The 56,825-nt window shown below is 72.2% G+C and carries 48 protein-coding genes and 2 pseudogenes (1 of these 50 running past the window's edge); 19 read left to right on the top strand and 31 right to left on the bottom strand.

Going from position 1 to position 56,825, the window contains the following annotated elements; genetic code table 11:
* Together ABGB18_RS13935 and ABGB18_RS13930 are read left to right on the top strand one after the other, a co-directional pair.
* A protein-coding gene (locus ABGB18_RS13935) for a glutamate--cysteine ligase (RefSeq protein WP_347695890.1) crosses the window boundary here: on the top strand, nt 1-1,294 show its 3' portion. Its footprint begins 104 nt before the window's first position; the window shows 1,294 of its 1,398 coding nt (coding positions 105-1,398); its start codon lies beyond the left edge, outside the window; its stop codon occupies nt 1,292-1,294.
* Nucleotides 1,295-1,385: 91 nt separating this feature from the next.
* Nucleotides 1,386-2,402 carry a hypothetical protein gene (locus ABGB18_RS13930; protein WP_347695889.1) on the top strand — a complete coding sequence of 339 codons (1,017 nt, stop codon included), beginning with the start codon at nt 1,386-1,388 and terminating at the stop codon, nt 2,400-2,402.
* A 73-nt stretch (nt 2,403-2,475) separates the two neighbouring features.
* Here ABGB18_RS13930 and ABGB18_RS13925 read toward each other — a convergent pair whose 3' ends face one another.
* The 6 genes from ABGB18_RS13925 to ABGB18_RS13900 all read right to left on the bottom strand — a co-directional run bounded on the left by ABGB18_RS13925 (nt 2,476) and on the right by ABGB18_RS13900 (nt 11,817).
* Nucleotides 2,476-4,464 carry a prolyl oligopeptidase family serine peptidase gene (locus tag ABGB18_RS13925; RefSeq protein ID WP_347695888.1) on the bottom strand — a complete coding sequence of 663 codons (1,989 nt, stop codon included), beginning with the start codon at nt 4,462-4,464 and terminating at the stop codon, nt 2,476-2,478.
* The gene (locus ABGB18_RS13920) at nt 4,461-6,197 is read right to left on the bottom strand and encodes an ABC transporter ATP-binding protein (protein WP_347695887.1); all 1,737 of its coding nucleotides are present in this window, start codon (nt 6,195-6,197) and stop codon (nt 4,461-4,463) included. Before ABGB18_RS13920 ends, ABGB18_RS13925 begins: the two co-directional genes overlap by 4 nt.
* Nucleotides 6,194-7,924 carry an ABC transporter ATP-binding protein gene (locus ABGB18_RS13915; RefSeq protein ID WP_347695886.1) on the bottom strand — a complete coding sequence of 577 codons (1,731 nt, stop codon included), beginning with the start codon at nt 7,922-7,924 and terminating at the stop codon, nt 6,194-6,196. The genes ABGB18_RS13920 and ABGB18_RS13915 overlap by 4 nt, the downstream gene beginning before the upstream one ends.
* Before the next feature lie 94 nt (nt 7,925-8,018).
* On the bottom strand, nt 8,019-8,150 hold the full coding sequence (locus tag ABGB18_RS13910) for a SapB/AmfS family lanthipeptide (RefSeq protein WP_103955008.1): 132 nt from the start codon (nt 8,148-8,150) through the stop codon (nt 8,019-8,021).
* A complete protein-coding gene (lanKC, locus tag ABGB18_RS13905; protein ID WP_347695885.1) occupies nt 8,122-10,683 on the bottom strand; it encodes a class III lanthionine synthetase LanKC in 2,562 nt (853 codons plus the stop codon). The genes ABGB18_RS13910 and lanKC overlap by 29 nt, the downstream gene beginning before the upstream one ends.
* A gap of 135 nt (nt 10,684-10,818) precedes the next feature.
* Nucleotides 10,819-11,817 (bottom strand): histidine kinase, encoded by a 999-nt coding sequence (locus tag ABGB18_RS13900; protein ID WP_347695884.1) that lies wholly within the window; start codon nt 11,815-11,817, stop codon nt 10,819-10,821.
* A gap of 294 nt (nt 11,818-12,111) precedes the next feature.
* Between ABGB18_RS13900 and ABGB18_RS13895 the strand changes: the two genes are divergently transcribed.
* The 4 genes from ABGB18_RS13895 to ABGB18_RS13880 all read left to right on the top strand — a co-directional run bounded on the left by ABGB18_RS13895 (nt 12,112) and on the right by ABGB18_RS13880 (nt 18,107).
* Nucleotides 12,112-13,080: an aldo/keto reductase gene (locus tag ABGB18_RS13895; RefSeq protein ID WP_347695883.1), complete on the top strand. Its 969-nt coding sequence runs from the start codon at nt 12,112-12,114 to the stop codon at nt 13,078-13,080.
* A gap of 151 nt (nt 13,081-13,231) precedes the next feature.
* Nucleotides 13,232-14,911 (top strand): DNA polymerase/3'-5' exonuclease PolX, encoded by a 1,680-nt coding sequence (gene polX, locus ABGB18_RS13890; protein WP_347695882.1) that lies wholly within the window; start codon nt 13,232-13,234, stop codon nt 14,909-14,911.
* A 441-nt stretch (nt 14,912-15,352) separates the two neighbouring features.
* Nucleotides 15,353-16,399, top strand: coding sequence for a sulfite oxidase (locus ABGB18_RS13885; RefSeq protein WP_347695881.1), 1,047 nt, complete (start codon nt 15,353-15,355; stop codon nt 16,397-16,399).
* Between the two features lie 142 nt (nt 16,400-16,541).
* The gene (locus ABGB18_RS13880; protein WP_347695880.1) at nt 16,542-18,107 is read left to right on the top strand and encodes a wax ester/triacylglycerol synthase family O-acyltransferase; all 1,566 of its coding nucleotides are present in this window, start codon (nt 16,542-16,544) and stop codon (nt 18,105-18,107) included.
* Here the strand turns inward: ABGB18_RS13880 and ABGB18_RS13875 are convergent.
* Complete coding sequence (locus ABGB18_RS13875; RefSeq protein WP_347695879.1) at nt 18,045-18,353, bottom strand: hypothetical protein; 309 nt, start codon at nt 18,351-18,353, stop codon at nt 18,045-18,047. The two genes, ABGB18_RS13880 and ABGB18_RS13875, sit on opposite strands and share 63 nt — an antisense overlap.
* 154 nt (nt 18,354-18,507) lie before the next feature.
* Between ABGB18_RS13875 and ABGB18_RS13870 the strand changes: the two genes are divergently transcribed.
* On the top strand, nt 18,508-19,083 hold the full coding sequence (locus tag ABGB18_RS13870; protein WP_347695878.1) for a TetR/AcrR family transcriptional regulator: 576 nt from the start codon (nt 18,508-18,510) through the stop codon (nt 19,081-19,083).
* Nucleotides 19,080-20,600: an MFS transporter gene (locus ABGB18_RS13865; protein ID WP_347695877.1), complete on the top strand. Its 1,521-nt coding sequence runs from the start codon at nt 19,080-19,082 to the stop codon at nt 20,598-20,600. The genes ABGB18_RS13870 and ABGB18_RS13865 overlap by 4 nt, the downstream gene beginning before the upstream one ends.
* 53 nt (nt 20,601-20,653) lie before the next feature.
* On the opposite strand, the gene ABGB18_RS13860 is transcribed toward ABGB18_RS13865, so the two are convergent.
* The gene (locus ABGB18_RS13860; RefSeq protein WP_347695876.1) at nt 20,654-21,079 is read right to left on the bottom strand and encodes a helix-turn-helix domain-containing protein; all 426 of its coding nucleotides are present in this window, start codon (nt 21,077-21,079) and stop codon (nt 20,654-20,656) included.
* Nucleotides 21,080-21,211: 132 nt separating this feature from the next.
* Between ABGB18_RS13860 and ABGB18_RS13855 the strand changes: the two are divergent.
* A pseudogene (locus tag ABGB18_RS13855) lies at nt 21,212-21,544 on the top strand (STAS domain-containing protein); the annotation flags it as partial.
* 200 nt (nt 21,545-21,744) lie between these two features.
* Here ABGB18_RS13855 and ABGB18_RS13850 read toward each other — a convergent pair.
* Nucleotides 21,745-22,674, bottom strand: coding sequence for an aldo/keto reductase (locus ABGB18_RS13850; protein WP_347695875.1), 930 nt, complete (start codon nt 22,672-22,674; stop codon nt 21,745-21,747).
* Between the two features lie 49 nt (nt 22,675-22,723).
* Nucleotides 22,724-23,734 (bottom strand): polyprenyl synthetase family protein, encoded by a 1,011-nt coding sequence (locus ABGB18_RS13845; protein WP_347695874.1) that lies wholly within the window; start codon nt 23,732-23,734, stop codon nt 22,724-22,726.
* A 599-nt stretch (nt 23,735-24,333) separates the two neighbouring features.
* On the opposite strand from ABGB18_RS13845, the gene ABGB18_RS13840 reads away from it, so the two are divergent.
* Nucleotides 24,334-25,710: a cytochrome P450 gene (locus tag ABGB18_RS13840; RefSeq protein ID WP_347695873.1), complete on the top strand. Its 1,377-nt coding sequence runs from the start codon at nt 24,334-24,336 to the stop codon at nt 25,708-25,710.
* Nucleotides 25,707-27,287: a prenyltransferase/squalene oxidase repeat-containing protein gene (locus tag ABGB18_RS13835; protein WP_347695872.1), complete on the top strand. Its 1,581-nt coding sequence runs from the start codon at nt 25,707-25,709 to the stop codon at nt 27,285-27,287. Before ABGB18_RS13840 ends, ABGB18_RS13835 begins: the two co-directional genes overlap by 4 nt.
* Here ABGB18_RS13835 and ABGB18_RS13830 read toward each other — a convergent pair.
* Nucleotides 27,284-28,318 carry a terpene synthase family protein gene (locus ABGB18_RS13830; RefSeq protein WP_347695871.1) on the bottom strand — a complete coding sequence of 345 codons (1,035 nt, stop codon included), beginning with the start codon at nt 28,316-28,318 and terminating at the stop codon, nt 27,284-27,286. The genes ABGB18_RS13835 and ABGB18_RS13830 overlap by 4 nt on opposite strands.
* Before the next feature lie 188 nt (nt 28,319-28,506).
* Here ABGB18_RS13830 and ABGB18_RS13825 point away from each other — a divergent pair, with 188 nt between their 5' ends.
* From ABGB18_RS13825 to ABGB18_RS13800, 6 genes are all read left to right on the top strand, one after another.
* Nucleotides 28,507-30,843: a nitrate- and nitrite sensing domain-containing protein gene (locus ABGB18_RS13825; protein WP_347695870.1), complete on the top strand. Its 2,337-nt coding sequence runs from the start codon at nt 28,507-28,509 to the stop codon at nt 30,841-30,843.
* Nucleotides 30,840-31,253, top strand: a complete 414-nt coding sequence (locus ABGB18_RS13820; RefSeq protein WP_347695869.1) for a roadblock/LC7 domain-containing protein — start codon at nt 30,840-30,842, stop codon at nt 31,251-31,253. Before ABGB18_RS13825 ends, ABGB18_RS13820 begins: the two co-directional genes overlap by 4 nt.
* Nucleotides 31,254-31,285: 32 nt before the next feature.
* Nucleotides 31,286-31,627 (top strand): DUF742 domain-containing protein, encoded by a 342-nt coding sequence (locus ABGB18_RS13815; protein ID WP_347695868.1) that lies wholly within the window; start codon nt 31,286-31,288, stop codon nt 31,625-31,627.
* Nucleotides 31,608-32,195, top strand: coding sequence for an ATP/GTP-binding protein (locus ABGB18_RS13810; RefSeq protein WP_347695867.1), 588 nt, complete (start codon nt 31,608-31,610; stop codon nt 32,193-32,195). The genes ABGB18_RS13815 and ABGB18_RS13810 overlap by 20 nt, the downstream gene beginning before the upstream one ends.
* 118 nt (nt 32,196-32,313) lie before the next feature.
* Nucleotides 32,314-32,610, top strand: coding sequence for a hypothetical protein (locus tag ABGB18_RS13805; protein WP_347695866.1), 297 nt, complete (start codon nt 32,314-32,316; stop codon nt 32,608-32,610).
* A complete protein-coding gene (locus ABGB18_RS13800) occupies nt 32,607-33,401 on the top strand; it encodes a response regulator (protein ID WP_347695865.1) in 795 nt (264 codons plus the stop codon). The genes ABGB18_RS13805 and ABGB18_RS13800 overlap by 4 nt, the downstream gene beginning before the upstream one ends.
* Nucleotides 33,402-33,600: 199 nt before the next feature.
* On the opposite strand, the gene ABGB18_RS13795 is transcribed toward ABGB18_RS13800, so the two are convergent.
* From ABGB18_RS13795 to ABGB18_RS13760, 8 genes are all read right to left on the bottom strand, one after another.
* The gene (locus tag ABGB18_RS13795) at nt 33,601-36,156 is read right to left on the bottom strand and encodes a glycoside hydrolase family 38 C-terminal domain-containing protein (protein WP_347695864.1); all 2,556 of its coding nucleotides are present in this window, start codon (nt 36,154-36,156) and stop codon (nt 33,601-33,603) included.
* A gap of 144 nt (nt 36,157-36,300) precedes the next feature.
* Nucleotides 36,301-37,359 carry a LacI family DNA-binding transcriptional regulator gene (locus tag ABGB18_RS13790; RefSeq protein WP_347695863.1) on the bottom strand — a complete coding sequence of 353 codons (1,059 nt, stop codon included), beginning with the start codon at nt 37,357-37,359 and terminating at the stop codon, nt 36,301-36,303.
* Complete coding sequence (locus ABGB18_RS13785; protein ID WP_347695862.1) at nt 37,356-39,215, bottom strand: MBL fold metallo-hydrolase; 1,860 nt, start codon at nt 39,213-39,215, stop codon at nt 37,356-37,358. The genes ABGB18_RS13790 and ABGB18_RS13785 overlap by 4 nt, the downstream gene beginning before the upstream one ends.
* Nucleotides 39,216-39,273: 58 nt before the next feature.
* Nucleotides 39,274-41,004 carry a hypothetical protein gene (locus ABGB18_RS13780; RefSeq protein ID WP_347695861.1) on the bottom strand — a complete coding sequence of 577 codons (1,731 nt, stop codon included), beginning with the start codon at nt 41,002-41,004 and terminating at the stop codon, nt 39,274-39,276.
* Between the two features lie 110 nt (nt 41,005-41,114).
* Entirely contained in the window at nt 41,115-42,755 is a 1,641-nt protein-coding gene (locus ABGB18_RS13775) for a cation acetate symporter (RefSeq protein WP_347695860.1), read from the bottom strand.
* Nucleotides 42,752-43,081: a DUF485 domain-containing protein gene (locus tag ABGB18_RS13770; protein ID WP_347695859.1), complete on the bottom strand. Its 330-nt coding sequence runs from the start codon at nt 43,079-43,081 to the stop codon at nt 42,752-42,754. Before ABGB18_RS13770 ends, ABGB18_RS13775 begins: the two co-directional genes overlap by 4 nt.
* Before the next feature lie 173 nt (nt 43,082-43,254).
* Complete coding sequence (locus tag ABGB18_RS13765) at nt 43,255-43,494, bottom strand: hypothetical protein (RefSeq protein WP_347695858.1); 240 nt, start codon at nt 43,492-43,494, stop codon at nt 43,255-43,257.
* 56 nt (nt 43,495-43,550) lie between these two features.
* Entirely contained in the window at nt 43,551-44,708 is a 1,158-nt protein-coding gene (locus ABGB18_RS13760) for an aminotransferase class I/II-fold pyridoxal phosphate-dependent enzyme (protein WP_347695857.1), read from the bottom strand.
* An 11-nt stretch (nt 44,709-44,719) separates the two neighbouring features.
* Between ABGB18_RS13760 and ABGB18_RS13755 the strand changes: the two are divergent.
* Nucleotides 44,720-44,899 (top strand): annotated as a pseudogene (locus ABGB18_RS13755) (LacI family DNA-binding transcriptional regulator); the annotation flags it as partial.
* Between the two features lie 81 nt (nt 44,900-44,980).
* Here ABGB18_RS13755 and ABGB18_RS13750 read toward each other — a convergent pair.
* From ABGB18_RS13750 to ABGB18_RS13695, 12 genes are all read right to left on the bottom strand, one after another.
* Nucleotides 44,981-45,817, bottom strand: a complete 837-nt coding sequence (locus ABGB18_RS13750; RefSeq protein ID WP_347695856.1) for an inositol monophosphatase family protein — start codon at nt 45,815-45,817, stop codon at nt 44,981-44,983.
* A 29-nt stretch (nt 45,818-45,846) separates the two neighbouring features.
* On the bottom strand, nt 45,847-47,034 hold the full coding sequence (locus tag ABGB18_RS13745) for an alpha-D-ribose 1-methylphosphonate 5-triphosphate diphosphatase (RefSeq protein ID WP_347695855.1): 1,188 nt from the start codon (nt 47,032-47,034) through the stop codon (nt 45,847-45,849).
* The gene (locus ABGB18_RS13740) at nt 47,031-47,786 is read right to left on the bottom strand and encodes an ATP-binding cassette domain-containing protein (RefSeq protein ID WP_347695854.1); all 756 of its coding nucleotides are present in this window, start codon (nt 47,784-47,786) and stop codon (nt 47,031-47,033) included. Before ABGB18_RS13740 ends, ABGB18_RS13745 begins: the two co-directional genes overlap by 4 nt.
* Nucleotides 47,783-48,619: an ATP-binding cassette domain-containing protein gene (locus ABGB18_RS13735; protein WP_347695853.1), complete on the bottom strand. Its 837-nt coding sequence runs from the start codon at nt 48,617-48,619 to the stop codon at nt 47,783-47,785. Before ABGB18_RS13735 ends, ABGB18_RS13740 begins: the two co-directional genes overlap by 4 nt.
* Nucleotides 48,616-49,482 (bottom strand): alpha-D-ribose 1-methylphosphonate 5-phosphate C-P-lyase PhnJ, encoded by an 867-nt coding sequence (locus tag ABGB18_RS13730; RefSeq protein ID WP_347695852.1) that lies wholly within the window; start codon nt 49,480-49,482, stop codon nt 48,616-48,618. Before ABGB18_RS13730 ends, ABGB18_RS13735 begins: the two co-directional genes overlap by 4 nt.
* Nucleotides 49,479-50,642 (bottom strand): carbon-phosphorus lyase complex subunit PhnI, encoded by a 1,164-nt coding sequence (locus tag ABGB18_RS13725; protein ID WP_347695851.1) that lies wholly within the window; start codon nt 50,640-50,642, stop codon nt 49,479-49,481. The genes ABGB18_RS13730 and ABGB18_RS13725 overlap by 4 nt, the downstream gene beginning before the upstream one ends.
* 2 nt (nt 50,643-50,644) lie before the next feature.
* On the bottom strand, nt 50,645-51,316 hold the full coding sequence (gene phnH, locus ABGB18_RS13720; protein WP_347695850.1) for a phosphonate C-P lyase system protein PhnH: 672 nt from the start codon (nt 51,314-51,316) through the stop codon (nt 50,645-50,647).
* Complete coding sequence (gene phnG / locus ABGB18_RS13715; RefSeq protein ID WP_347696234.1) at nt 51,313-51,744, bottom strand: phosphonate C-P lyase system protein PhnG; 432 nt, start codon at nt 51,742-51,744, stop codon at nt 51,313-51,315. The genes phnH and phnG overlap by 4 nt, the downstream gene beginning before the upstream one ends.
* Before the next feature lie 5 nt (nt 51,745-51,749).
* Nucleotides 51,750-52,469 carry a GntR family transcriptional regulator gene (locus tag ABGB18_RS13710; RefSeq protein WP_347695849.1) on the bottom strand — a complete coding sequence of 240 codons (720 nt, stop codon included), beginning with the start codon at nt 52,467-52,469 and terminating at the stop codon, nt 51,750-51,752.
* Nucleotides 52,470-52,573: 104 nt separating this feature from the next.
* On the bottom strand, nt 52,574-54,220 hold the full coding sequence (phnE, locus tag ABGB18_RS13705) for a phosphonate ABC transporter, permease protein PhnE (protein WP_347695848.1): 1,647 nt from the start codon (nt 54,218-54,220) through the stop codon (nt 52,574-52,576).
* Nucleotides 54,217-54,981, bottom strand: a complete 765-nt coding sequence (phnC, locus tag ABGB18_RS13700; protein WP_347695847.1) for a phosphonate ABC transporter ATP-binding protein — start codon at nt 54,979-54,981, stop codon at nt 54,217-54,219. Before phnC ends, phnE begins: the two co-directional genes overlap by 4 nt.
* Nucleotides 54,981-55,937, bottom strand: coding sequence for a phosphate/phosphite/phosphonate ABC transporter substrate-binding protein (locus tag ABGB18_RS13695; RefSeq protein ID WP_347695846.1), 957 nt, complete (start codon nt 55,935-55,937; stop codon nt 54,981-54,983). The genes phnC and ABGB18_RS13695 overlap by 1 nt, the downstream gene beginning before the upstream one ends.
* Before the next feature lie 234 nt (nt 55,938-56,171).
* Between ABGB18_RS13695 and ABGB18_RS13690 the strand changes: the two genes are divergently transcribed.
* Nucleotides 56,172-56,702 (top strand): HD domain-containing protein, encoded by a 531-nt coding sequence (locus ABGB18_RS13690; RefSeq protein WP_347695845.1) that lies wholly within the window; start codon nt 56,172-56,174, stop codon nt 56,700-56,702.
* The last annotated feature ends 123 nt before the right edge of the window (nt 56,703-56,825 follow it).

Genomic DNA, 56,825 nt, shown 5'->3' with positions numbered 1-56,825 from the left:
CCCCGGCTTCGGCCAGGGCGCCACGACGGTCGGAGCGGAGCTGGAGCTGTTCCTGATCGACGGGCGGGGCCGGCCGCTGCCGCGCAACAGCCAGGTGCGCGACACCCTGGACGACCCGCGGGTCGTGCTGGAGCTGGGGCGCTTCAACATCGAGGTGAACCTCACCCCGGTCCCGCTGGCGGGCCGGCCCTTCGAGGTGCTGAGCGGCGAGGTCCAGGAGGCGATCACCATGGTGGACGCGGCGGTCGAGGACGGGGGCGCGCTGCCCATCGGCATCCTGCCGACGCTCGACGCCGAGGACTTCACGGTGGGCGCGATGAGCGACCAGAACCGTTACCGGGCCATGAGCAGGGGCATCCGGCGGCTGCGGCTGGAACCGTTCCTGGTCAAGATCGAGGACCTGGAGCTGGCCGTGGAGGACGTGATCCTGGAGAGCGCCAACACCTCCTGGCAGGTGCACATCCGCACGCCGCCCGAGCGTTTCGCCCGGCTGTTCAACGCCGCCCAGATCGCCATCGGGCCGGTGCTGGCGGCGTGCGGCAACTCCCCGTTCTTCCTGGGCCGGCGGTTGTGGGAGGAGACGCGCATCGCGCTGATGGAGGAGGCCGTCGACGATCGGGACGTCGAGCGGCGCTACCGCAGGGAAGGGCGGGTCGCGTTCGGCTCGGACTGGGTGCGGGAGGGGGCTTATGAGCTGTTCGAGCGGTACGTCCGGGACTACGACCCCGTGGTGCCCAACCTGACGGACGACGCGGAGCCGCACGAGGTGCCCGAGCTACGCCTGCACCAGGGCACGATCTGGCAGTGGAACCGGCCCGTCTACGACCCGGCCGACGGCGGGCACCTGCGGGTCGAGATGCGGGCGCTGCCCGCCGGGCCCTCGTGCGCGGACATGGCGGCTAACACGGCCTTCCTGCTCGGGCTGGCGATGTCGCAGGCCGAGCGGGATCTGACCGGTTACCGGTTCGCCCAGGCGTACCAGAACTTCTACCGCGCGGCCAGGGACGGGCTGGACGCCAAGCTGTCGTGGCCGGGGCGGGACGGCGAGTTCATGGCCGCGGAGCTGGTGCTGAGCCTGCTGCCCGAGGCGAGGGACGGGCTGCTGGCCGCCGGCGTGGCGCCCGGCGACGCCGACCGCGCGCTGGAGGTGGTCGCGCAGCGGACCCGGACGCGGCGGACCGGGTCGGCGTGGCAGCGCGAGGCACTGGCGCGCTTCGACGGGGACCGGGAGCGGCTGGTGCGGCGCTACCGCGAACTGGCGTTGTCGGGCACGCCCGTGCATTTGTGGCCGTGATCGGCAGAACCTTTCGCCAACCTCAGCCGTCACCGATCCGTCAAACTAGGTAAAGAGACGGAAAAGCGAGGAGAAAGTGGCGGCATCGGGGATGGTACCTACAGATAAAGCCCGTTTCGCGCTCCGGCGGGAGACGGGTGATCTGCCCGAAGGCGCGGCCAAGCTGGCCGAGGAGATCGGCGGCACGGCCGTGGAGGCGGTGCTGGCGCAGGCCAACAGGACCGCCGTACGCAGGGGGGCCACGGCCGCGATCGGCTCCATGCGGCCGCGCCCCGCCGAGTGGTACGCGTTCGACGACGGCGACCAGGACACCGCCGACTGGTATCCGCAGGGGCTGACCGGCGGCTCGGACTCCGGCTCCATCGGGGTGCCGGTGTTCATGGTGAGCTGGTACTTCAAGCCGGAGGCCGGTGAGCGGGGGATCAGGCTTTCCTTGCTCAGCCCGCAGACGCTGAAATATCGCCATGCGCTGCTGGTCGCGGCCGGCCCGGACGGCGGCTACGGGCCGATCGACATCCACGCCGGCGGCATCGCCTGCTTCGGCGACCTGCTCTACGTCGCCGACACCGTCCGCGGCCTGCGCGTCTTCGACCTCGGCAACCTGCTCGACCTGCGCACCGCGCAGAACGACCTGGGCGACCCCGAGCGGGTCGGCCGGCACGGCGGCAAGTTCCACGCCTTCGGCTACCGCTACATCATCCCGCAGACCGACCACTGGCAGGTGGTGGCGGCGGGGCCGCGCTTCTCGTTCGTGGGGCTCGACCGCAGCGGCGACACGCCCCTGCTGATCACCGGCGAGTACCGGGCCGGCGATTCCGACGGGTGGGTCGGCCGGTGGGGCCTGGACCTGGCCGGGGGCGAGCCCCAGGACGCCTTCGTGATGGGGCACCCCAAGATCCAGGGGGCGCTCTCGCACGCGGGCACCTGGTACCTCAGCCAGGCGGGCGAGTCCAACACCACCAACGGCAAGCTGATCGTGCACGCCGGTGAGGAGTCACGGACCAGGCCGTTCCCGATCGGGCCCGAGGACCTGACCGTGCAGGACGGGAAGCTGTGGAGCGTCAGCGAGTTCCGGAACAAGCGCACGGTCTTCGGAGTCGCCCTCTGACGCTCACGGGTCAGGTCCGCGGGGCCGATCGGGAACGGCCTGGCCCTCGGGGTCTCCGGCTGAGGCCCGCCGGTCAGGTCTGCGGGCTTAGGCCGGTGTGGGCGGCCAGGAAGGCCAGTATGTCGGCCGCCAGGCCGACCGACCGGCTGACCGAGCGCGCGCCGTGCCCCACGTCCGGCTCGTTCCTGAGCAACACCGGCCGGTCTCCCCCGGCCGCCCACTGCAGCGCGGCGCACATCTTGCGCGCGTGCATGGGGTTCACCCGGGTGTCCGCCGCCGAGACCGTGAACAGCGTCGCCGGGTAGTCCGCGCCCCTCCTGACGTGGTGGTACGGCGAGTAGCCGAGCAGCCAGCCGAGTTGCTCGGGGTCGTCGGGGTCACCGTACTCGCCGGTCCAGGTGGCGCCGAGGCCGCTGCGGTGGTAGCGGGCCATGTCGAGCAGGCCCGCCGAGCACACCGCCGCCGCGAACAGGTCCGGCCGCTGGGTGACGGCCGCGCCGACGAGCAGCCCGCCGTTCGACTCGCCCCAGACGCCGAGTTGCCGGGGGGTCGTCCACCCGTCGGCGACCAGCCGCTCGGCCGCCGCCACGAAGTCGTCGAACACGTTCTGCTTGCGGTCCAGCATGCCGTCCCGGTGCCAGGACTCGCCCTCCTCGCCGCCGCCCCTGAGGTTGGCGATGGCCAGCACGCCGCCCGCCTCCACCCAGGCCAGCGAGTCGGCGGCGTAGCCGGGCATGAGGGGGATGCCGAAACCGCCGTACCCGCTGAGGATGGCCGGGCGGGGACGGCCCCGCGACGGGCGCGCGACCACGACCATGCGGACGAGGGTGCCGTCGGCGGAGGCGTACTCGATGTGGTGGCTGCGCACCTCGGGCAGCCAGGCCCGGCCGGGCGGGGCCGACCAGCGGCTGGTGGAGCGGGTGTGGGCGTCGTAGCGCCAGATCTCGGCGGGGGTGACGGCGTCGGTGTAGGCGAACCACGCCTCGCCGCCGCCCTCCGGTCGCGAGGTGAGCGAGGCGACCGAGCCGCTGCCGGGCAGCGGCACGTCGGCCAGCCACTCCCCCGTACGGGCGTGGTGCACGGCGATCTCGCCGACCGCGTGCCGGGTCCTGGAGACGAGCAGCAGGTCGCCGTCGAGCAGCGTGAACGTGCCCAGCACCGCCTGCGGATCCTGCGGAATCAGCTCCCGCCAGGCGGTGGGCTCGGCGGGGTCGGCGACGCAGAGCCGGCGCCGCGGGGCGTCGCGGTCCGTGAGCAGGTAGAGGCGGCCGTCGCCGGCCACCGCGCCCGCCGTGCGGGCGTGCGACCCCTCCTGCACGGGCCGGAGCTCCGGCCGGGCCGGGTCGCGGCCGGACAGGTCGGCCAGCCAGAGCGAGTTGCCCGACGCCGTGCCCGCGGAGATCGTCAGCCAGCGGCCGCCGGCGCTGATCTGCACCCCGTACGAGACCGCGCCCCGGGTGAACACGGGGACGTCCGGGCCGCCGATCCGGTGCAGGTACACGCCGTCGTGGAAGCGCACGTAGTAGAACGCCTCGCCACCCGGCAGCCAGGCGACCGCCGAGTACCGGCAGCCCTCGATGGGGCCGTCGATGACGACGCCGCTGTCGAGGTCGCGCACGTGGAGGGAGGCCTTCTCGTCCCCGCTGCGGGAGATCTGGTACGCCAGGCGGCGGCCCTCCTGGTCGGGCTGCCAGTCGTCCAGCGTGGTGAGCCCGGTGGGGTCGAGGGCCATCGGGTCCAGCACGGGGCGGTCGTCGCAGTAGAGGACGGGGTGTTCCTGGGAGGCGTGCTGGCGCAGGTGGAACCGCCGCTCGCCGCGCCACACGGGCGGGGTGACCAGGCCGGTGTCGCCGAGCTCCGCGAGCCTGGCCAGGAACCGCGTGCGCAGCGGCAGCCGGGCGGCGCTGTCGTGCCACAACCGGTCCTGCGCGGCCAGCCAGTCACCGGTGCGGGGGTCGGCGGGGTCCTCCAGCCAGCGGTACGGGTCGGGGATCTCGTGCCCGTGGACGCGGTCGGTGAGGGGGAGGCGTTCGGCGGGCGGGTAGCTGTGGGGAAATTTCATGACACGGGCTCCGGGTGCCAGTGGCCGGCCAGGTCCGCGTACAGGGGCGAGGTCCTGACAAGCTCGTCATGGGTTCCGACGGTGACCCGGGCGCCGTCCATGAGCAGGATGCGGCGGGCGCGCAGGGCGGAGGTGAGGCGGTGAGCCACCACGATGAGCGTGCCGCCGCGCCGCGCGAAGGCGTCCTCGGCCCGTGCCTCGGCGGCCGGGTCCAGGTGGCAGGTGGCCTCGTCCAGGATGATCAGCGGGGCGGGGGCGAGGTGGGCGCGGACGAGCGCGATGAGCTGCCGCTGCCCGGCCGACAGGGCCGCCGGGTCGAGCGGGGCCTCGTACCCGCCGAGTTCGGCCACCAGCCCGGTGGCGCCGACGGCCGCGACGGCGGCGGCCAGCTCCGCGGGCGTCGCTGCGGGCCGGAGGTAGGCGAGGTTCTCCAGGAGGGTGCCGCGGAAGACGTAGGCCTCCTGCGGGATCAGCACCCGGGCGGCGGGGTCGACCTGGTCGGCGGGGATGCCGCCGACCAGGGCCCGACCCCCCTCGGGGCGGAGCGTGCCGCTGATGAGAGCGGCCAGCGTGGACTTGCCCGCGCCGCTCGGGCCCACGATCGCCAGGTGGTCGCCCTCGGGGATGGTGAGGTCGAGGCGGTCGAGGACGGGGGCGGAGTGCGGTCCGTACGCGAAGGTGACGACGTCGAGCCGCACGTCGGAGGTGGCCGGCCGGATCCTGTCGCGGGGCGGCCCGGCGGGCGGGACGGCGGTGGCGATGCGCCGCAGGGTGGCGGCGAGGCGCACGCCACTGACCCCGAGGCCCTGCACCAGGCCGCCGAGCGCGGGGGCCAGGGACTGGGTGACGTACGCGAGCGCGCCCACGATCACGCCCGCCCCGGCACCGCCGCTCAGCAGCCACGGGGCCCCGGCCAGCAGCAGCACGACCGGCAGCCAGCCGCCCACGGCCAGCGCGGCGGTGCGCACGGCGGTCACCCGGGCGAGTGCGCGGGCGGCCCCCGCCTGCGCCCCGGCCTGCCGCCGCAACCGGCCCGCCACGCTCTCCTGCAGGCCGCACGCCTCGATGTCGCGCAGCCCGCCCGCCATGTCCGTCATCGCCTCGGTCAGGCTCTCGTCGGCGAGCAGGAACGCCCGCTGCCGCCGCGCCAGGGCGGGCAGCGACGCCAGGAACAGCGCCAGCCCGGCGACGAACGGCGGCAGCACCAGCACGAGCGCCTGCGGGGCCAGCGTCAGCAGCCCCAGCGCCACGCTGGCCACCGTGAACACGAACCCGCGCACGGTGGTGACCACGGCCGCGAAGGCGTCCCTGGCTATCTCGACCTGCAGCCCGGCCCGGGCCACGGCGGCGCTGTCGCCGCGGGCCTCCTGGCGCAGGGCGCCCTCGACGACGTGAGCCAGCAGGTCGTCCCTGAACGGCTCCGCCACCGCCGCCACGCCCAGCACGACCTGGCGCGCGGCCACGGCGGCGGCCGTCCACGTCACGCCGAGCGCCGCCAGCCACGCCAGCCCGACCAGCGGCTCGGCCCGGGCGAACCCGTCCTCGATGGCCCGGGCGACCGCGTGCCCGATCAGGAACGCGGGGCCCGCCTCCAGGACGGACCAGAGCATGATCCTGACGAGCTGCCTCGGCTCCCGCCGCAACGCCCGCCAGAACCCGGCCTCCCGCCGCTCCACGCCCCCGGCACGCCGATCCGGTGTTCCGGGAGGCGTCGTCCGGCGGGGCGGCCTCATGGCGCCGTCCCCTGGAAGACGGCCCGGTAGTCCGGGTCCTGCCACAGGACGTGGTGCGGGCCGCGGGCGCGTACCCTGCCGTCCTCCAGCCAGACCACCTGGTCGGCGCGGGCGGCGGTGGCCAGCCGGTGGGCCGCGATCAGCCGGGTGCGGCCGAGGCGGTCGGCGGTGAGTGCCCGGCTGACCTGGCGCTCCGTGACGGTGTCGAGGCTGGAGGTGGCGTCGTCCAGCACCAGCAGTCGCTCGCCCTGCGCGAACGCCCTGGCCAGCCCGATCCGCTGCCGCTCGCCGCCCGACATGGGGGCCTCCCGCAACGGGGTGCCGTAACCGAGGGGCGAGCGCCGGATGAAGGTGTCCGCGCACGCGGCCCTGGCGGCCTCCACCACGGACCGCGCCACCACCTCCGAAGCCGTGCCCGGCGTGTCCGAAGCCGTGCCCGGCGTGTCCGGAGCCGTGGCCGGGGCGGGGTTCCGGGCGATGGCCTCGCCGAGGGTCTCGCCGATCAGCACCGGGCGTTCGAAGGCGTACCCGATGGCGCGGCGCAGCTCGGCGCGCGACAGCTCCCGCAGCGGGACCCCGTCGAGCAGGACGGTCCCGCGCTCGGGGTCGGTCAGCCGGCCCGCCAGGGCGGCCAGCAGCGACTTGCCTGACCCGGACCGCCCCACCACGGCGGTCACCGAGCCGCCCGGGATGGTCAGGTCGCCGACGGTCAGGCCGCCCGCCGTCACGTCGCGGAACTCGACGCTCCCCGGCCCGGCCGGAAGGGTGCGGGTGCCGTGCGGGACGGCGGGCAGGGCGAGGACCTCCGCCACCCGGGTGGCGGCGGCGCGGGCCCTGGCCAGGCCGCCGAGGTGGCCGAGGGACGTGCTGAGCGCCGTGCCGAGCACGGCGTAGCGGGCGGCGGCGTACAGCTCGCCGATCGTGAGGTCCCCGGCGGCGAGCATGAATCCGCCCGCGATCAGCACGGCGACCTCCAGCAGCGGCACGACCAGCCCGGACTGCACGGCGGCGGCCGCGTTGGCGCGCCACAGCTCCATGCCGCGCGCCCGCAGCCTCGGCAGCGGCTCCAGCACCCGGCGTGTCTCCTGGGCGGCGGTGCCGGCGGCGGCGATGGTCCGGGCGCCGTCCAGGGCGTCCACGAGCCGGGCCGCGATCTCGCCCTGGACCTCCTGGTAGCCGCCCGCGATCACGGTCGAGGCGCGCAGGAAGGCGCGCAGTGCGAGCAGGATGACGACGATGCCCAGGCCGAGTGTCAGCGTCAGCCAGGGCGAGATGAGGGTGAGCGCCACCAGCGCGCCGGCCGTCGGCACCAGCAGCGCGAGCGCGCTCATCACGGTCTCGGGTGCCCGGCCGGTCTCCTCGGCGTTGAGCCCGGCCCTGGTGACGAGCTCGCCTTCGGGGAAGCGCCGGGTGGCCGCGTGGCCGGCGCCGAGCACGTGCCGCAGGACGCCGAGCCGCAGCCTGGCGGCCGCGTGGGCGCTGCTCGCGCCGCTCGCCCAGACGCCGAGACTCTCGCACAGCATGACGCCCGCGACGACGGCGACGCAGACGAGCAGCCAGGTGCCTGCGCCGGGGCGGCTCGCGACGATGAGGTCCAGGGTACTGCCGACGAGGTACGGGATGGCCAGCTCACCGGCCGCGCCCGCGACCGCGGTGACCGCCAGCACGACCGGCCAGGGGCCGCCGCGCCGTACGGTGCCGATCACGAGCCGGTCTCCGGAACGCACCCCGGCCTCCTTCGTCGGCCCCACAAGGGGGGATCGCAGGGCGTCCCCGCGCCGTCACGAGCCGGCGACGCGGGGACGACCGATATTTCAGGTGTCAGTGGCAGAGAGCGACACTGAGGTTGCTGGGCTTGCCGGAGTGGCATGAGAGAACGGTGAGCGTGCTACCGCCGCTGGCCACGTCACTGGCCGCGGGAGCCTCAAGACCCTGCAGGTCGAGAAGAACCATGTGTTACACCTCCTTCCGATGGCTCGTCGGGGGCAGGCCGCTCGGGTGCGGCCTCCAGGAACGGCAGGTGGACCGGCTGGTCACCCAGCACCGCAGCGAGGGCGAAGAGCACGCCCGCCGTTCCGGTCGCGAAATCCATGGACAGGCGCAGCAACTGGTCTCCGGGGAAGGCCAGTCCTCCGCCGTGGGGCAGCGCGTGCCAGCGCAGACCCCGTATGTCGCCGTCGAGCGCCGCGATGATGCCCGCCCGCCCGGTGAACAGCCCGGACTGCACGAAGAAGCCGGAGCGCCCGGCCAGCCGCAGCCGGGCCAGCGCCGTCGCGAACTCCTCGTCGTGCCGGTGCGCGAGGTAACGCGCCAGCACCAGGGCGATCCCGGCCGACCCCTCATCCAGGTACGGCAGCACCCGCCACCCCTGGTTGACCTGGAGCGAGCCGTCCTCGGTGGCCCGGCACCGGCGCAGGTCCTGCCGGAGCGCGGTGGCCGCGAGGTCGAGCAGCCCGTGGTCGCCGGTGTGCTCGTGGGCGCGCAGGAAGAGCAGCGCGGGCCCCGACGAGCCGTACATCAGCCCGGCCCGGGGGTGGGCGCCGCCGCTGATCCCGGAAACGGGGACGCCGAGGCGGTCCGCGCAGATGTCCACCGCGCGCAGGGCCAGGTCGGGGCGGCCGAAGCGGAGGAGGTTCAGCCCGATGCCGGATAAGCCGGAGAACAGCGCCGATTCCAGGCTTTCCCACTTCTCGCGCAGGCAGACGTCGATCAGGTCGCGGGCGTGCCCGTGGTGGCCGAGCAGGTCGAGCACGTACGCGATGCCGTGCATCCCGTCGTACAGGCCGAGGCCGGAGCCCTGGGCCGGGCGGAGCGCGCGCTCGCACAACCACTGCTCGTAGGCGGGGAACGGCCCGAGGCCCGCCCGCGCGAGCGCGAACAGCACGCCGGCCGCGCCGTGGGCCAGGTTGAGACCGCCACCCGGCTGGAACTGGGCCACATCGCCGGGGAACAGCCGGTCGTCCCGCTCGGGCGTGGCGCTCGCCGTGATGGCCCGGCTCATCGCCTCCCGCAGCTCGGGCCAGGTGGCCGTGCCCGGCATGGGCAGGCCCCGCGCCCAGTCCTTCGCGTCGGAATCGGCGTCGGAGACGGTGGCCACGGCCGTGTCCACCAGGTCCTCCGGCACCGGGAACGTCTCCTTGACCAGCGCCCCGAGGTGGGCCGCCTTCGGCCGGTGCAGCGGCAGCATGATCGTGCACTGCGGCGCGAACAGGCCCAGGCGCAGGCAGGCGAGCGCGTACCGGTCGATGTCCACGCCCTGCCGGTCGGCCGGCGGGGCGAAGGCCGGGTGGGCGAGCGCCGCGCGGGCCCGCTCTTCGGCGAGGGTGGCGACCTCATAGTCGATGAGCGCCACCCGGCCGTCCTCGGTCAGCAGGATGTTGTCCGGGTGCAGGTCGCCGAAGACGACCCCGCGCTCGTGCACGGACGCGACGGCCCGCGCCACGTCCTCCAGCGTCCGGACCGCCCACGCGGTGTACTCGGCGAGGTCGGCGTCGGTGCAGGTGGCGCGGGTGAGCGGGTAGCGGTGCACCAGCCGCCGCTGCAGCGGCGTGCCGTCCACGAACTCCTGGACGAGGAAGTGGTGCTCGCCCAGCGTGAAGTAGTCGCGCAGCGCGGGCACGGCGGGCAGCCCCGACAGGCGCTCCAGGATGTCGCGTTCGTGCCGGATCCGGGTGACGGCGTCGCGTCCGGCCGCGTCGAGCCCGGCGTGCGGCCTGGCCTCCTTGAGCACCACCCGCTCCCCCGTGCCGGTGTCGCGGCCCAGGTAGACGCCGCCGCCGTTGGAGAAGTGCAGGACGCTCTCGATCGCGTACGGCAGCCCGCTCATGGTGACGGCGTTGCGGGCGGCCAGATGGGGCTCCAGGAACCCGGGCAGCGTCGTCCACGGCGGCACCGAGAACGTGGCGCCCCGCACGTCGGGCACGAGCCGCCCGTCGCCGTCCTCGACGGCCAGCACGCGCTCGCCGGAGGAGGACAGGCAGTGGCGTTCGTGGAAACCGCCGTACCTGACGAACAGCGGGCCGGTGCCGTAGCGCAGGTCACTGAGGATGTAGGGGCCCTGCACGTCGCGCAGCAGTTCGTCGAGCTCCTTGAGGACGAGTTCGAGCTGGCCCTCGTCCCGGGGGTAGACGGTGAGGAGCTTGCCGCTGGAGGCGCGGGAGGCGGCCTTGGAGTTGACCATGACGAGCACGGGGGTGCCGCGCAGGAACTTGAAGGCGATCCCGCGCGGGACGCAGTAGTCCCATACGGCGGTGATGGCCCGCTCGGCGTCCTCCACGCGGGCGGACACGTGGATTTTCCAGCCTTGCGCGGGGAGCGGCGGCTCGTTGTCAGGGGCGTAATAGCACCAGGTGTCGGTCAGCGCATTCGACCAGCCGGCGGGAATCGGCCGGCTGAGAAGGGGAAAGTCGGCGTTCTCGGCCGTGCTGTGTTCCAGCGTGTCGTAGAAACGCTGGTCCACCAGGCAGTGGAGCTCGTACTTGTCCATCTGGCGCTGACCTCCGGGGCGGTGTCACAAGAAGAGTGCCGCCGGCGGACGGTCCGGTCTAGTTACACGGTGCACGGGCCGATTGCGGCTATTTAATAGGCATTGGTGTGTTCTACACAATTGACCGGGTGCCGATTATTTCTTTTGTGGGACGTACACGGTGAAAGTGAACTGGCCGGAGCGCGACGAGGTGGCCTCCAGCCAGCCCCCCAGGCCGGACACGCGCTCGGCCAGGTTGAGCAGGCCCTGGCCGGCGTCGCCGGGGCGGCGTGGGGGGCGTACGCCGTCGTTCCTGATGGACAGGCGTACGAGCTGGTCACGTTCGAGCAGGTGGATCGAGCACTGGCGGGCCTCGGCGTGCCGCAGGACGTTGGTGACGCCCTCACGCAGGGCGTGGGTGAGCGCCTCCTCCACCTCCGGCGGTAACTCGCGGCAGGCCATCTTGATCTGGCAGCGGACGCGTACCGACTCCAGCAGCGAGCGCGCCGAGCCCAGTTCGGCCGCCAGCGAGGAGCTGCGCAGGCCGTGCGCGACCGCCCTGACGTCGGCGGACAGGTTGGTGAGCAGCACCAGCATCTCGCTCACCTCGGCCCTGGCGCGTTCGTCGCCCTCGGCGACCAGCCGCTGCAGCAACTGCGTCTTCAGCACCAGCACGGTGAGCCGGTGCCCGACCAGGTCGTGCAGGTCGCGAGTGAAACGGCGGCGCTCCAGCGCGACCGCCTTGCGCATCACCTCGGTACGCGCCTCCCCCAGCAACCGGGCCCGCCTGGCCAGCGTCACCAGCGCGTATTCGACCAGGCCGACCAGCGGGCCGACGATCGCCCAGCCCGCGTGGATCTTCGACTGGTCCGGTGCGAACAGCAGGACGGGTCCGCACGCCAGCGCCAGCGCCACCAGCACGATGGAGCGGATCCGGCCCGCCGTCACCAGCAGCGCCCCCGCCAGCAGCCCGCACACAGGAGTCCACGCCGCCCCGAACACGGTGATCGGCAGGTACGTCAGCCACGCCTGCACCGCCACGATCCACCACGACCCCGCCAGGATGAACTTGACGTGCAGCGCCAGCAGGACGAGCAGCGTCACCGTCCCCTCGACCGCCGGCCCCGCCCTGGCCAGCTCCACCACGACCGGCACCGACAGCGTGATGAGCCCCGCCGCCAGACCGATGCCGCCCGCCCAGAAAGGTGAGGAGAAATCATGAAATTTGGAACGCGCCCGAGACAGAAGATTGCGCTCTCTACCCTCCACCCCACCCCCGTCCGCGCCCGGGCCGGCAGGCCCCGCCGAGCCTTCAGCGCCCCTACGCTGCCCTGTTCCTCCATAATCGACCCGATCCGTACGGCCGTGTAAGGGCGATGCCGCTTTTGGACAGCCATGACTGCCCGTGGAGTCCGCAGTGAACCGGTCCAACGGCCTAGTGTGAGGGTCATGGAATACACGCGGCTTGGTAAGACGGGCCTGAAGGTCTCGCGGATCTGCCTCGGCATGATGAGCTACGGCGATCCCGGCAGCCAGGAATGGGCATTGACGCAGGACGCGGCCGAGCCGATCGTCCGCAGGGCCGCCGACGCGGGGGTGACGTTCTTCGACACCGCCGACGTCTACAGCAAGGGCGTGAGCGAGGTCGTGACCGGCAGTCTGCTGCGGGGCATCTTCCCCCGGCGGGAGGACTACGTGCTGGCCACCAAGGTGCACGGGGTGATGGGCGAGGGGGCCAACGACCGGGGGCTGTCGCGCAAGCACATCCACGCCGCCATCGACGCCTCGCTCCAGCGGCTCGGCACCGACCACGTGGACCTCTACCAGATCCACCGGTGGGACAACGAGACACCCATCGAGGAGACCATGGAGGCGCTGCACGATGTGGTCAAGGCGGGCAAGGCCCGCTACATCGGCGCTTCGACCATGTGGGCCTGGCAGTTCGCCAAGGCGCAGCACGTGGCCGAGCGGCACGGGTGGACGAAGTTCGTCGCGATGCAGAACCACTATAACCTCCTCTACCGAGAGGAGGAGCGCGAGATGCTCCCGCTCTGCGCCGACCAGGGGGTGGGCTTGATCCCGTGGAGCCCGCTGGCCCGTGGCGTGCTGGCCCGGGCGGACACGACGGCCACCACCACCAGGGCGGGGTCGGACCCGCGCATCGACTTCCTGTACGACCCGGAGAACGACAAGCTGATCCTCGACCAGGTGGCGCACGTGGCCCGTGAGCGCGGCCTGCCGGCCGCCCAGGTCGCGCTGGCCTGGCTGCTCCACCAGCCGGGCGTCGACGCGCCGATCGTGGGGGCCACCAAGGACCGGCACGTGGACGACGCGGTGGCCGCCGTGTCGGTGTCGCTGTCGGCCGAGGAGCTGGACTTCCTCGGGGCTCCGTACCGGCCGCGCGAGGTGCGCTTCTGAGTCCGGCCGCCGCCGTCACCCGATCCGTGCCGTGCCCGGCCGCCCGCTCCGGCGGCCGGGCACGGTCGTCGGGGGCGGTCGTCGGGGGCGGTCGTCGGGGGCGTGATCGTCAGGGCGGTGATTGTCGGGGGCGGGCCCTAGGGTATGGGGCATGCGGGCAAATGAGGAGGCGGCGGCGGCGCTGCAGGAATACGCGGAGCTGTTCGCGCTCTGCGGTGGCGACGCCTTCCGCGTGCGGAGCTACCAGAAGGCGGCCAAGGCGATCGCCGGGTTCCCCGAGGACATCTCGGCCGTCGACGTGCGCGGCGTCCCCGGCGTGGGCGAGGCCATCGCCAAGAAGATGGAGGAGTTCCTGCAGCGCGGGAGTTTCCGTCAGCTCGACGACCTGCGGGGCCGGGTGCCGGAGGGCGTGCGCAGGCTGACGCGGGTGCCGACGCTGGGGCCGAAGACGGCGATCATGCTGTTCGAGGACTTCGGCATCGACTCCCCGGCGGCGCTGAGCGAGGCGATCACCGCAGGTCGCCTCGACGGCGTCAAGGGCCTCGGCCCCAAGACCCTGGCCAACCTGGCCAAGGGCGTCGAGCAGCTTGAGCAGTCCGGCCGCCGTGTGCACATCGGCGTCGCCATGTCGCTGGCCGAGCAGGTGATCGGGTCGCTGAAGGCCGAGCGGATCGCCTACGCGGGGTCGCTGCGGCGGATGAAGGACACGATCGGCGACATCGACATCCTCGCCGTGGCGCCGGAGTCCATCATGGACGACTTCCGCGCCCAGTCCTACGTCGCCGAGATCATCGCGGCGGGCGAGAAGAAGACCTCGGTCCGCACCAAGGCCGGCATCCAGGTGGACCTGCGCGTGGTGCCGGCCGAGTCGTGGGGCGCGGCCATGCAGTACTTCACCGGCTCCAAGGAGCACAACGTCACCATCCGGGAGATGGCGGTGAAGAAGGGCTGGAAGCTGTCCGAATACGGGCTTTTCGAGGGCGACCGGGTGATCGCCGCCGAGTCCGAGGAGGACATCTACGCCGCGCTCGGCATGCAGTTCGTGCCGCCGCCGATGCGGGAGGACGGCGGAGAGGTCAAGGCGGCGCTGCGGGGCGAGTTGCCGGTCCTGGTGGAGCTGGCCGATCTCAAGGGCGACCTGCACACCCACACCAACCTGACGGACGGCGTCGCCTCGCTGGCCGACATGGTGGCGGCCGGTCACGCCCGGGGCTACTCCTACTACGCGGTCACCGACCACGCGCCCGATCTGACGATGCAGCGGATGACCCTGGAGAAGGCGCTGGAGCAGCGGGCCCAGGTGTCCGAGTTGCAGCGCGACTATCCCGGCATGCGGCTGCTCCACGGCACCGAGCTCAACATCGCTCCCGACGGGTCGGTGGACTGGCCCGCTGAGGTGCTGCGGGAGTTCGACGTGTGCGTGGCCTCGGTGCACTCGCACTTCACGATGTCACGGGACGAGATGACCCGCCGCTTCATCACCGCCTGCGAAAACCCCTACGTCGACATCATCGGCCACCCCACGACCCGCAAGATCGGCAAGCGGGCCGTCGTCGACGCCGACTGGGACGCGATCTTCCGCGTGGCGGCCAGGACGGGCACCGCGATGGAGATCGACTCCTTCCCCGACCGCTCCGACCTCCCGTCGGACCTGGTGCGCCTGGCCAAGCACCACGGCGTCAAGTTCTCGATCGACAGCGACTCACACGCGGTCCCGCACCTGGACAACCAGCGCTTCGGCGTGGGCATCGCCCAGCGAGCCTGGCTGACCACGGACGACGTGATCAACACCTGGCCCCTCGACCGCCTCCTCGGCTTCCTGGGCCGCTAACGCCTGGACGACCTGCGGGCCGGGGGCGTTCCGGGGATGAGAGTACGGCGCGAACGCTGACCATGGGCTCCATCGCAGGCTCGGCTGTGGGGTTCCACTGCGGTGCGCGCCTACCGGCCTGCCTGCCGCTGCCGCACCACATGCCCCGCCGGCCGGCCCCGCCCATTGAGGGAAGGCCATAACTCACGAAAAAGCCTGACCCGGACCGGCACGGTCACCGGATGGGCCCCCTGGTGTGCGCCCCACCGCCCCGCGCACCACCCCTCACGCGAAGGCTGTCGTTCGGGTGCGTTCTCCGAGGTCGAGGGAAGGTTAGAGGAGGGCGGCGGGTGGAACGTTCCGCGTCGGATCGGCGGGAGTTGGCGATGAGCGTCGCGAGAGTGGGCCGGGAGGAGATTAAATGGTTTCCAGGTAGGAAATAGGTATTGTGGAGGTGGGACCATGAAGCAGGCCGTGGTGACGATCTTGAAGCCGTTGCCCGACCATCTGTTCCTGGTGCGCGACACCAACGCCGAGATGCGCTGGGAGGCCATGGCGGGGCAGGGGTACCACACTCCGAACGACCGATTCTTCGTGCGAAACCACACCTCCACCCCGCTCATCGACGCCGCCACCTGGCGGCTGCGGGTGCACGGCGCCGGGGTGCGATGTCCGCGCGAGTTCGGATACGAGGAGCTGCTGGCCATGCCGTCCCGGACGCTCGACGTGGCGATCGAGTGCGCCGGGAACGGGCGGCGGTTCTACGGGACCCAGCAGCACGACCCCGTGCCCGGGACGCAGTGGGGTCTCGGGGGCATCGGGGTGGCGCGGTGGCGCGGGGTGCCGCTGAAACACCTGCTCAAGGAGGTCGGGCTGCTTCCCGGCGCCGTGGACGTGCTGGCGACCGGGCTGGACGCGCCGTTCGAGGACCACGGGCACGTACGCCGCCCGCTACCGGTCGGCAAGGCGATGGACGACGTCCTGGTGGCCTACGAGATGAACGGCGAGCGCCTGCCCCCCGACCACGGTTTTCCGGTGCGGCTGGTGGTGCCGGGATGGGTGGGAATTGCGTCCATCAAATGGCTCGGCGAGCTGGAAGTCGCCACCGAGGATGTGCACACCCCGTGGAACACGGTCTTTTACCCGGACATCACCACGCAGCCGGTGAAGAGCGCTTTCGAGCTCCCCTGGAATGCCCGCCTGCCCGCCCGGGGACTGCACGTCCTGCGCGGGCGGTCATGGTCCGGCCAGGGCCGGATCGTCCGGGTCGAGGTCAGCCTTGACGGCGGCACGACCTGGCGCGAGGCCGAGCATCATGGGCGACACCTGGTCAGCGCCTGGCTCCCGTGGCACGTCAGCTGGGCGCCGCGCCGCACGGGACCACGGCTGCTCATGGCGCGGGCCACCGACGAGACCGGCGCCACCCAACCCCCGAGCACGCCCCGTCATCCCTTCGGCTACCGGTTCGACGCCGTCGTGCAGCACCCCATTCAGCTCGTCAATGGATAGGTAATTGTCACCGATCCCGACTGAGCTGCGCATTTACTAAACAGTGGTCCGGCGCACCCGAATTCATCTGGAAGACTTTCGCGGAAACGTTCTGGAAATGCCCTTGTGTGATGCTCCCCGCATCACCGCAAAAGGAGAGCAGATGCGCCAGTTGACCGCACTCGACGCCCAGTTCCTCAATGTCGAATCGGCCACCACCGCAGCGCACGTCGCCGGACTGGCCATTCTCGGCCCCGCGGCCGGCACCGTCGACCGGGCCGCGCTGGCGAAGCTCCTGCTCGACCGGGTCCACCTGTCCCCCGCGCTCAGCCTGCGGCTGGCCGAGGTGCCGCTGGGGCTGGACCACCCCTACTGGGCGCCCGACCCCGGCTTCGACATCGACAACCACCTGTTCGAGATGACGTTGCCCGCGCCGGGCGACGACCAGCTGCTGGCCGAGGCGGTGGCCGAGCTGCACGCCCGCCGGCTCGACCGGGCTCACCCGCTGTGGGAGACGCACCTGATCAACGGGCTGGCGGGCGGCAGGGTGGCCGTGTACACGAAGGTGCACCATGCCGCGATCGACGGCGTCTCCGGCGCGGAGACCCTCGCCACGCTGCTCGACCTCACCCCCGACGGCAACATCCCCGCACCGGCAGGCAAGGGTCCCGCATCCGACGGCGACGGCCCCGTACGGACCGGCAAGGGTTCCGTGCGCGACGGCGGCGGCCCCGTACGGACCGGTGATGGAGAGGTGGGGAGCGGGGCGCCCGGGCTGGCCGAGATGCTGGCCGGGGCCGCCGTGCGGACGGCGACGCACCCCGTGCGCGCCCTGCAGTCCGTGGTCAGGGCCGCGGAGGACCTGGACGCCATCCCCCTGGCGGCCACCATCCCAGGGGCGCGGCTGATCGCCAGGGCCGCCCGCCTGGTGGCCCGCGACCGGCACCAGCGCCCCGAGCTGCCCAGCCTCGCCGTCCCGCGCACCCCGCTCAACGGCCCGATCAGCGCCCGCCGCCGCCTGTCCTTCGACTCGCTCCCCCTCTCCGACGTCAGGCGGGTCGCCAGGACCAACGGCATCAGCGTCAACGACGTCGTGATGACCCTGTGCGCCTCGGCCCTGCGCTCGTGGCTGCGCGAGCGCGACGCCCTGCCGGCGGCGCCGCTGGTCGCGGCCGTCCCGGTCGCCGTCCGTACGTCCGCGGCCAGGGACCTGGCCGGCAACCAGCTCTCCGCCATGGTCGCCCCCGTGCCCACGAACGTCCCCGACCCCAGGGAGCGCCTGCGGGCCGTCGGCACCGCCATGGGCCAGGCCAAGCGGCGGTTCGCGCTGGCCCCGGCGACGTGGCCGAGCGAGCTGTGCTCGATGCTGCCCGCCCCGGTCACCAGCCTGGTCACGCCGGCCATCTTCCGGCTGGCGGCGCTGGCGTTCCCGCCGATCAACCTGATCATCAGCAACGTGCCGGGCCCGCAGTTCCCCCTGTACATGTGCGGCGGCAGGGTGCTGGCGTACTATCCGCTGTCCGTCCTGACAGACATGAGCGGCGGCCTGAACATCACCTGCTTCTCCTACGACGGCCGGCTCGACTTCGGCATCGTGGCCTGCCCCGAGCGCGTGGACGACGTGTGGGGGCTCCTCGGCCACCTGCGCACGGCGCTCGACGAGCTGCTAGACGAGCGCGTGGGCGATGAGCTCCGCGACCGCGTCGGGGTCGATCTGGTGGCCGGTTAGCTGGCAGAGGTTTTCCTGGTAGATCAGCACGGCGGCGAACATGGCCGCGGCCACCTCCAGCCGCGCGGCGTCTCCCCGCGCGCCGGGCAGCGCCAGCCCCAGCGCGAACCTGGCGCGTGCGACCAGCTCGCCGTTGAGGCGCCCGAGCCGCTCCTTGACGGCGATCGGGGTGGCCGCGTAGCCGCCGCCCGCGAACAGCTCCTCCGCCGCGTCCAGGATGCGCGTGCGCGCGTCACTGATCACCACAGCTCGCACCCTAGCCGACCTGCGGCTTCTCCGCCATGCCGGGAAAGCGAGACCCCTCTCCCCGCCCCCGTGGCGAAGACCGGAGCCGCCCGGCGGGTGAGTCAATGATGTATTGTATGAGACAGATTTGTCTCAAACGATACGGAGTTGTCGGATGTCGATGAGCCGTGAGCAGATCATGACCGCGGCGATCCAGCACCTCAACGAGAACCCGGCCGCCTCCATGGCCCAGCTCGCCGAGGCGGTCGGGATCAGCCGGGCGACCTTGCACCGCCAGTTCAGCAGCCGCGAGGAGCTGATGGTCGCCCTCGGCCACCGCGCGCACGAGCAATGGGACCGGGCCCAGGTGAACGCCGGCATGGCCGAGGCGACCACGTCGGCCGACCCGCAGGTGATCGGCAAGGCCATGCACACCCTGCTGCTGGGCCTCATCGAGGTGGCCGACGAATACGGGTTCGGCCTGACGGAAACCGCCATGGCGTTCCACCCCGAACTGAAGGACCGCTCGGACGAGCTGGAGGAGCGCGAGGTCGCGTTCTACGCCGCCGCCCAGCGCGCCGGCCTGCTCCGCGCCGACCTGCCGGTCCGCTGGGTCAGCAACGCCGTGTACGGCCTGCTCGTGACCGTGCGGGAGAGCCTGAGGCGCGGCGACGTGGCCCGCCGGGACGTGCCCCGGCTGCTCCTGACCACGTTCCTGCGGGGCGCCGGACCCCGGGAGGGGAGCTCATGACGATCACCACCGCACCCGTTCCGGCGCGGCACCGCTGGGCCGGACTGGTCGTGCTGTCGGCCAGCGTGCTGGTCGTGGTCATGGACATGACCGTGCTCAACGTCGCCCTGCCGGCCATGTCCGAGGACCTGCGGCCGGACTCGGTCGCGCTGCTGTGGATGGTGGACGCGTACTCGCTGGTGGTCTCCGGGCTGCTGGTCACGGTCAGCGCGCTGGGCGACCGGTGGGGTCGCAAGCGGATGCTGCTGAGCGGGTTCGCGGTGTTCGGGCTGGCCTCGCTGGCGGTGCTGGCGGCCGACAGCGCGCCGGAGGTGATCGCCGTACGGGCGCTGCTCGGGGTGGGCGGCGCGATGATCATGCCGTCCACGCTGTCCATGATCCGCAATCTGTTCACCGACCCCGCCGAACGCGCCAGGGCACTGGGCGTCTGGGCGGCGATGGCCGCGGTGGGGGCGGCGCTGGGGCCGATCCTGGGCGGGTTCCTGCTGGAGCACTTCACCTGGCGCTCGGCCTTCCTGGTGAACGTGCCCGTCATGGTGGTCGCGACGGTCGCCGGCCTCCTCCTGCTGCCGGAGTCCAGAAGCCCGCGGGCGGGCCGCTGGGACGCCCTGGGCCCGGTGCTGTCGATGGTCGGCATGGTGGCGCTGACGTACGCGGTCAAGTCCTTCGGCAAGCACGGCCTCTCCTCCCCCGCCGCCCTGGCCACCACCGCGGTGGCGGCGCTGGCGCTGGGCTGGTTCGTGGTGCGGTGCCTGCGCAGGCCGGATCCGCTGCTGGAGATCAGGCTCTTCCGCAGCGGCTCGTTCTCCGCCGGGGTGGTGACGGCGCTGACCACGTCGATCGCGATGGCGGCGGTGTTGCTGCTGCTGGCCCAGTGGATGCAGCTCGTACGGGGGGACTCTCCGCTGTGGGCGGGCGTCCTGCTGCTGCCCGCCGCGCTGGCCGCTCTCGTCTCCTCCCCGCTGGCCCCGGTGCTGGCGGCCCGGATCGGCGCCCGCGCGGTGCTGGCGGGCGGCCTGGCGGTGACCGGGCTCGGGTTCCTGGCGCTGCTGCTCGCGCCCGAGCCGCTGGGCTACGGCCCGGTCGCGGTCGCCCTGCTGCTCATCGGCACCGGGAACGGCGCGCTCGCCATCGCCTCCGCGGCCATCATGTCGGGTACGCCCGCCGCGAAGTCCGGCAGCGCGGCGGCCATCGAGGAGACCAGCTACGAGGTGGGCGCGGCGCTGGGCGTGGCCGTCCTGGGCAGCCTGGCGGCCGCCGTCTACCGCGCCGAGCTGGACTACACCGGCGCGGCCGCCGGCGCGGCCCGCGAGTCCCTGGGCGGGGCTGTAGACGTGGCCAGGGAGCTGGGGCCGGCCGGCGGGCGGTTGCTGGAGCAGGCCAAGGCGGCCTTCACCGACTCGCTGGTCTTAACCGGCGGCGCGGGCGCCCTGCTGATGCTGGCCGGGGCCGTGACGGTGTGGCTGCTGACCCCCCGCGACCTCGACGTCTCCTCGACCGGCGCCGACCACCACTGAGCACCGGCCACTGAACACCGGCCGCTGAACACCGGGCACCGGGCACCGGGCGGCTACAGGTGCTCGGTGCCGGCGACCCGGGCGATCCTGGCCAGCCGGGCCAGGCCGGGCCGGGCGAGCACCTCCCTGATGTCGTGCAGCGCGATGATCAGCTCCTCGACGCCGTCCAGGGGCATGTCCGGCTCCCTGTTGAGCAGGATCCCCCGGTATTCCTCCTGGGAGACGGCCCGGCGGGGAAGCTCGATCCGGTCGTCCTCCGCGCGGAACAGCACGGGAACGGAGGTGTCGAGGGCCAGCGCGAGAGCGGCCAGCTCCGCCGCCGTGAACAGCCGCCGGCCGCGCTCGGCCTGGTGGACGGCCTGCCTGCTCCAGGGCCTGTCCAGGTAACGCCCGAGGGCCTCCCCCAGCTCGGTCAGTGACAGCCGCCGCTCGGTCCGCAAACGCGCGATCTGCCGTCCGATGGCCTCTTCGACCCGCATTACTCATCCCTCATTCATGTCATTCTACACAATGACGGCGAAAGCCATCGATTGACGGGATGCTGTTTTATGAAGTAGCGTAAATGGGCATATTTCTCTGTCAATGCAACTAATGACAAGGTGAGGGGTGAAATGCGAGATATCGAGGTAGAGGTGATCGGCCCGGTGGGCGACTGCGCCGTGATCACGGTCGCCGGCGAGATCGACGTGTTCACCGCTCCCCAGCTCCGCGAGCACGTGCTCGACCTCGCGGCCAAAGGCGTCGTGCACATCGTCGCGGACATGAGCGCCGTGGAGTTCCTCGACTCGACCGGGCTCGGGGTGCTCGTCGGCGGCCTGAAGCGGCTGCGCATGCACGACGGTTCGCTCGCTCTCGCGAGGACCACGGACCGCATCCAGCGCATACTCCGGATCACGGGGCTGAACGCCGTGTTCCCCGGCAACCCCTCGGTGGCGGCCGCCATCGAGACCAACCCACATTGGGTACGCACGGTGGAGCGCAAGGCGGTCACCGTCGAGGAGTGGTGCCGCCAGAACGGCCTGGCCTGACCCCGGCGGCGTGACCCGACCCCCGCGCGTCCGGTGGATGGGCGCGGGGCCGGGCATCGCTGTTCCCCGGGGTCAGGGACAGGGGACCTCGTCCAGGAAGGCGAGCCGGGCGGGGGTCAGGGACGGGAGGCCTCGTCCAGGAGCGCGAGCTGGGCCGGGGTCAGGGACAGCGCGGCGGAGGTCATGAGCGCCTCCAGTTGCCGCACGTCGCGCGCGCTGGCGAGCGGCGCCGCGACCGTCGGCTGGGCGGCGACCCAGGCCAGCGCCACCGACGCCGGCTCGGCATCGTGCTCGGCCGCCACCTTGGCCAGCGCCTCCAGCGTCCGGGGCCCGTGCTCGGTCGTGAGGTACTGGGCGGCCTGCCCGGCCCGCGGGCTGTCGACGTCCACTCCCGGAGCGTACTTGCCGGTCAGGAAGCCACGGGCCAGCCCGAAGTACGGCGTACTGGACAGCCCTTCCCCGGCCACGACGTCCCGCAGGTCACCCTCGTACCCCCGCTCCACCAGGTTGTACGGCTGCTGCAACGCCACATACTTGACCAGCCCCTCCGCGCCGGAGATCCCCAGCGCCTCCGCCAGCCGGTCCGCGCCGTAGTTGGAGGCCCCGACGTGGCGGACCTTGCCCTCCCGCACCAGCGCGTCGAACGTGCTCAGCGTCTCCACCAGCGGGGTGTCGCGATCGTCCACATGAGCCCAGTAAAGGTCGATGTAGTCGGTACGCAACCGCCGCAACGAGTCCTCGACCGCCGCCCGGATGGTGGCCGGAGCCAGCCCCTTCCGCCCTTCCAGCGCGCCGACCTTGGTGGCCAGCACGATGGACTCGCGGTTGCCGCGCTCCGCCATCCACTCACCGATGATGATCTCGGACGTCGACTCCCCGGTCGCCCAGTACGGGTACACGTCCGCCGTGTCGAGGAAGTTCCCGCCGCCCTCGACGTAGGCGTCCAGGATCGCGAACGCGGTCTCCTTGCCGGCCGTCCAGCCGAAGACGTTCGTGCCGAGCGCCAGCGGGAAAACGGACAGATCCGTCGTGCCAATTGATCGCATCCCCCTATTATCGGCGGACCCGAAAAGCCAGTGGTCACAGGCCCCTATCTCAGGCGACCCGGTGCACCAGGGAGTCGCACAACCCCCGCAGGTCCGCGGCCCCGGGCAGGCACTCGTCCATGACCCGCAGCGCCGCCGCCAGGTGCCGATCCGCCATGGCCTGCGCCACCGCCCGGCCGCCCGCGTCCGCCACGAGGCCGGCCGCCCGCCGGGCCGAGTCGTCGTCCGCGACGCCCGCGGCGAGCACGGCGGACAGCTCCCGAGCCTCGGGGCCGCCCGCGGCCAGGGCCGCCAGCACCGGGAGCGTCTTCTTGTCGCGGCGCAGATCGCTGTGCACGGGCTTGCCCGTGAGACCGGGATCCCCCCAGATGCCGAGCATGTCGTCCACGACCTGGAAGGCCACGCCCAGGTCCCGCCCCATGTCCCACATCCGGTCCGCCAGCTCTGGCGCGCCGCCCAGCACCACTCCCACGGCCGCGGCGGCCCCCAGCAGCCCGCCGGTCTTGCCCGCGACCATCGCGGTGTACTCCTCCACGGTGACCCGGCCGGCCCCGTGCCAGGGCCGCTCCTCGAACGCCATGTCCGCCGTCTGCCCCTGCACCAGGTCGACCAGGGCCGCCGACAGGTATTTCATCGCCTCGGGCCGCTCGGCCAGCCGGCTGACCGCCAGGGCCAGCAGGGCGTCGCCGGCCACCAGCGCGGGCCCCACCCCGTAGGCCTTCCACAGCGCCTCACGGTGCCTGCGGCGCTCGTCGTTGTCCACGATGTCGTCGTGCACCAGCGAGAACGCGTGCACCAGCTCCACCGCCACGGCCCCGGGCAGCGCCGACTCCGCAGTGCCGCCCACCGCCTCCGCGCCGAGCATGGTGATGGCGGGCCGCAGGCCCTTGCCGCCGTCGCCGCCGTACGGCCGGCCGTCGGTGTCCGACCAGCCCAGCGCAAACGCGACCATCCTGCCGCCCCAGGGATGCAGCACTGAGACCGCCTCGCGGAGGGCGGGCTCGAGCAGACTACGGCAGCGTGCGAGCACACCGCCGTCCGGCGCATAGCTGAGGTTCACTAGGTGCTCCTACCCCCGTACGATCTTGAATCTACATGCACAAGCATGTGATACTCCACCCAATGGTTGACCCTTGTCGGGAAATATCCGTCGCCTGAGACGGATACCGTGGGCGATGGAGGACTAACCCGTGGCGATCAGCGCCGCCCCCACCAGATCACATCCATTGCCCTCGAACCCTCACCGGCCGGACCGCCTTCGCCGTCATGTTCGAGCAGATCAACACGGACCTCGCCACCCATCCGGCGTCTCGGACGAGGGCCGGGCCGTGAGCGAAGTCACGGCCGGCGCCTCCCGGCCGCCGCCCACACGGCGCCGGACGATGCCGCGGCACGGCCGGCCGTCGGACAGCGGATCCGAGCAACTGTACGCGCGGGCGACCGAAACCTCGTGAGCCAGTGAGCCGTATCCGCGCTTGGCCCGGACGGACCCCGACACCGGGTACGAGCCGATACCGGCAGCCGTCATCTCTTCGCAAGCCAACCAAAGACCCGATCCCCATGACAAGCGGACTATCACGCAAAAACCGCGCATATCGCTACAAATATCTCAACAGCTGACAACCAACAAAAGAATCATCAGGATCGGGGATCGTCGCCATGCCGCACGCCACGGGCACCTCCGTGACCAGGCCGAAAGTCGTGCCCTTCCATCAGGCCGTCTCTCGGCTCTATCGAAACCCAGTCACCGAGCTGGCCAGACTGGGCACAGAGGCAGGAGGTCGGCTCGTCCGCCTCAACCTCGGCCCCTTCCGTCCTTACCTGGTCTCGCATCCCGACCACGTCGAGCAGGTACTCAAGACGAATTGGTCCCACTTCGGCCGCGAGGGTATGTTCTGGCGGCCAGTGCATCGCCTGACCGGCAACAGCATCCTCGGCGACGGCGAGAGCTGGGGGGTCGCCAGGAAGGTCCTCGCGCCGCTCTTCACCCCGAAGTACGCGAGATCTCTGGCCGAGGACATGGCCGACATGATCGATGAGTGCGTCTCCGAACTCGACGAATACGCGCGGAGCGGCCGGCCGGTCGACAGTGGCCACCATATGACGATGATCGTCAACCAGACGGTCATCAAGGTCCTGCTGGGCGGCCGGATCTCCAGGGACACCGCCGAACGGCTGGAGCCGGAGTTCGCTACATGCGCCACCTCGGTCGTCTTCCGCCTGCTCGTCCCCTTCGCCCCGTACTCCATCAAGGTGCCCGGCGACCGCGCCTTCCTTGGCGCCGTCAAGGCGATCGACAAGGTCATTTACCCTCTGATCGACCAGGCGGCACACCGCGAGAACGCGCAGACCAAGGACATCATCTCGGCTCTGCTCACGGCCAGACGCGATGAGGAGGGCAGGCCGGACTTCCGGCAGATCCGCGACGATCTGGTGAGCGTCTACGGTGCGGCCTCCGAGACAACGGCGGGGACGCTCACCTGGATGTGGTCGGCGCTGAACGAGCATCCCGACGTCTACGCCCGGCTGCGGGACGAGATCCACCGCGTGGTGGGCGACGAGCCGGTGCGGCCGGCCCACCTCGCTCAGCTTCCTTACCTCCACATGGTCCAGCAGGAGGTCATGCGCGTGCACCCGGCGGCATGGATCATCCCCCGGCAGGCGGTCGTGGACACGGAGGTCGGCGGCGTCCCGATCAAGGCCGGCTCGCAGATACTGATCAGCCCGTTCGCCACTCACCAACTGCCGGAGTTCTGGGACCGTCCGCAGGAGTTCGACCCGGAGCGCTGGGCGGAGGAAAAGGGCGAGCACCAGCACCGCTACGCGTACATTCCGTTCGGCGCCGGCCCGCACATCTGCATCGGCCAGCACGTGTTCCAGGTGCTGGCTCCCCTGGTGACCGCCAATCTGCTGAGCAGGTACGAGCCCGTGCTGACCAACCCCCAGAAACTCACGCCCCTGGCGGGCATCTCCGCCCGGCCGAAGGAGAAGCTCATGCTGCGGCTGATGCCGATCGAACGGAACCGTGCAGCGTGAGCCACGGGAAGACCACCGTCGGCGATCCGGTCGACATCGCCGCGGCCGCCGGCGAACTGGTCGCGAGCCTCATGCTGAGACCATGGGGGCAGGTGTCACCGTCGGTCTACGAGACCGGCCGGCTGGTCTCGTTCGCACCTTGGCTGACCGGCCATCAGGAGCGAATCGACTTCCTGATCCGCACACAGCACCGGGACGGCTCCTGGGGCGCGCCCGACGGGTTCGGGCTGGTGCCGACCTTGAGCGCCACTGAGGGGATCCTGTCCGCGCTGACGCGCGGGGACGCCGGTACGGACCGCCATCGGCTCGGGCACACCGTGCGACGCGGCCTGCGCGGGCTGGCCGACTGGCTGAGCCGCCGTCTCGAACTCCCGGACATGCCGGCGATAGAGCACATCGTGCCTTCGCTCGTGGCCCTCATCAACCGGCGGTGCGAGGGCATCGAGGGCATCGAGGGCCTCGGGGGCCACGCGCCCCTGCCACTGCCCGAGGGGATGAGCTACGACACCCTCCACCTGGTCAGATCGTGGATCAAGTCGGGGGCGGAGATCCCGGAGAAGCTGCTCCATGCGCTGGAGATCGCCGGCGAGGAGGCCGCCGGAGCCCCCGGCATCCGGCCCACGGTCATCGGAACCATCGGCGCCTCGCCCGCGGCGACCGCCGCCTGGCTGGGCGAGCGGGCCGCGGCCGACGCGGGCGAGCCGGCGCGCGAGCACCTCGAGGCGGTCGTCCGCCTGCACGGTGGCCCGGTGCCCGTCGGGCTCCCGATCACCGTGTTCGAGCGCACCTGGGTGTTGAGCTGCCTGGTCCGCGCGGGCGTGCCCGTCGACGTGCCGCCCGAGATGGTGGCCGACATCAGGGCGGCCATCGCGCCCGCCGGCACGCCCGCGGGATACGGGCTGCCGCCCGACGCCGACACCACATCAATGGCGCTGTACACGCTGGCGCTGCTGGGCTCGCCGTACGAGCCGGACAGCCTGTGGCGGTTCCGCACCGGAGTGCACTTCTCCACCTGGCCGGGAGAACAAGGCACCTCGGTCAGCGTCAACGCGCACGTGCTGGACGCTTTCGGCCAGTACGTGGCCCGCAAGCCCACCGCCGCACCGCGCTACCAAGAAGCCATCGCCGACCTGGCTGCCTGGATTCGGGACCAGCAGCGACCGGACGGATGCTGGAGCGACCGGTGGCATGCGTCCCCTTACTACGCCACCGTCAGCTGCGCGCTGGCGCTGGACGCCTTCGGCGGGAGTGCCTCGGAGCAGGCGGTGCGGGCGGCCGCCGAGTGGGTCCTGCGTACCCAGCGTGAAGACGGATCCTGGGGCCGTTGGCAGGGCACGACGGAGGAGACCGCATATGCGATGCAGACCCTGCTGCTCACCCAGGGGCGGACCGATCCGCGGCGCCTATCTGCCGCCGATCGGGGATATGACCATATGACGCGTTCGACGGGCCGAGAACATCCCCCGCTCTGGCTGGACAAGGACCTGTACGTGCCGCTCGCGGTGGCCCGCGCCGCGGTGATCGCCTCGTCGCACCTCGCCCGGCAGGCGCGGGTGCCTGACAGCGTCTCTCCCTAGTCGGCCCGATGCGTCTCCACGTCCTTGGCCAATTCCTGAACGGTGTACGCGTGCGTGTCCCTGGACCTGTACCAGGCGCCGTTGAACGACACGCATCTGTGCTGGCCTTCAGCGATGCCCGCCAGCTCGCCAGGCAGATCGGCGAGCGCGGCCGCGAACTCCGCGTTGAGGTCGGCCACCTGTGCGGAAACCCGCTCGACCGCCGCCTCCGTGCTCATGCCGCCGTGTTCCAGGATGAGGACGGAGTTCGGCTTGCCCTCGCGCCTTTCCCGTTCGAAGGTTCTGATGTCGTTGGCCAACCGCATACATGCGGCACCGAGGAGAGTGGCTTGCTCCATCGACTCCCAGTGACCGGCGTCGGCGGGGACCGGTCCGCGGATCCCCAGGGCGGCTGCCCACCACGTGGGGTACAGGATGGTGGGAGCACCGTTGGCCAGATATCGCCCGTAGTCCGGCCAGGGCTCGCCACCGGTGGCCCAGGCGCGTTCAAGTGCCATGGCAGCACCGGCCAGCTCGAGCTGCCGCAGCAGGTTGGGCGTGTGAACGGCGGCGCCCGGGTGCCCGCGGAAGCGGTCGCACCACCCGCTCCAGGCGTGCAGGACCTGCCCTCTGACGTCTGCGGCATCGACCTCTGGCTGCGCGCCCGCGAGAACGGCCCCGATGCTCTCGAAGAACGCGCCCACCTCATGGTCGGACCAGTCCCCGGCGATGCCGTCGGCGACGTCGTCCATACCGAACAAGATCATGGTCAGCGCGCCGAGATCGGCGATCTGGTCCCGTCGCGCTCCGGGGAAGGTGGCCGAGGCCGTCAAACAGCTGTAGGCCAGGCGGCTGGCCGCGCTGTCGCCGTCAGCGAAGAGGATTGGGTAGGGGCGCAGAAGCTGTGCCGCCTCCGGCACGGCGTCCAGCGCGGCGGCCAGGACACCACTCCGATTTTGTTGGGGCACGCCGGCGAGTTGGTGCGACGCCTTGAGCAAGCGATCCGCGAGGTCATTCCGGATGCCGAAGTACGCGAAGCTGGGGTCGTTCACCAGCGAAGGATACCCATCGTAACCCATTTTTGACTAAGTCAGTCAAAAATGGGATATTTGTGGCCAAAGGGTTTACCGTTGCTTGAGGGCCCTTTGTGCCTGCGCTACAGTTTCGTGACCGACACCGTCTGTGGCCGTTGCGTGGCCCGGTGTCAGCACTCCATAAAGACATTTACAGGGTGGGTGTAATGGGCTTCCGCAATACGCGGCTGCGGACCAAAGTCACGGCTCTGCTACTCTCCCTGGCAGCGCTGTGGGTTTTCGCGGCATGGGTCACCCTCCGCGAGGGCATCAACCTTCTCTGGGTCAGCCAGCTCAACGACAGCGTGATCGCCCCCAGTGAGCCCCTGCTCGTCGATCTCCAGAGCGAGCGCCGATTCTCGGCCGTCCAGTTGAGCAACAGAGGGATGCAAGGGCACAAGGAGCTGGAAAGCCACCGCAAGAACACCGACACGCGCATCTCCACCTTCAAGGATGAGGCAGGCGCCGCCATCGTCGGATGGGCGATGGATGACGAGGCGGCCGCGAGGCTCGACGACGTGTTCAAGCGGCTCGACATGCTCAAGCAGACCCGGCAGGCCATCGACCGGGGCCGCATGAACCAGATCCAGGCGACAGGCGCTTACAGCGACGTCATCGACTCCATCTACGGCCTCTACGGCTCGGTGGCGACCCTCGACGACAAGACCCTCGCCAAGGACGTCCGCACGCTCGTTTCCCTGAGCAGGGCGCGAGAACTCCTCACCAGGGAAGACGCCATGCTCTCCGGAGCGCTCGCCGACGAGGGTGGCCTGACCCCATTCGAGCATGCGCAGTTCACCCAGACCGTGGGTGCCTGGCACGTCATCGCCGACCAGGCCGGGGCAGAGCTGTCCGGCCTGGACCGGGGCGAGTACGACAAACTGATCAAAAGCCAGTCGTTCACGCGCCTCACGGACCTGGAGAAGCTGGTCGCGGAAGAGGACCCGGGCAGCGGGGGCCTGCCCTTCAGCGCCGCCACCTGGAGGTCGGCGACCGATCGCGCACTCGCCGACTACAACGCCATGGTGCTGGCCGCCGGAGACCGCGTGGTGGACCGGTCGACACCGGTCGCCGTCGGCGTCATCGTCCGGCTGGTCCTGGCCGGCGGTCTCGGCCTCCTCGCGGTCATCGCCTCGATCGTCCTGTCCATCACCACGGCCCGCTCCCTGTTCGCCCAGCTTCAGAAGCTGCGCGACGCCGCCCACGAGCTGTCGGACGACCGGCTGCCCGGCGTGGTCGAGCGCATCGGCCATGGCGAGGAGGTGAACCTGGCCAAGGAAGTACCCGCGCTGGACTTCGGTGACGACGAGATCGGCCAGGTGGGCCAGGCGTTCAACGCCGTGCAGCGCACCGCGATCGGCGTCGCCGCCGAGCAGGCGGAGCTGCGCCGCAGCATCCGCGACATCCTGCTCAGCCTGGCCCGCCGGACCCAGGGTCTGGTCCACCGGCAGCTCACCGTGCTCGACGTGATGGAGCGCCGCGAGACCGACCCCGAGGAGCTGAAGGAGCTCTTCCGGCTGGACCACCTGGCCATCCGCATGCGGCGCAACGCCGAGAACCTCATCGTCCTGTCCGGCTCGGCCCCCGCCCGTACGTGGCGGCGCTCGGTCCCCATGGTCGACGTGGTCCGCGGCGCGCTGGCCGAGGTCGAGGACTACACCCGCGTCACGCTCATGCCGATGGGTGAGGTGGTGCTCATCGGCCGGGCCGTCGGTGACGTCATCCACCTGCTCGCCGAGGTGATCGAGAACGCCGTGTCGTTCTCCCCGCCGTACACGAACGTGCAGGTCAGCGGCCAGCTCGTGGCCAACGGATACGTGATCGAGATCGAGGACCGGGGCCTCGGCATGAAGCCCGAGGACCTCGACGCGGCCAACGCGCGCATCGCCGACCCGCCCGAGTTCCGCATCACGGGCACCGCCCGCCTGGGCCTCTACGTGGTCAGCCAGCTCGCCAAGCGGCACGACATCCAGGTGGTGCTCAAGGCCTCTCCCTACGGCGGCACCACGGTCGTGGTGCTGCTGCCGCAGGAGATCGTACAGCTCGATCCCACGCCCGGGCCCCAGGAGGGCGACGGCCAGGAGCGGCTGCCGCGCAGGCAGGCGGGGGTGGCCACGGCGACGCGGCAGGCCCCGGCGGAGAACGTACGCACGCTCAAGCCGCCCCGCCCCGCTCCGCCCCCCGCCCCCGCGCCGCGCCCCCCGGCACCGCCGGTCGCCGAGCGCGAGCCCAAGACCCCGACCAACCAGCCGCCAGCGGAACCGGAGCAGCAGTCTGTGGCCGAGTTCACGCCGTCAGGACTACCACTCCGAGTGCCTCAGGCCAACCTGGCCCCAGCGCTGCGTGACGACACGCCCACGCAGCCCGACCTGGAGGAGGACGATGACGAGCGTTCCCCGGAGGAGATCCGCGCGATGATGGGATCTCTGCAGTCAGGCACCCGTCTTGGCCGCTCGCAGGCGGCCAAGATGATGGACGAGCAGTCCGGAGGTGGTAACGCATGAGTCCCTCCGCGGGCACGGACCTCAACTGGCTGCTCGACGACCTGGTCAACCGCATCAACGAGGCCCAGCACGCCATCGTGCTGTCCTCGGACGGCCTGCTCATGGCCTCGTCCGCCGGGCTGCAGCGGACCGACGGCGAGCACCTGTCCGCCGTCGCCTCCGGCCTGCAGAGCCTGGCCAAGGGCGTCTCGGACCACGTCTCCGGCGGCGCCGTGCGGCAGACGGTCGTGGAGTGGAAGAACCAGTTCCTCATCGTGACCACGGCGGGCGAGCGGGCCTGCCTGGCGGTGCTGTGCGCGCAGAACGCCGACATCGGGCTGATCGCGTACGAGATGGCGATGATGGTCGCCCGGGTGGGCCAGTACCTCACCTCGGGAGCTCGTAACGAGGCCGTCAGGAGCGACCGGTGAGAGGCCAGGAAGAGCCCGGCCACGAGCACTGGGTGGATCCGGAGATCATCCGGCCCTATGTGGTGACCCGGGGCCGGACCCAGCCGGCGCACGGCAGGTTCGACCTGATCTCCATGGCCCTGGCGGTGGGACCGCCGCCGGGGCCGGATGCCGGGCTGGATCCGGAGCACATCCGGATCCTCAAGCTCTGCCGTGAGCCGAAGTCCGTCGCCGAGATCGCCGCTTATCTCAATCTGCCGGCCGGCACGATCCGGGTGCTGCTCGGCGACCTGTTCGACCGCGAACTTGTCTCTGCCCAGGAACCACAAGCCGAGGTGGACATGCACGATATGAATTTGTACAGGGCGGTGCTCGATGGCCTTCGCTCGCTCTGAGCGCCCGCGCCTGCCGACGGCGATCAAGATCCTGGTCGCCGGCGGCTTCGGCGCGGGCAAGACGACGATGGTCGGCGCGGTGTCCGAGACCCGGCCGCTGCGCACCGAGGAGGTCCTGACCGACCGCGGGATCGGCGTCGACGACGTCTCCTCGGTGGAGGCCAAGCGCACCACCACCGTGGCGATGGACTTCGGCCGGATCACCCTGGGCAACGACTACGTCCTGTACCTGTTCGGGACGCCGGGCCAGGAGCGGTTCTGGTTCGTGTGGGACGAGCTGGCGGAGGGCTCGCTGGGCGCCGTCATCCTGGCGGACACGCGGCGGCTGGCGGACTGCTTCCCGTCGGTGGACTATTTCGAGCGGCGCGGCACGCCGTTCGTGGTGGCGGTCAACTGCTTCGAGGGCGCTCCCACGTTCGAGCTGGACGAGGTCCGCCTGGCCCTCCAGCTCAACCCCTCGATCCCGATCATTCTGTGCGACGCCAGGAAGCGCGATTCGAGCCGGGAGGTTCTGATCGCCCTGGTCAAGCACTCGGCCCGGCTCCGCGCGGAACCGGTCGGCAGCTAGGGCGCCCGGGCGGCGAGCAAGGTCCTCTCGCCAGGACGCCGCCCTGGATCCCGGCGAGCAGGGCCGCCGCCGTCCGGTCGGGATCCAGGCCGGGGTCGATCCCGACCGCGCCCTGCATGTGCCGTACGCCGGCGGCGAGCTCGGCCTGCCGGCGCCGCATCAGCTCGGTGACCACGGCCTGGGCGCCGGAGGTGCGGTCACCGACGTTCGGATGAGCTTCGAGCCCGACCTGTGCGAGCTCACCGTGACCAACCCGTTCGACCGCCCCGGCGCGAACTCCGGGAGGGGCGGTGGGGGAGGATACGGAGTCGTGGGCATGCGGGAACGAGCCGCCCTGCTGAACGGGACGCTGGAGGCGGGCGAGCGGTGCGGACAATTCCGGGTACGGCTGAGCCTGCCGGCGGGAATCCGATGACCGCCCGCGTGATCGTGGTCGACGACCAGACGGTGGTCCGCGAAGGGCTCACCCTGCTGCTTGGACTGCTGCCCGGCGTCGAGGTGGTCGGCTCGGCCGCCGACGGCGAGGCGGCCGTCGAGCTGGTCGAGGCCGAACGGCCGGACGTGGTGCTGATGGACCTGCGCATGCCCAGGATGGACGGCGTCGAGGCCACCCGCCGCATCCGCGCGGCCCATCCGGACACCCAGGTGGTGGTGCTCACCACCTACTCCGACGACGAGTCGGTGTTCACCGCGCTCCAGGCCGGGGCCAGGGGGTTCCTCACCAAGAGCGCCGACGCCGAGGAGATCGCCCGGGCGGTGGCCACGGTGATGCGGGGCGACGCCCAGCTCGACACCGCGGTACAGCGCCGCCTCCTGGAGACCATGCTCCCCCCGGCCGCGCCCTCCGGACGAAAGCGAATGACCGAACCCGGGCCCCGGGCCGAACCCTCCGGCCGAAAGCCCCTGACGGGAGTCGCCGGCCGCGAACCTCAGGTCGAGCCCGCCGGGCGGCATCCGACGGCAGGGGCTCCCGGACGGGAGCGGCCGCGGCGGGACGGCGGCCTGCCGGACGGGCTGACCCGGCGGGAGGCCGAGGTGCTGCGGCTCATCGCCCAGGGTCGCTCCAACGCCGAGATCTCCGCCGACCTGTTCATCAGCGAGGCCACCGTCAAGACCCACATCAACAACCTGTTCGCCAAGATCGGCGCCCGGGACCGGGCCCAGGCCGTCAGCTACGCCTACCGCCACGGCCTCGCCGAGCCCTGACCCCGCCCGGGACCGGGCACTCCCGCCACGCGCCGGCACCCGCCACGGGACTACGCGATGCGACGGTTCTCCGCGCTGGTGAGCATGGGACGGTGGCGCCGGCGGTCGCCTCAGTGCGCCGTGGACAATGGGCGGACGCCCCGACTTCACGCGGGCTCCACCACCTCGACGACCACCTCACCCCCGTCGGGTCCGACGATCACCACGGCTCCACCGTGAAGCCGCCCTTGCGGGTGGCCAGTTCGACCAGGTCCGTCTCCGTGGCGGCGAGCGGGTCGTCGAGCGGGATCCGGAAGGTGCGGATCTGGTTCGGCCCGAACTCCGCCGTGAGCACCACCCGTGCCAGCGGGACGCGCAGCGTGGCGACGGCGGCCTCCCCCGTCGTCTCGACGGCCCTGACCACCAGGTCGCCCGGCCGGTCCTCGTGGCACTTCACGGCGGTGACCATGACCTGGCCGCCACCGTCGTCCACGTGGCTCCGCTCCGCCGGGAGCGGGCCGTCGTGGAAGCCTTCCAGCATCGCCCGCACCGGGGAGCCGAGCAGCGCGGCCCGCCGGGTGAGCCCGGCGGCACGCCAGTCCCCCGCGTGCGGCACCAGCAGGTACGTGAACCGCTGCACCCCCTGGTCCTGGTAGGGGTAACAGCCCTCGGGATCCAGCGGCCGCGGGTCGTGCCAGGCGTGGACGGGGCTGCGCACGGCGGTGATCCCGATGCTGGGGCTGCGGCCGGGGCCCGCCGGGGAGACGTCGTAGCCGTGCTTGGCGTTGTTCACGACGGCGAGCCCGGCTCCGGCGGCCGACAGGTCCACCCACGACTGCGCGGGCTCCTCGGCCCCGTCCACCGGCCTGGCCAGGTGCCCGAACGGGATCTCGTACGTGGCCGCCGGGTCCCTCAGCGCCACCGGGAAACGCAGCTTCATCAGGTGCGCCGGCTCGCGCCAGTCGAGCGTGACCCGTACCTCCACCGCGTCGTCGCCGGGCCCCAGGACGAACTCCTCGGCCATCGTCGAGCGGCCCCACTCGCGCTCGACCCGGACGCGGGCGCGCAGCGGACCGTCCTCGCGCACCACGATGCCGGTCGTCTCCATCACCGCGCCCGGCCAGGCGTAGGACACGACGCGGTGCCCCCAGGTGTCGGTCGGGTCGGCACAGATCTGGGTGTGCTCACCGGCCGCCCCGGCCACCAGGTCCACTCCGGTGCGCTTGTCGAGCAGGCTCGCCGGCCAGCCGGTCGCCGGGTCGAGCTCCAGGCGGAGCAGGTCGTTCTCGAGGTGGTGAGCGCTCGCGGACAACCCGCTCAGGTACGCCGGCGGGCCCGGCCGCAGCCGGTAGAGGCGGTGGCCGAGCCCGGGCAGCTCCGCCCGGAACACGGTGGCGCCGCGCCTCCTGTCGTCCGTGCTCGCCACCGGCTGGACGGCCTGGCTGGGCACCTCGCCGCCATCGGCGTCCACGACGTGCACGCCGCCCGGCGCGAGGCCGTACTGCAGCTCGACCCGGGTGGTGACGGGCCACGGGTGCGGGTTGAAGACGATCACCGGCTGGGTGCCGGGCTCCTCCGGCACGCACACGTCGCGGGCGATCACGTTGTGCGCCCTGGCGATGATCCGCTTGGCCCCGGCCACGGCCTCGCCGAGCTGGTCGCGGGCGTCGTCGTAGGCGGGCTCGATGGCCGAGCCGGGCAGCACGTCGTGGAACTGGTTGAACAGCACCTGCTTCCAGGCCCGTTCCAGCTCGGCGCGGGCGTCGTGGCCGGCCACGGCCGCCCACCGCTCGGCCGACAGCACCGCGGCCTGCGCCCTGCGCTGCCACGCCTTGATCCCGGAGTGCGCGGAGTAGCAGCCGGCCGCGTGGTGCTGCAGGTCCTCGCGCCACACGGGCAGCGCGGCCAGCCCCTGCTCGCCCAGGCGCTTGGTGATCTCGTCGAAGTAGCGGCGCGGCGAGGACATCACCAGCTCGCCGAAGGTGCCCATCCGGTCGTAGCGGTGGATGGACTCGATGTTGGCCCTGGTGGGGCCGCCGCCGTGGTTGCCGACCCCGTAGAAGACCATCAGGTCGCCGAGCGAGCGGTCGAGCTGGCCCAGCGCCTTCTCCGTCTGGCCCGCGACCTCGCCGGGCGGACTGCAGTATTCGTACGGGATCCGGTACGCCAGCACCCGGCTGCCGTCGGGGGCCTCCCACCAGAACAGCGTGCCGGGCAGCTCGCTCTCGTGCGGTCCCGGGCGCAGGAAGCAGTAGGAGTCCATGCCCTGGCCGCGCAGGATCGCGGGCAGCATGGCGTGGTGGCCGAACGGGTCGACGTTCATGCCGACCGTGGCGGTGATGCCGAACTTGTCCTTCAGGTAGCGCTGGCCATAGAGGCCCTGGCGGACGAACGACTCCCCCGCCGGCATGTTGCAGTCGGGCTCCACCCACCAGCCGCCGGTCATGACCCAGCGGCCCTCGGCCACCCTCTCCCGGATCCTGGCGAACAGCTCCGGGTCCGACTCCTCCACCCACGACAGCAGCACGACCTGGTCGCAGGTGAAGACGAAGCCGGGGTATTCGTCCATGCGGTGGATCGCCGACCAGAACGTCGCCCGCGCCTCCTGGTAGCCCTCCTGCCAGGGCCACAGCCACACCGGGTCGAGGTGGGCGTTGCCGATCATGTGCAGGGTGCGGCCGGGCGCGGCGGCCGGGCGCGGGGCCACCGGCAGGCCGCGCGGCTGCTCACCCGAGGGGGCGTTGGCCAGGGGGGCAGGGGGTCGATCGTGGTTCATGGGGCCTCCGACGGAACGAACTGCCATGAAAGGGATGTGACATCGTTCCCACACGGATGGTAGGTCGGCCTTATCCGCAGGTCAAAGCGGTCGCGGGGATCACTGCACCAAGACTCACAGCAGCTGGGGTCAGTGCGGCGGGGCTCAGAGCGGCGGGGGCGGTAAGACCGGCGGGGGTGGCGCGGTGGACCCGCGGGGCAGCAGGCGCACGCCGAGCACGGTGGTGACGGAGTCGGCCTCGGGCAGTTCGATCCGCGCGTCCAGCCGCCGCACGGCGGCCACGCCCAGGTGGAACGCGTCCTGCTCGACCGTGCTGACCGGGGGCGAGACCATGCTCATCCACGGCGCGTCGTCGAAGGCCACCAGGCTGACGTCGGCGGGCACCCGCAGCCCGAGCTCGCCGGCGGCCCGCCAGACGCCCTCGGCCAGGACGTTGTTGGCGGCGAAGACGGCGGTCGGCCGGTCGGGGCGGCGCAGCAGGTCGGAGGCCCGGCGCCGGGCGTCGGCGACGTCCCAGCCGGCGGTGACGACCAGGTCGGGATCGGCCTTGAGGTCGGCCGCGTGGAGCGCCTCCAGGTAGCCCTGGTGGCGCTCGTAGCCGGTGGTCCACTCGGTCTCGTCGATGACCAGCGCGATCCTGCGGTGCCCGAGCCCGGTCAGATGGGCGGTGGCGGCCCGCGCGCCGACGCGGTTGCCGGCCACGACCCCGTCGGTCGTGCCGGCCGCGAACTGCCGGTCCACCTCGACGACCGAGACGCCGCGGGAGCCCAGGTAGCCGCTCACCGCCGGGGAGTTGGGCGTCACGATCACCCCGGCCACCCTGAGCGCGACGAGCGCCTCTGCGGCCTCGTCCTCGATCTCGGCCGACAGCCCGGTGTCGGTCAGCACCATCGTGTAGCCGCGCGCCCGGGCCTCGCGGCCGGCCCCGGCCGCGAGCTCCGCGTAGAACGGGTTGCGCAGGTCGCTCACCAGCACCCCGATGGACCTGCTCACCTGCTGCTTGAGCAGGCGGGCCGCCACGTCGGGCACGTAGCCCAGCTCGGCCGCCGCCCGCAGCACCCGCTCGCGTACGTCGTGGGCCGCGTATCCGCGCCCGGTGAGCACCCGGGAGACGGTGGAGCGGGAGACCCCGGCGGCCGCGGCGACGTCCTTGATGGTGGGCCGCCCGGAGCGGCCGCAGGGGAAGGGCCGCTCCGCGGTCATCGGATCCCTTCTCCGACCACGTCGACCAGGGCCTCGGCGTGCTGCCCGAGCCGCAGGTCGCCGATGGTCACGTCGACCGCGAGGCGTACGCGGCGGCGCGGCACGAGGTCGGCGCCGAACCGGAGGCGCACCTGCTCCACGCCCCCGGCGGGGAGCAGGTGCGTCAGCGGCCCGTGTTCGAGCCGCCAGCCGGGCGGGACGACCGGCCGCAGGACGGCCTCGGCCTTGTCGGGCCACGGGTTGCGCACGGTCGCGGTCAGCACGACCTCGCCGCCCGCGGGGACGCGCGACCAGTAGGGGGTCAGGCGGCAAAGCACCCCGTCCGCCCCCAGGTCCAGCGTGTCCAGCGGGAGCAGGTCGTGGTGGAGCGCGACCAGCTCCTCACCACGCTCGGCGAGCATGCGCAGGTAGTCGTCGTCCACCCAGCGGGGCCGCCAGTGGCCGCTGACCATCAGGTCGGGGCGGATCCGCCGGTAGAGCGCGGCGCTCTCGCGGTAGTCGTCGATCCTGAACCTGTTCTTGTACTGGAAGTTGAGGATCTCCTGGCGGCCCGGCTCGCAGGCCCCCGTAGTGCCCATGCCGTCCTGCTGGTCACCGGTCACCAGCACCCGGTGCCCGTCCACCTCGAACCCGTAGGCCGCCGCGAACAAGGTGTGCCCCGGCAGGTCGTGCACCGTGATCTCGTATTCCCGCCAGCGGACCGTCTCCCCCAGCGCCAGCTCCCGGTCGGCGGGGATCGGGTCGTACCACTGGCAGGGCAGGTCGTGGTGCAGCGGCACGGCCAGCACCGGCGCGATGTGGGCGGGCACCCAGATCTCGGTGCCCTCCACGTCGCGCAGCAGCGGCATGCCCGCCACATGGTCGTCGTGGTAGTGGGTGGGCGCGGCGACCTCGACGCGGGTGACGCCGTAGTGCTCGCGCAGCGCGGGCATGGAGGCCAGCCAGGGGCGGCGGGCCTCGCGCGCGGCGCTCCGGGGCAGGCCGGTGGACATGTCGTAGCCGAAATCGAAGACCATGGCCGCGCCGGACTCCGACAGCAGGACGTAGCTGAGGGACTGGCTGCTCTTGTTCATGAGCAGGTGGGGGGTCACCCGGACGAAGGGATTGGCCAGCAGCCCGCGCAGGTCCCAGGGGTGGGGGCGGCGGAAGTCGACGTAGCGCTGCATGGAGGCGGACAGCCGCGCGAGCGCGCCGGCCGGGTCGGTCATCGGCTCGCCATGGGACGGCAGTAAGACGTCGAGCTCCTCCCGCCCGAGCAGTTCGCAGCTCAGGATGGTCATGGCCGGTCCCTCGTTCTCGGTGTAGGACCACTGGGTGGCGGCCAGCGACCACACCTTGCCGGGGGCGTAGATCAGGTCGCCGGTGAACGCCACCCGGTCCACGACGTAGGTGATCGAGCCGGGGGTGTGCCCGGGGGTGGGCAGCACGCGCACGTCCACGCCGCCGTAGCGGGCGGTGCGGTATTCGGGGACGACGCCGGTCACGGGCACGGACTCCAGCAGCGAGAACCGGTCGTCGCGCAGGTCGTAGTCGTTGAGCAGCGGGCGGCCCGCCCACATCTCGCCGGCCCGGTCGAACAGGTCGCGCTCGACCGGCGGGACGTGCACCGCGATGCCCGCCTCCACCGCCCGCGCGAGGCCCTGGGCCTGGTCACGGTGGTGGTGCGTCATGAGGACGTCGGTGAGGCGGTCGATCCCGAGCTCGTCGAGGAGGTCCAGCACACGCCCGGAACCGAAGTCGATGGCGATCCCGGTGCGCTCCCGCCCCGCCCGGACGGGGGACACGACGACATAGACGTGACATGTGTCCGACACCCGGTAGATCCCCGGTATGACCTCGGTTACCTCCATTGCCATAACACGGGATTGTATCGGCAATCGTTCCCACATGGACAGGTCGTCGCTGGTGAGGGGCTCAGCGGGCCCACCAGCGGGCCACCATCCGGAGGTCCGCGCCGCTGATCGGCTCCAGGGAGTTGTCGATGGCTTCCACGTAGTACAGGGCGGGCACGCCGTGGGCGGGTTGCGCCCGCGCGTACGCCAGCCAGTCCGCCCTGCTGGGCATGGGCCACTGGTCGGTGTCGACCAGGTGCCCCGGCATCGCGTGCGTGACCACCGCGTGGCGGAAGCGGAGCTGGTCGAGGGCCGGGACGGGTTCGCCGCGTGGGCCCACCTCCAGCACGTCGTTGAGCCGGATCATGTCGGTGACGTCGGCGAAGGCCGGGTGCGGGGTGTGGGTGGCCATCAGGGCGTCCGGCTTGACGCGTTTGGCGGCGGCGTACAGGGTGGCGAGCAGCTCGTGCAGCAGGGCCGGCCCCCAGGCCGGCCCGTACGCCTTGAGCTGCGACCCGCTCGGCGACCACTGCGTGAAGTCGATCTTGAACCCGTCGGCGCCCAGGTCGCCGAGCAGCCGTTCCATGATCTCCTGGACGCGGCGCCGGTAGGCCGGGTTCGACGGGTCGGCGGCCACGGGGCGCCCGCCCGCGTCCGTCACGCACTCCTCGGCGGGCAGCCCGTCGGCCGCCCACGCCCGCCACCACAGCAGCACCCGCTGCCCGCGCTCGTGCCGGGCGGCGATCCACTCGCGCAGCGCCGGCCACTTGTCCGGGTCGGGGCGCGGGTCGCCGTAGGCGAGCTGCCAGCGGTCGTCGATGACCACGGTCCCGGGCACGAAGCCGTGCCCGGCCAGCCGGGACAGCCACGCGTCGTAGAGCTCCTGCCGGGACAGCTCCGCCGGGGAGCCGCGGCCGGCCCTGGCGCACTGGGCGCCCCAGCCGCAGAAGATCGGCTCGCTCCACCAGGCGGGCCGCTCGCCGCCGTACTCAGGTGCCAGGCCGTGTTCCAGCAGGTCGGCCCGGTGGTGCGAGATCGCCTCCCAGGGGGAGGCGGCGGCCCGTAGCACCACGGCCGGAGAGGTCCAGGTGCCGCTCACCACGGTGTGGCCCTCGTAGCCGAAGCGCAGCAGCGCCCCGCCGTCCAGCGGCTCGTACGCCAGCTCGGTGAAGGTCAGGCCGGCGATCCCGGCGCGTACGGAGGCGCCCAGCCAGGGCCCGCCGGGCACGTCGGTGGCGCCCGCCGGCTCCCCCTTGCCGAAGGCCAGCACCAGCGGCGGCGGTGAGAAGACCGCGTGCAGCCGCCCCGGCGAGGCGTCGCCGACGACGGTGAGCGCGGCCGGCACCGACACCGGCCGGACGACCTGGACGGGATGCGTGGGCGTGGGGTTGAACAGGCCGCGCGCGTGCACCCCCGACCGGAACGTGCCCGAGCGGCCGTTGAGCACCGCCCGGCCGCCGAGCAGCGTCACGTCGGCGAGCGCGCCGCGGCCCTCGACCCGCACCTCGACCGCGACGGTCTCGGGGGTGCAGGTCAGCCGGACCGTCTTCGTCTCCCAGGCGGTCGTGCGCTGGGGGAAGTCGAAGATCGCCAGGTTCTCGCGCTCGACGAGCACGGGCGGCAGCGTCTCGTACGTCTCGTCGCGCCCGGCGCTGGTGTCGGCCGAGGCCAGCAGGCTGAGCGTCAGCCACCCCTCCAGCTCGGCGCTGGCGTCGGTGCGCGAGACGGTCAGCCGGTAGTGGCCGCTGTCCAGGTGGTGGCAGGTGTCCGTGGTGGTGATGCGCATGGCCTGGCATCCGGGGGCGGCGTTCATCTGTGAGAACGTACCCACGCCCTCGAAATTCCGTCAAACTCCCGCAAACCGAAGGGCCCGGCCGCTGCGCAGGCCGGGCCCCCGGGAGAAGGCGATCGGGGGAGGGGGGGTCAGTGCCCGGTCGCCTTCTCCGCGCCGACGCCGGTCAGCGAGCGGACCTCGATCTCGGCGTACTTGGCGGCGTTGTATTCCCTGCTGAGCACCGTGCCGAGCCAGCCGCACAGGAAGCCGACCGGGATCGAGACGATGCCGGGGTTGCTGAGCGGGAACCAGTGGAAGTCCACGCCGTGGATCAGCGCCGTCACCGGTGCGCCCGCCGGGGGCGCCGGGGCGGAGACGACGGGCGAGAAGATCACCAGGAGCAGCGCCGAGCCGAGACCGCCGTAGATGGCCGCGACCGCGCCCGCGGTGTTGAACCTCTTCCAGAACAGGCTGTAGAGGATCGCGGGCAGGTTGCCCGAGGCCGCGACGGCGAAGGCCAGGGCGACCAGGAAGGCCACGTTCTGGCCCTGGGCGAGGATGCCCAGGCCGATCGCGACGGCGCCGATGACGAAGGCGGAGACGCGGGCCACCACGACCTCCTGGCGCTCGCTTGCCTGGCCGCGCCGGAAGACGTGCGCGTACAGGTCGTGGGCGAAGCTGGAGGAGGAGGCCAGCGTGAGACCCGCGACCACGGCCAGGATCGTGGCGAAGGCCACGGCGCCGATCAGCGCCAGCAGGATCGTGCCGCCCACCGGGCCGAAGATGTCCTCGCCGATGCGCTGGGCCAGCATCGGCGCGGCGGTGTTGCCCGCCGCGTCACCCTCGGCGATCGCCGTCTTGCCCACCAGGGCGGCGGCGCCGAAGCCGAGGACCAGCGTGAGCAGGTAGAAGACGCCGATGATGCCGATGCCCCACAGCACCGACTTGCGGGCGTCCTTGGCGGTGGGCACGGTGTAGAAGCGGATGAGGATGTGCGGCAGGCCGGCCGTGCCCAGCACCAGGGCGAGGCCCAGGCTGATGAGGTCGATCTTGCCGGCCAGGCCCTGCGCCTCGGTGCCGTACTTCAGGCCGGGGATGAGGAAGTTGCCGGGGTTGGCCTTCGGGCCGCTGGTGGCGGCGGCCTGGCCCAGCAGCGCCGACAGGTTGAAGCCGAACTTGCCCAGCACCAGCACCGTCACCAGCGCGGCGCCGCCCATCAGCAGCACGGCCTTGACGATCTGCACCCAGGTGGTGCCCTTCATGCCGCCGAACACCACGTAGATGATCATCAGCGCGCCCACGCCGATGATCGTCCACATCTTGCCGGCCTCCGTGGTGATGCCGAGCAGCAGGCCGACCAGAGCGCCCGCGCCGACCATCTGGGCCAGCAGGTAGAAGATGCTGACCACGATCGTGGACACGCCCGCCGCCGTACGGACCGGACGGGGGCTCATCCGGAAGGCCAGCACGTCGGCCATGGTGAACTTGCCGGAGTTCCGCATCAACTCGGCCACCAGCAGCAGCGCGACCAGCCAGGCCACCAGGAACCCGATCGAGTACAGGAACCCGTCGTAGCCGGACAGGGCGATGATGCCGGCGATGCCGAGGAAGGAGGCGGCCGACATGTAGTCGCCGCCGATCGCCAGGCCGTTCTGCACGCCGCTGAAGGACCGGCCGCCGGCGTAGTAGTCGGCGGCCGTCTTGGTCTGCCGGCTGGCCCAGAAGGTGATCCCGAGCGTCGCGGCGACGAAGGTGAGGAAGAGGATCATCCCCAGGGTCGTTGAGCTCACTGGGTCTTCTCCTCAACGTCGTGACGGAGCTTGTCGGCGATGGGGTCGAGCTTCCGCTCCGCGTGCCGCGCGTACGCCCACGCGATCAGGAACGTGGATACGAACTGGAGCAAACCGAAAATCAGCCCGACGTTGATCTCACCGAGCAGCTTGATCCCCATGAAGTCGCGTGCCCATCCCGACAGCACCACGTACAGCAGGTACCAGACCAGGAACGCCACGGTCATCGGGAACGTCCAGGCGCGGAAACGCCTCTTCAGATCCTGGAACTCACTGCTCTCCTGCACTTGTTCATAGACCGACGCGTCGTGTTCTCTAGTCGTCACGAGACCTCCACTGTGATGCGGATCACGCCCAACGTAAGAGCGCAACCTACCCGCCGTGGAGATCCGGAGAGGTGTTGTTCGGCGAGTCGCTGCCGTCCGGCGATTAGTTGGTCCGGGCTTGCGGTGAAAGGTCTATTGAGCGCGACGAGCGGTCGGCCATCCCTTTCACCCCTTTACGGCCGCTGCGGTGCGGCCCTCGACGAGATAGCGGCGAATCGCGGCGAAAGCACGAGGGTGGGCACGACAGACACCACGGCGGCGGCCATCGAGCCCCAGTCGATGTCGTACTGGGCGATGAAGGAGTTCATGGCCACCGGGATCACCACCCGCGCCAGGGCCACCAGCCGCGAGGCCCCGTCCACCTGGGCGGCCTCCTCCAGCGCGCCCGGCACCCGCTCGCAGAAGCCCCGCATGAGGGGTTTTCACATGACGAGCCTCCCGCGTGCGAGAGACAGCGCTGTCAGTCACGCTAGGCGAGCAATCCCTCCAGCGCCATACCGAGATCCTTGACCAGCTCGTCGGCCGGCTCCAGGCCGGCCGACAGGCGGACGAGGCCGACCGGGATGCCCATGGTGGCCCGTACGCTCTCCTCGGTGGACAGGGCGGGCGCGTTCACCAGGCTCTCAAAACCACCCCAGGACACCCCAATCCTGAAATGTCGCAGCTTGTCGAGGAAACGTGCGACGTCTTCCCGTGACTCCGTGTCGAGCTCGAAGCTGAACAGGCTGGAGAACCCCGACATCTGACGCACCGCGATGGCATGCCCGGGATGCGACGGCAGCCCCGGATGGTTGACCGCCCGCACCCGGGGATGCCCTGCCAGGAACCCGGCCACCGCCAGCCCCCGCTCCTGGTGGGCTGCCATGCGCACGGGCAGCGTACGCAGCCCCTTGATCACCTTGGCCGCGTCGTGCGGCGACATGGCGGCCCCGTAGAGCTGGTACTCGGTCAGCGCCAGCGGCCTGACCAGCTCGGCCGACCCGGCGACCACCCCGCCGACGAGGTCGCTGTGCCCGCCGATGTACTTCGACAGCGAGTGCACGACCAGGTCGACGCCCATGGTCAGCGGTTTCTGGAAGAGCGGCGTGGACCAGGTGTTGTCCATCACGCTGACCAGCCCGCGCTCCCGCGCCCACCCGGCCACCTCGGCGATGTCGACCACGGCGTAGGCCATGTAGGAGGGCGACTCGAAGTAGAGCAGGCGCGTGTCCGCCCTGATAGCGCCGTCACATCCCGCGAGGTCGTCGACGTGCGTATGCGTGACGCCGAACTTCTCCAGATATCGCAGGAACTGGGTGGTCGGGCCGTACACCGCCCCCAGGACCAGCACGTGGTCGCCGGCCGAGACGAGCGAGGAGATGGTCGCCGAGATGGCCCCCATCCCCGACCCGAAGCACTTGGCCCGCTCACCCCGCTCCAGTGCGGCCAGCTTGCGCTGGACGACATCGACCGTCGGGTTGGTGCCCCGCCAGTAGACGTAGCGCTCGTCCTCGTTCCTGATGGCCTCGCCCAGTTCCTGCGCGGACTCGAAGGTGAACAGCGAGTTCTCGAACACCGGCGGGTTGACCGCGTTGAGCATCCAGGGCTCGTCCTCGCCCAGCCTGCCGCAAATCCAATCGTCATTCATGGAGGCAGCGTATGGCAGCGCGGCATCCGGGCGACCGGGCCACCGCACGGGGCGAGGCCGTCAGCACCACCCGGGGCGAAACCACCCTTACACGCAGGCCGACCATGGCCGACGCCGCCCGGCATGCCGACGTGAGCCTGAAGACCGTCTCCCGGGTGGTCAACCAGGAGCCGCACGTCCGGGACTCGCTGCAGCAGCGGGTGCAGGTGCGGCGCTGCGCCCCGCCCCCGGGGCCCGGCTTGAGCGCACCCGCGCCCGCTCCCGGCACCCGCTCAGGAGGCGGCGCGGTAGGCGTCGCGCAGGACCTCGGCCAGTTCGTCGGCCAGGTCCGGGGTGGCCGCGACGACGCCGCTCCAGCGCTTGGTCAGGTCGGTGTCCAGCTCGACGGCGCGGCCGAACACGTCCCTGACCGCGCCGCCCGCCGCCTCGGCCAGCACCACCGAGGCGGCCAGGTCCACCAGGCGGTGGGTGTCGGTGGCCGCGTCGGCGAAGGCGTCGGTGGCGCCCTGGGCCACCAGCGCGCCCTCCAGGCAGCTCGTGGACAGGATGCGGATGCGCGCGGCCCGGCGGGCCACCTCCCACCAGGCCGCGGCGGCGGGCGGGTTGGCCGGGTGCGGCCGCAGCAGCGAGACGGCGGCGCCGGCCAGCTCCCTGCGGCCCGTCGTACGCAGCGTCGAGGCCACGCCCGGCCCGGCCCACCAGCTCCGGCCGGTCTCCAGCCAGACGGTCAGCGCCTCGGTGAACTCCCCGTCCACGGCCACGGCGGCCGAGAAGGCGGACAGCGGGACCCCGGCGGCGGCGTTGGCCGAGCCGTCCACCGGGTCCATGACCAGCGTCACCGCCGACCCGTTGTCCACCCAGCCGGTCTCCTCGGACAGCACGTTGACCGGGTGCCGGGCCAGCGCGCCCAGGATGGCGTTCTCCACCAGCACGTCGATGCGCATGGTGGGGGTGCCGTCCGCGCCCTCCGCCACGATCGCGGCCAGGGTGGCACGGTCGTGCTCGGCGGTCGCGACGGCGTGGGCCTCCAGCGCGGCGGAGGCCGCCGCGGCCAGCGCCGGGTGCGCCTGCACGGGCACCCCGACCCCCCAGCCGCGCCCGCTCGTCACGTGTCCGGGCTCCTCTCCTTGCCGTGTCGTCATGCCCCTACCCCCGTGAGCAGCGGCATGTCGGCGGCGGCGACCGTCATGCGGACGGTCGGCCAGCCCCGGTCCAGGGTGACGACGGCCAGGTCCCCGCGCTGGCCCTCGACCAACTCACCCCGGTCGGACAGCCCCGCGACGGCCGCGGGACCGGACGTGACCAGGGCCACCGCCCGGGGCAGCGCGACGACGTCCCGCTCGGCCAGCAGCAGCGCCGCCGCCAGCGGGGCGGAGGGCAGGTAGTCGCTGGACAGCCCGTCCACCAGCCCCGCCGCCACCAGCTCGGCCGCGGCCACGTTGCCCGAGTGGGAGCCGCCCCGCAGCACGTTGGGCGCCCCGGCCACGACCCGCAGCCCACGCTCGCGGGCCGCTCGGGCGGCCTCCATCGTGGTCGGGAACTCGGCCACGGACACCCCGTTGGCCACCGCCACGTCGATCTCCGCCGCGGTCACCGGGTCGTGCGCGAGCAGCCGCGCCCGCCCCAGCGCCGCGTGCTCCGCCAGCCGGCCCAGGGCGATCTCCCGGTGCCCGATCCGCGTGTCACGCTCGGCGACGAGGGCCTCCACCCGCCGCTGCGCCTCCTCGGCGGAGATCCCCTCGCTGCCCTCCAGCCAGCGCCGGTAGAAGGCCGAGTCCCGGTACTGGCCCTGCCCGGGCGTGTGGTCCTCGAAGGAGACCAGCGGCGGCGGGACGGGCGTGCCGGTGAGGCAGGTTTCCAGAGCCACCAGGCCCTCGGGGTCGCGGGCGTCGAGCCGGTAGAGGGTGTGGTGGTCCACGAGCGCGCGCCCCGAGCCCGCGCGCTCGCGCAGGGCCGCGTCCAGGCGGCGCGCCCGCTCGACGGTACGCCCCTTGCGGTTGTGCGACTCGAACGCCACCCCGTGGAACACGGTGGTGGTCCCGGCGGCCCGCACCCGGCCCTCGAAACTCGCCACCGCGAACTCGACCTCGAACTCCGCCCCCGGCCGCGGCCGCAGCTCGGTCTCCAGCCCGTCCGAGTGCGTGTCCACGATGCCGGGCAGCAGCAGCGCGCCCCGCAGGTCCACCGCCTCGGCCGGGACGGCGCCGGGACGCGCGGGCCCGACATGGGTGATCAGCCCGTGCTCGGTGACGACGAGCGCGTCGTCGATCACGCGGTCAGGCAGTACGGCCTTGGCATGGGCGAGCACCCTCGTGCCCACGTTCATCGGGCCACCTCCAGGTTCAGTCCGGAATCACGCAGTACGGCGGCGGGCGGCCCGTCGGCGGCCACCCTGCCGTCCTCCAGCACCACCACCCGGGTCGCCAGCCGTTCGATGGCGTCCAGGTCGTGGAAGACGGACAGCACGGCCACGCCCGCGTCCGTCAGGTCGGCGATCATGGCCAGCACGGCCTCCCGGTTGACCGGGTCCAGCGCCGACACCGGCTCGTCGAGCAGCAGCAGCCGGGGCGGCGAGATGGTGCCCGCGGCCAGGTTGACGCGCTGCTTCTGGCCGCCGGACAGGACGGTGGTGTGCATGGCCCACAGCCGTTCCTCGATGCCGAGCCTGCTCAGTGCCGCCGCCGCGGCGTCGCGGGCGGCCTCAAGGTCCATCCCGCGGGCCGCGCCCGCGCGGGCCACCACGTCCAGCACGGCCCGGCGCGGCTCGGCGCGCAGGAACTGCGACACGTAGCCCAGCTCGCGGCCGCGCAGGTCGGCCACCTGGGCGTCGGGCAGCGCGGCCAGGTCCACCTGCGCGCCCTCCGAGGTACGCAGCAGGATCCGGCCGGCCGTCGGCACGTACGTCCGGTAGACGCACCTGAGCAGCGACGACTTGCCCGCGCCGGACGAGCCCGCGAGCGCGACGTGCTCGCCGCGGGCCACGTCCAGGTCCACGCCGTGCAGCGCGCCCACGACGCGGCCGTCGATGGTGTGCAGGGTGAAGGACTTGACCAGTCCCCTGATCTCCAGCACGTTCATCCGCGGGCCGCCGCGACGAGCCGCTGGCTGTAGGGGTGCTGCGGGTCCTCCAGCAGTTGGTCGGTCAGACCGGTCTCCACGACCCGGCCGTGTTGCATCACCATCACCCTCCTGGTCAGCATCTCGATGACGCCGAAGTCGTGGGAGACGACCACGGCGGCCACGCCGAGCCGTTCGAGCAGGTTGCGCAGCAGGTCGAGCACGCCGGCCGCGACGGAGGCGTCCAGTCCGGTGGTCGGCTCGTCCAGCAGCAGCACCGGGGGCCGGTTGGCCAGCGCCTTGGCGATCTGCACGCGCTGGCGCATGCCGCCGGAGAAGGTGCGTACCGGGTCGTCCATCCGGGCCAGCGGCACCTCGGTCAGCTCCAGCAGCTCGGCGGCGCGCTCGCGGATGCGGCCGAAGTGCCGGCCGCCGGCGGCGGTGAGCCGCTCGGCGATGTTGCCACCGGCGCTGGTGTCCAGGTCGAGCCCGGCGGCGGGGTCCTGGTAGACCACGGCCACCCGGTCGATGCGCAGCCGCCGCCGGGCGCCGTCGTCCAGCGCCAGCACGTCGGTCCGCCCGTCGTCGTATCCGCGCAGGTAGGCGCTGCCCCGGCTGGGCCGCTCGTCGCCGGCCACGCAGCGCATGACGGTCGACTTGCCCGACCCGGACTCGCCGACGATGCCCAGCGCCTCGCCGGGCTCCACCTCGAAGCCGACATCCCAGGCGGCCACCACCGCCCCGGTCGCGGGCGAGACCGAGGTGCCGTGGTCCGGCCCGGTCCCGGGCAGCGACCGCGGTCCCTGCTCGCCGTAGACCCGGCCGAGCCCGTCCACCTTCAACGCCCAGCTCATCGTTGCCCCCTGTTACGCGTGCAGAAGTCCGTGTCGCTGCACACCCACGCCACCCTGACTCCGCCTGGGCCGTCCATCGACGGCACCTCCACCAGGTACGAGTCCATCGCGCCGCAGTGCCGGCAGGCCGCGCCCGGCGTGTGCTCGACCTCGAACGGGACGTCCTCGAACACCAGCGGCTCCACCCGCGTGTGCGGCGGCACCGCGTAGATGCGCTTCTCCCGGCCGGCGCCGAACAGCGTCAGGTGCTCGGCCTGGTCCAGCTTCGGCACGTCGAACCTGGGGATCGGGGTGGGCGAGATCAGATACCGGCCGTCGACCATGCACGGGTATCCGGCGCTCTTGGTGACGACGCCGTTGCGCACGAGGTCCTCGTACAGGCCGACCCACATGCGCGAGTAGTCCGCCTCGGCGTGCATCCTGCGCTGCTCGCGTACGTCGTGCTCGACGGCGCGCAGCGGCTCGGGCACCGGGACCTGGAGCACGAGCGTCTGGTCGGCGCGGAGCCGCGTCTCGGGGATGCGGTGCCTGGACTGGATCAGGGTGGCCTGCCCGGTGTCCGATTCCTCCTCGCAGCCGACGTGGCCAACGACCAGGCGGCGCAGGTTGGAGGCGTTCACGCCGCCGTCCTCGCCCTGGTCGATGACCTTCAGCCGGTCCTTCGGGCCGACGAGCGCCAGCGTCACCTGCAGCCCGCCCGAGCCCCAGCCGCGGGCCACCGGCATCTCCCTGGAGCCGAACGGCACCTGGTAGCCGGGCACGGCCACCGCGGTGAGCGCCGCCCTGCGTACCTCGCGCTTGGAGAGCTCGTCGAAGATGCTCCGGGGGCCGCCGGATCCGGCCAGCTCCGTGACCGTCCTCATCGGGCGACCGCCTCCTCCACGGCGGCGCGTACCGCCCGCTTGCGGTCGAGCACCGACCGGAAGTCCACGTAGTGGGGCAGCTTGAGGTGCTCCAGGAAGCCGGAGGCCTCGATGCCGTCCAGGGTCAGCAGCACCTCCTGCTCCAGGCTGGTCCGGCCGGCGTCGCGGTGCACCATCAGGTCGAGGCCGGCCATGGCGATGGCCTTGCGCTCGTTGTGGCCGAAGCACATGCCGTAGCCGAGGTCCAGCTTGCTGCGGTCCTCCTCGGCGCGGTCGAGGTCGTCGATGGTCTCCACCTCGGTGACCCGCACCTCGGCGACCGCGACCGGGGCGCCGGTGAGCGGGTGGCGGACCCGGACGGGGAGGGTGCCGTGGCGTACCTCGCCGGGGAACTCGTGGTTGTGCTTGCCGGGCCTGAAGGTGTGGGAGTACCAGAGGTGGACCAGGGCGCCGGTCTCGGCCCGCGCCATCGCGGTCAGGCGGGCCGACCTGGGCACGCCGGGGCGGATGGGGGCGCGGGTGATGTCGTACGGCTCCGCGTCGCCCTCCGCTCGCCTGTCCACCACCATGTCCATGGAACGCAGCAGGCGGAGCAGGCGCGGCGGCCTGCGCGGGTCATCCCCCGCGGCGCGGCCCTGCCCGCCGGCCTCGTACCCGCTGGCTTCCTGCCCGTTGGGCTCGTGCCCGTTGACGGGCAGGTGGCCGTGGCCGGCGGGAACGGGCTCCGGGGCGGCCTGGAGGCGGGCCTTGGCCTGGTCCTCCGGCATCAGGTCCAGCAGGCGGCCCACGTAGTCGAGGGTGCGGCCGAGAAGCTGGCTGCCCGGCGGGTTGCGGAAGGCGGGCGAGATGCGGCGCGAGACCCGCAGCTCGTCGGCGTGTACCGGCTCCGAGTAGGCCACCCGTGGCACCGTCGAGCGGTGCGCCCTGATGAGCTGCGCCGCCTCCTGCACGTCGCCCTCCGCCTGGCGCAGCGCCCTGGCCGCGAGCTCGGGGGCCCACAGGCCGCCCTCCCCCATGACCCGGTCCACGGCCAGGCCGAGCCGCCCGGTGATCTGGTCGATGCCGAGCCAGGCGCTGGCCCCGCCGTAGCGCCGGCGTTCGACGAGCTTCTCGGCGGCGAGGATGGCCTCGTGGCCACCGCTCGCACCTGAGTACCCCATGGTCAGTCGTCTCCGTTCTCGATCTCGATGCGGGTGCTGCGCGGCAGCCCGGCGACGGTGCCGTCCGCGGCGACGAGGAAGGTGTCGATCCCCGCCGGGAAATCCGCGTTGGCCTCGGCGAGGGCGCCGAACACCGCGCGGTCCAGTCCCGTCACCCGGATCCGCCGCGTCCCGGGCACACCGGGCCCGCTGAGCGCCAGGACGACCTCGGGCCCCTCCGCGCCCGGAACCGCCGACCCCCCATCCCGCCGGTCACCCGGATCCGCCGCCAGGGCGGTGACGGCGGCGATCAGGCGGGTGCCGAACTCGGGGTGCAGGGCGTCGCCCCGGGTGAGCGCCGCGATCTCGGCGGCCGCCGGCGGGCGCAGGGCGACCACCATGCGGGCCGTCTCCGGCGGCGCGGCCGGGGCCGAGGTCGCCAGGTGCAGGGCCCGCGCCCAGTGCTCCTCGCCCGGCTCGGTCAGCACCGCCGTGGGCACCTCGACGTCGGCCAGCCCGGCGGCCACGGCCAGCGCCGCGGGACCGTTCCCACGGTGGACGGCGTCCAGCAGGCCGGGCCGGGACAGCACGTTGAGCAGCGCCCGGAAGTCGTCCTGCGCCTGCGCGGCCGTCGGCGTCACCGCCTGGACGTACGTGCCGCTGGTGGGGGCGCCGGTGAGGGCGGGGGTCGTCATGTCAGCTCCTCGAAGGCCACCCGGGTGGTGGACACCTCGGCCCACTCGGCGACGTCCTCCCTGGTCCGCCGCTCGGCGACGGCCGCGCACAGGGCGTGTACGTCCCCGGCGGCCGGCAGCCCGGCGGCCGCGGCGGCGTCGAGCAGGGCGGCGGCGAGGGCGGCCACCCGGTCGTCACCGCCCCGCATGCTCCACCCGGCGGCTCCCGCCACCTCGACGGTGCACGAGGTGACCAGCACCTCCCCCAGGTGGAAGCGTTCCTCGGCCACCGGCTCACGCACGGTGAGCATCACCATGCCCACCTCCGGCGGGTGCAGGACGGTCGGTTCGCCGAGGTCTCCGGACTGGAGCAGGCGTTCGGCCAGGGGCAGCAGTTCGTCGGGAGTGGCGGCGGCGAGCAACTCGGCGCGCTCCTCCCTGGTCATCACGTCGATCAATGGGTTTCCTCTTCGATCTCGAAGGTGACGTCGAGGACGTCGGGCCGCAGGTACGTCCGCGCGTACTCGACGTACGGACCTGCGGCGGCGCGGTTCACGCTCTCCGCGAGCCAGGCGGGCCCGCGGCTGCCGCCCGTCAGGTGGTCGGCGATGCCCGCCGGCGGCACGTCCAGGCTGATCCGGTAGCGGGAGCGCACGACGGTGAGCCCGTAGCGGCGGCGCAGCACCTTGTGCAGGGAGACCTCGTCGCCGAGCTCCCTGTCCAGGTTCAGCAGCGGGCGCCGGGGCAGGACGCTGGTGGCGTACGCGGCGATCTCGCCGTTCACGCTGAAGACCCGCTCGATCGCCCACACGGCGGCGCCGGTGGCCAGCCCGAGCCGGTCGCGTTCCTGCTCGACCGCGCGGCGGGCGCCGCAGCTCACCAGCCGCGCGCCCGGTTCGGCGCCCGCCAGCCGGACGGTCTCGCTGAACGACGGCGGGACGTGCGCGGAGATCACGTACTCCACCCGCCCGCGCCGGAAGGTGCCGACCCCCTGGACGCGGCGCACCAGCAACCGCCGCTCCAGCTCCTGCAGGGCCGCGCGGGCGGCGGGCCTGCTGACGTGGAAGCGGTCGGCCAGCACGTGCTCGCTCGGCACCTGCGCGCCCACGGGCACGTGGGCCAGCTCCGCCTCCAGGATGTCGGCCATCTCCAGGTAGCGCTGCGTGCTTGTCATGACAAGCAGCCTCGGCGGGCTTCCTGACCGGCAGGTGAACGGCGGGCGACGCCGCACGAGCGTGGAGGCCAGCAACATACGAGATCTGAGCCGGGCCGGCGCGCTCAACGCAGCGCGGACCTGAGCCGGGCCGAGATCGCCTCCACGGCCAGGACCAGCACGAACACCGGCAGCACGATCGCGGTGACGACGTCGTAGTTGAGCGCGCGGATGTGCTGGCTCAGCGCGTAGCCGAGCTCGCCCGCGCCCACGATGCCGAGGATGAAGAAGGCCCGCAGGTTGACGTCGAGCGCGTACAGGGTGGTGGTGACCAGGCGGGGCGTGAGCTGGCCGAAGACGGCCAGCGCCAGCTCCTGCAGGGGACCGGCGCCGGCCGACAGCACCGCCTCGCGCGGACCCGCGCGCAGCTCCTCCGCGTCGTCGGCGACGAGCTTGGCGACCAGGGCCGCGGTGAAGACGGACAGCGCCAGGGTGCCCGCGACGGGCCCGTCCATGAGCCCGAACGCCGCCACGAAGATCAGCACCAGCAGCAGGTCCGGGATGGACCGCAGGCCCACGAGCAGGGTGCGGGCGGCCAGCCGTACCCCGTGGTTGGGGGCGACGGCCCGCGCGGCGAGCAGCCCGAGCGGCACTCCGGCGAGCGTGCCCAGGAGGGTCGCGCCGAGCGCGATGGCGGCGGTCTCCAGGAGGCCCTGGCCGAGCAGGTCCGCCACGGGCCCGAAGTCCGGCGGGAAGAACTCGCCGAGCGCGGCCACGGAACCGGCGGCCGCGTCGGCCAGCGCCGCCGGGCTCGCCCCGACCTGCCGGCAGGCCACCGCGGCGAGCGCCAGCCCGCCCCAGCCGGCCACGTGCGCGGCGATCCTGCCGCGCGTCCACGGCACCCGAAGCTCCCGTACGCGCGGGACGGCCACGGTACGCCCGGCGCCCAGCAACTGCCCGCGCAGCCCCACCGAGACGGCCTCGACCAGCAGCACCACGGCCACGGTGACCAGGGCGATCCCGGTGGCCTCCGGGTAGTCGGTGAATCCGAACGCGGTCTTGAGGTCGAGTCCGATGCCGCCCGCGCCGACGGCGCCGAGCAGCACGGAGCCGCGGAAGTTGATGTCCAGCCGGTAGAGGGTGGCGGCGATCCAGGCGGGCGCCACCTGCGGCGCGACCCCGGCGAACAGCCGCTGCGCGGGCCCGGCCCCGGTGCCCGCCACGGCCTCGCGCACGCCCTCGTCGGCCTGCTCGACGGCCTCGGCGAACAGCTTGCCGAGCATGCCCACCGAGTGCAGGCCGAGCGCCAGCACGCCGGGCAGCGGGCCGATGCCGATGGCGGCCACGAAGAACACGGCGAACACGATGTCGGGGACGGCCCGGCAGGCGACGATCACGGAGAGGGCGACGGCCCTGACGGTCCTGCCCGGGGAGGTGGTGCCGGCGGCCAGCACGCCGAGCACGGCGGCGAGCAGCGCGGCCAGCGCGGTGCCCGCGATGGCCATCCACAGGGTGTCGAGCACGTGGGCGAACGTCGTGGCCGGGTCGGCCAGCGTGGGCGGCCAGGCCCGTGCCAGCAGCCCGGCGACCTCGCCGAACCCGCTGATCAGGCCGCCGACCCCGACGCCGAGCCAGTCGAGCGCGATCAGCCCGAGCAGCACGAAGGCGATCGGGAATCCCCAGGCCGCCAGCCTCCGCGCGCCGCGGGGCGGCTTGGGCCGGGTGGTGCCCGCCGCGCCGCCGGGCCGCGCGGGTGCCGTCCGGGTGGTCATGGCACCGTCACGGGGTCGGACAGGTAGAGCCCGCGCAGCCGTACGGCGTCGAGCCGGTCCGTGGGCTCGTCCAGCCGGATCGCGCCCATGCGCAGCCCCACCACCCGCCGGGTCCACTGCAGGGCCAGGTCGATCTGGTGCAGCGTGCACACCATGGTCAGCCCGTCCTCCCGGCACACCCGGACCAGCAGGTCCATCACGGAGGCGGCCGTCTCGGGGTCGAGCGAGGCCACGGGCTCGTCGGCGAGGACCAGTTCGGGCCGCTGCAACAGCGCCCGCGCGATGGCGACCCGCTGCTGCTGCCCGCCCGACAGGCTGCCGGCCCGCTGGTAGGCGCGGTCGGCCAGCCCGACCCGGTCGAGCTGCTCGAACGCCTCGGCCCGCACGGACTTGGGCCAGGTGACGATGCCGTAGCGGGGGCCGCGCACCCGGCCGAGGGCGCCGCTGAGCACGTTCTCCATCACGGTCAGCCGTCCCACCAGGTTGAACTGCTGGAAGACCACCCCGACCCGGCGCCGCAGGGCGCGCAGCTCCGCGCTCTTCGCGGCGACCACGTCGACCCCGAGCACCCGGACCGAACCCTTGTCCGGCCTGGTCAGCCCGTTGAGGTGGCGCAGCAGCGTGGACTTGCCCGACCCGGAGGGCCCGAGCAGCGCGACGGTCTCACCCCGATGCACGGTCAGGTCGATGCCCGCGCAGGCCGGCACCAGCCCGAAGGTCTTCTGCAGGCCGCGCGTCTCGACGATCGCCTGGTCGCTCATCACGCTTTGGAGCACTGTTCGTTGTGGGTGGCCGCGCACACCTCGCGTACGGGGTCGAAGGTCGCGTCGGTCACCGGCTGCCAGCCCCACATGGTCGAGTCGGCCGTCACGCGGCAGGACGCGGTGTCCTTGCAGACGCCGAGCTGCACCATGCGGTCCCGGTTGGCGTCCTTGGTGAAGGTGTCGGTGAGCTTGGTCTTCAGGTCGGCGGGCAGCTCGTCGCGGATGGCGATCGGCGACATGGGGATCGGCGCGGACTTCCACACCACCTTGACGTCGCCGGGCTTGAGCTTGCCCTTGTCGATGAGGATGTGGTCGACCATGGCGTTCTCGGCGAACCCGGCCTCGCACTTGCCGGAGGCGACCGAGAGCACGGAGTTGTCGTGGCCGCCCGCCATGACGGGGCTGACGCCGGTCTTCGGGTCGATGCCCGCGGCCAGCAGCCCCTGGCTGGGGAAGAGGTAGCCGGAGGTGGAGCCGGGGTCGACGAAGCAGACCTTGGCGCCCTTGTAGCCGTTGATGTCGGTGATCTTGCTGTTGGCGGGCACGATGCCGTAGCTCTGGTACGTGGGCTTGCCGCCCTTCTCGACCATCGACGCGACCGGCGTGATCTTGGCGCCGTTGCTCTTGGCGAGCACGTACGACAGCGGCCCGAACTCGGCCAGGTCGATCTTGCCGGACACCATGCCCTCGATGACCGCGTTGTAGTCGGTGGATCGCACGAACTGCACCTTGCGGCCGGTGTTCTTCTCGATCAGCGCGATGATGTCCTTGTACTCGGCCGTGGGGTCGATGCTCTGCTCGGCCGGCACGGCCGCGAAGCGCAGCACGTCACCGTCAGCCGCCTGCCGGTCGACGGCACTATCCGCGCTGCCGGCGCTGCCGCTGGCCGAGGAGCAGCCCGCCGCCGCCGCGAGTGCGCCGAGAATGGCCAGGACGGTCAGGGATCGTTTCACAGTGGGTCTCCGAGCGTGTCACAGGTACCAAGGCCTGCCACGCTGCTCCTCGACTGTGATGAGCAGGTCAGACGCTGCTTACTGTGCACGAGCCGGGGGGTTAACTCCGGGCGAACCCACCCCTGCGCCACCTGGCCGCCGGTGCACGGCCACCGTCCCGTCATCCGCTGGTCACGCCACCGCGCTCATCATGCTGTGATAAATCCGCGCGAATCATCTTAAAAGAGGACACTCATGCTTTCTCGGGATGAATTGTTCGACCTGTTCGAGGGCCTCGCCGGACTCCCGTACGGCGGCGAGGCCGTCGACCAGCGCACCCACGCCCTGCAGGCCGCGGCACACGCCGTGGCCGCGGACGCGGACGACGAGCTGGTGCTGGCCGCCGCCTTCCACGACGTGGGCCGCGCCCGCCCGGTCGCCACGGCCCACCGCGGGATGCCGCACGAGGAGGCCGGCGCCGCGTTCGCCCGCGACCACCTCACCGAGCGCTCGGCCTGGGCGATCCAGCAGCACGTGGCGGCCAAGCGCTACCTCGTCGCGGTGAACCCCGCCTACCACGGCACGCTGAGCCCGGTGTCGGTGCGCTCGCTGCGCGTCCAGGGCGGGCCGATGTCGCAGGAGGAGGTGGCCGCGTTCGAGGCGCACCCGTGGTCGCAGGACGCGGTCTCGCTGCGCCTGTGGGACGACGCCGCCAAGGACCCGCGGGGTCCGGTCCTGCCGATGGACGATCTGGTGGCCGCGTACGAGCGGGTGGTGCGCGCCTAGTACTACTCCGCTAGATCTGTAGGACCTGGAGGCGCAGGCGCTGGATGAAGTGGTGCCTGCGCGCTCGGGATTGCTTCCTGCGGCGCTGCTCCGACCAGTAAAGGCCCAGCTCAACGACGTGAT

This window comes from Nonomuraea sp. B12E4, from assembly GCF_039871825.1.
In the GTDB taxonomy this organism is placed as follows: domain Bacteria; phylum Actinomycetota; class Actinomycetes; order Streptosporangiales; family Streptosporangiaceae; genus Nonomuraea.
The sequence above is the reverse complement of the archived record's forward strand: the minus strand, read 5'-3'. Positions and strand labels throughout refer to the sequence as shown.

Bases quoted from the DNA above. Each gene is read 5' to 3' on its own strand.
- ABGB18_RS13930 (WP_347695889.1), top strand. From the start codon at position 1,386: ATGGTACCTACAGATAAAGCCCGTTTCGCGCTCCGGCGGGAGACGGGT.
- ABGB18_RS13925 (WP_347695888.1), bottom strand. From the start codon at position 4,464: ATGAAATTTCCCCACAGCTACCCGCCCGCCGAACGCCTCCCCCTCACC.
- ABGB18_RS13920 (WP_347695887.1), bottom strand. From the start codon at position 6,197: ATGAGGCCGCCCCGCCGGACGACGCCTCCCGGAACACCGGATCGGCGT.
- ABGB18_RS13910 (WP_103955008.1), bottom strand. From the start codon at position 8,150: ATGGTTCTTCTCGACCTGCAGGGTCTTGAGGCTCCCGCGGCCAGTGAC.
- lanKC (WP_347695885.1), bottom strand. From the start codon at position 10,683: ATGGACAAGTACGAGCTCCACTGCCTGGTGGACCAGCGTTTCTACGAC.
- ABGB18_RS13895 (WP_347695883.1), top strand. From the start codon at position 12,112: ATGGAATACACGCGGCTTGGTAAGACGGGCCTGAAGGTCTCGCGGATC.
- polX (WP_347695882.1), top strand. From the start codon at position 13,232: ATGCGGGCAAATGAGGAGGCGGCGGCGGCGCTGCAGGAATACGCGGAG.
- ABGB18_RS13885 (WP_347695881.1), top strand. From the start codon at position 15,353: ATGAAGCAGGCCGTGGTGACGATCTTGAAGCCGTTGCCCGACCATCTG.
- ABGB18_RS13880 (WP_347695880.1), top strand. From the start codon at position 16,542: ATGCGCCAGTTGACCGCACTCGACGCCCAGTTCCTCAATGTCGAATCG.
- ABGB18_RS13870 (WP_347695878.1), top strand. From the start codon at position 18,508: ATGTCGATGAGCCGTGAGCAGATCATGACCGCGGCGATCCAGCACCTC.
- ABGB18_RS13865 (WP_347695877.1), top strand. From the start codon at position 19,080: ATGACGATCACCACCGCACCCGTTCCGGCGCGGCACCGCTGGGCCGGA.
- ABGB18_RS13860 (WP_347695876.1), bottom strand. From the start codon at position 21,079: ATGCGGGTCGAAGAGGCCATCGGACGGCAGATCGCGCGTTTGCGGACC.
- ABGB18_RS13850 (WP_347695875.1), bottom strand. From the start codon at position 22,674: ATGCGATCAATTGGCACGACGGATCTGTCCGTTTTCCCGCTGGCGCTC.
- ABGB18_RS13840 (WP_347695873.1), top strand. From the start codon at position 24,334: ATGCCGCACGCCACGGGCACCTCCGTGACCAGGCCGAAAGTCGTGCCC.
- ABGB18_RS13825 (WP_347695870.1), top strand. From the start codon at position 28,507: ATGGGCTTCCGCAATACGCGGCTGCGGACCAAAGTCACGGCTCTGCTA.
- ABGB18_RS13820 (WP_347695869.1), top strand. From the start codon at position 30,840: ATGAGTCCCTCCGCGGGCACGGACCTCAACTGGCTGCTCGACGACCTG.
- ABGB18_RS13810 (WP_347695867.1), top strand. From the start codon at position 31,608: ATGGCCTTCGCTCGCTCTGAGCGCCCGCGCCTGCCGACGGCGATCAAG.
- ABGB18_RS13800 (WP_347695865.1), top strand. From the start codon at position 32,607: ATGACCGCCCGCGTGATCGTGGTCGACGACCAGACGGTGGTCCGCGAA.
- ABGB18_RS13795 (WP_347695864.1), bottom strand. From the start codon at position 36,156: ATGAACCACGATCGACCCCCTGCCCCCCTGGCCAACGCCCCCTCGGGT.
- ABGB18_RS13790 (WP_347695863.1), bottom strand. From the start codon at position 37,359: ATGACCGCGGAGCGGCCCTTCCCCTGCGGCCGCTCCGGGCGGCCCACC.
- ABGB18_RS13785 (WP_347695862.1), bottom strand. From the start codon at position 39,215: ATGGCAATGGAGGTAACCGAGGTCATACCGGGGATCTACCGGGTGTCG.
- ABGB18_RS13780 (WP_347695861.1), bottom strand. From the start codon at position 41,004: ATGAACGCCGCCCCCGGATGCCAGGCCATGCGCATCACCACCACGGAC.
- ABGB18_RS13765 (WP_347695858.1), bottom strand. From the start codon at position 43,494: ATGCGGGGCTTCTGCGAGCGGGTGCCGGGCGCGCTGGAGGAGGCCGCC.
- ABGB18_RS13760 (WP_347695857.1), bottom strand. From the start codon at position 44,708: ATGAATGACGATTGGATTTGCGGCAGGCTGGGCGAGGACGAGCCCTGG.
- ABGB18_RS13745 (WP_347695855.1), bottom strand. From the start codon at position 47,034: ATGAACGTGGGCACGAGGGTGCTCGCCCATGCCAAGGCCGTACTGCCT.
- ABGB18_RS13740 (WP_347695854.1), bottom strand. From the start codon at position 47,786: ATGAACGTGCTGGAGATCAGGGGACTGGTCAAGTCCTTCACCCTGCAC.
- ABGB18_RS13735 (WP_347695853.1), bottom strand. From the start codon at position 48,619: ATGAGCTGGGCGTTGAAGGTGGACGGGCTCGGCCGGGTCTACGGCGAG.
- ABGB18_RS13730 (WP_347695852.1), bottom strand. From the start codon at position 49,482: ATGAGGACGGTCACGGAGCTGGCCGGATCCGGCGGCCCCCGGAGCATC.
- ABGB18_RS13725 (WP_347695851.1), bottom strand. From the start codon at position 50,642: ATGGGGTACTCAGGTGCGAGCGGTGGCCACGAGGCCATCCTCGCCGCC.
- phnH (WP_347695850.1), bottom strand. From the start codon at position 51,316: ATGACGACCCCCGCCCTCACCGGCGCCCCCACCAGCGGCACGTACGTC.
- ABGB18_RS13710 (WP_347695849.1), bottom strand. From the start codon at position 52,469: ATGACAAGCACGCAGCGCTACCTGGAGATGGCCGACATCCTGGAGGCG.
- phnE (WP_347695848.1), bottom strand. From the start codon at position 54,220: ATGACCACCCGGACGGCACCCGCGCGGCCCGGCGGCGCGGCGGGCACC.
- phnC (WP_347695847.1), bottom strand. From the start codon at position 54,981: ATGAGCGACCAGGCGATCGTCGAGACGCGCGGCCTGCAGAAGACCTTC.
- ABGB18_RS13690 (WP_347695845.1), top strand. From the start codon at position 56,172: ATGCTTTCTCGGGATGAATTGTTCGACCTGTTCGAGGGCCTCGCCGGA.